At 57.7% G+C, this 57671-nt stretch carries 48 protein-coding genes, 1 tRNA gene and 3 pseudogenes (2 of these 52 cut by a window edge); 30 read left to right on the top strand and 22 right to left on the bottom strand.

The features are described 5' to 3' along the window. The 3 genes and pseudogenes from HAH_RS08110 to HAH_RS08100 form a co-directional block, all read left to right on the top strand. A pseudogene (locus tag HAH_RS08110) lies at positions 1-275 on the top strand (hypothetical protein) (it extends 597 nt beyond the left edge of the window). After that, on the top strand, positions 276-1037 hold the full coding sequence (locus HAH_RS19110) for a hypothetical protein (RefSeq protein WP_079891615.1): 762 nt from the start codon (positions 276-278) through the stop codon (positions 1035-1037). Next, positions 1034-1933, top strand: coding sequence for a hypothetical protein (locus tag HAH_RS08100; RefSeq protein WP_014040486.1), 900 nt, complete (start codon positions 1034-1036; stop codon positions 1931-1933). Before HAH_RS19110 ends, HAH_RS08100 begins: the two co-directional genes overlap by 4 nt. A 70-nt stretch (positions 1934-2003) precedes the next feature. Here HAH_RS08100 and HAH_RS08095 read toward each other — a convergent pair whose 3' ends face one another. Further along, the gene (locus HAH_RS08095) at positions 2004-3143 is read right to left on the bottom strand and encodes a glycosyltransferase family 4 protein (protein WP_023843282.1); all 1140 of its coding nucleotides are present in this window, start codon (positions 3141-3143) and stop codon (positions 2004-2006) included. A 166-nt stretch (positions 3144-3309) separates the two neighbouring features. Then, positions 3310-4650: a sulfatase-like hydrolase/transferase gene (locus tag HAH_RS19105; RefSeq protein ID WP_014040484.1), complete on the bottom strand. Its 1341-nt coding sequence runs from the start codon at positions 4648-4650 to the stop codon at positions 3310-3312. 237 nt (positions 4651-4887) lie between these two features. Between HAH_RS19105 and HAH_RS19495 the strand changes: the two genes are divergently transcribed. After that, complete coding sequence (locus tag HAH_RS19495) at positions 4888-5808, top strand: alkaline phosphatase family protein (protein WP_144443756.1); 921 nt, start codon at positions 4888-4890, stop codon at positions 5806-5808. Positions 5809-5931: 123 nt separating this feature from the next. Further along, positions 5932-6873, top strand: coding sequence for a hypothetical protein (locus HAH_RS19490; RefSeq protein ID WP_144443755.1), 942 nt, complete (start codon positions 5932-5934; stop codon positions 6871-6873). 300 nt (positions 6874-7173) lie between these two features. Here HAH_RS19490 and HAH_RS19100 read toward each other — a convergent pair whose 3' ends face one another. Beyond that, entirely contained in the window at positions 7174-8700 is a 1527-nt protein-coding gene (locus tag HAH_RS19100; protein ID WP_014040483.1) for a flippase, read from the bottom strand. Positions 8701-8930: 230 nt separating this feature from the next. Here HAH_RS19100 and HAH_RS19485 point away from each other — a divergent pair, with 230 nt between their 5' ends. Both HAH_RS19485 and HAH_RS19095 read left to right on the top strand, forming a co-directional pair. Continuing rightward, complete coding sequence (locus HAH_RS19485) at positions 8931-10727, top strand: hypothetical protein (RefSeq protein ID WP_014040482.1); 1797 nt, start codon at positions 8931-8933, stop codon at positions 10725-10727. A gap of 340 nt (positions 10728-11067) precedes the next feature. Further along, positions 11068-12258 (top strand): glycosyltransferase family 4 protein, encoded by a 1191-nt coding sequence (locus tag HAH_RS19095; RefSeq protein WP_079891614.1) that lies wholly within the window; start codon positions 11068-11070, stop codon positions 12256-12258. 28 nt (positions 12259-12286) lie between these two features. Here the strand turns inward: HAH_RS19095 and HAH_RS08070 are convergent, their stop codons facing one another. Further along, on the bottom strand, positions 12287-13480 hold the full coding sequence (locus HAH_RS08070) for a glycosyltransferase family 4 protein (RefSeq protein ID WP_014040480.1): 1194 nt from the start codon (positions 13478-13480) through the stop codon (positions 12287-12289). A 216-nt stretch (positions 13481-13696) separates the two neighbouring features. Between HAH_RS08070 and HAH_RS08065 the strand changes: the two are divergent. After that, a pseudogene (locus HAH_RS08065) lies at positions 13697-14410 on the top strand (glycosyltransferase); the annotation flags it as partial. A 94-nt stretch (positions 14411-14504) separates the two neighbouring features. Here the strand turns inward: HAH_RS08065 and HAH_RS08060 are convergent. Beyond that, the gene (locus HAH_RS08060) at positions 14505-15722 is read right to left on the bottom strand and encodes a Cdc6/Cdc18 family protein (RefSeq protein ID WP_014040478.1); all 1218 of its coding nucleotides are present in this window, start codon (positions 15720-15722) and stop codon (positions 14505-14507) included. A 329-nt stretch (positions 15723-16051) separates the two neighbouring features. Beyond that, the gene (gene tnpA, locus HAH_RS08055; protein ID WP_014040477.1) at positions 16052-16450 is read right to left on the bottom strand and encodes an IS200/IS605 family transposase; all 399 of its coding nucleotides are present in this window, start codon (positions 16448-16450) and stop codon (positions 16052-16054) included. Between the two features lie 95 nt (positions 16451-16545). Here tnpA and HAH_RS19925 point away from each other — a divergent pair, with 95 nt between their 5' ends. After that, positions 16546-16689 carry a hypothetical protein gene (locus tag HAH_RS19925; RefSeq protein WP_023843275.1) on the top strand — a complete coding sequence of 48 codons (144 nt, stop codon included), beginning with the start codon at positions 16546-16548 and terminating at the stop codon, positions 16687-16689. Next, a complete protein-coding gene (locus HAH_RS08050; RefSeq protein WP_014040476.1) occupies positions 16686-17960 on the top strand; it encodes an RNA-guided endonuclease InsQ/TnpB family protein in 1275 nt (424 codons plus the stop codon). Before HAH_RS19925 ends, HAH_RS08050 begins: the two co-directional genes overlap by 4 nt. Positions 17961-19095: 1135 nt before the next feature. On the opposite strand, the gene HAH_RS08045 is transcribed toward HAH_RS08050, so the two are convergent. Then, a complete protein-coding gene (locus HAH_RS08045) occupies positions 19096-19335 on the bottom strand; it encodes an antitoxin VapB family protein (RefSeq protein WP_014040475.1) in 240 nt (79 codons plus the stop codon). A gap of 377 nt (positions 19336-19712) precedes the next feature. Here HAH_RS08045 and HAH_RS08040 point away from each other — a divergent pair, with 377 nt between their 5' ends. Then, complete coding sequence (locus tag HAH_RS08040; protein ID WP_014040474.1) at positions 19713-20234, top strand: metal-dependent hydrolase; 522 nt, start codon at positions 19713-19715, stop codon at positions 20232-20234. A 57-nt stretch (positions 20235-20291) separates the two neighbouring features. Continuing rightward, entirely contained in the window at positions 20292-21059 is a 768-nt protein-coding gene (locus HAH_RS08035) for a LolA-like protein (protein ID WP_014040473.1), read from the top strand. 52 nt (positions 21060-21111) lie between these two features. Here HAH_RS08035 and HAH_RS08030 read toward each other — a convergent pair whose 3' ends face one another. From HAH_RS08030 to HAH_RS08015, 5 genes and pseudogenes are all read right to left on the bottom strand, one after another. Continuing rightward, complete coding sequence (locus HAH_RS08030; protein ID WP_014040472.1) at positions 21112-21678, bottom strand: hypothetical protein; 567 nt, start codon at positions 21676-21678, stop codon at positions 21112-21114. Positions 21679-21889: 211 nt separating this feature from the next. After that, on the bottom strand, positions 21890-22375 hold the full coding sequence (locus tag HAH_RS08025; RefSeq protein WP_014040471.1) for a YbaK/EbsC family protein: 486 nt from the start codon (positions 22373-22375) through the stop codon (positions 21890-21892). Between the two features lie 57 nt (positions 22376-22432). Further along, positions 22433-22546, bottom strand: a pseudogene (locus HAH_RS20385) (IS200/IS605 family transposase); the annotation flags it as partial. Positions 22547-22693: 147 nt separating this feature from the next. Further along, the gene (locus HAH_RS08020) at positions 22694-23482 is read right to left on the bottom strand and encodes a M14 family metallopeptidase (RefSeq protein ID WP_014040470.1); all 789 of its coding nucleotides are present in this window, start codon (positions 23480-23482) and stop codon (positions 22694-22696) included. 45 nt (positions 23483-23527) lie between these two features. Next, positions 23528-24010, bottom strand: coding sequence for a DUF309 domain-containing protein (locus HAH_RS08015; RefSeq protein ID WP_014040469.1), 483 nt, complete (start codon positions 24008-24010; stop codon positions 23528-23530). Between the two features lie 206 nt (positions 24011-24216). Between HAH_RS08015 and HAH_RS08010 the strand changes: the two genes are divergently transcribed. The 3 genes from HAH_RS08010 (at position 24217) to HAH_RS08000 (ending at position 28192) form a co-directional block, all read left to right on the top strand. Continuing rightward, a tRNA-Leu gene (locus tag HAH_RS08010) sits at positions 24217-24300 on the top strand. A gap of 623 nt (positions 24301-24923) precedes the next feature. After that, entirely contained in the window at positions 24924-26201 is a 1278-nt protein-coding gene (locus HAH_RS08005) for a hypothetical protein (protein WP_044951851.1), read from the top strand. A 326-nt stretch (positions 26202-26527) separates the two neighbouring features. Beyond that, complete coding sequence (locus HAH_RS08000) at positions 26528-28192, top strand: PGF-CTERM sorting domain-containing protein (protein WP_014040467.1); 1665 nt, start codon at positions 26528-26530, stop codon at positions 28190-28192. A 474-nt stretch (positions 28193-28666) separates the two neighbouring features. Here the strand turns inward: HAH_RS08000 and HAH_RS07995 are convergent, their stop codons facing one another. Further along, positions 28667-29149, bottom strand: coding sequence for a metal-dependent hydrolase (locus HAH_RS07995; RefSeq protein ID WP_014040466.1), 483 nt, complete (start codon positions 29147-29149; stop codon positions 28667-28669). Between the two features lie 169 nt (positions 29150-29318). After that, complete coding sequence (locus HAH_RS07990) at positions 29319-30332, bottom strand: DUF1616 domain-containing protein (protein ID WP_014040465.1); 1014 nt, start codon at positions 30330-30332, stop codon at positions 29319-29321. A 209-nt stretch (positions 30333-30541) separates the two neighbouring features. Here HAH_RS07990 and HAH_RS07985 point away from each other — a divergent pair, with 209 nt between their 5' ends. From HAH_RS07985 to HAH_RS07955, 7 genes are all read left to right on the top strand, one after another. Next, positions 30542-32620, top strand: a complete 2079-nt coding sequence (locus HAH_RS07985; protein WP_044951849.1) for a hypothetical protein — start codon at positions 30542-30544, stop codon at positions 32618-32620. Between the two features lie 157 nt (positions 32621-32777). After that, entirely contained in the window at positions 32778-34460 is a 1683-nt protein-coding gene (locus tag HAH_RS07980; protein WP_014040463.1) for a hypothetical protein, read from the top strand. A 99-nt stretch (positions 34461-34559) separates the two neighbouring features. After that, entirely contained in the window at positions 34560-35261 is a 702-nt protein-coding gene (locus HAH_RS07975) for an ABC transporter ATP-binding protein (RefSeq protein WP_014040462.1), read from the top strand. A gap of 7 nt (positions 35262-35268) precedes the next feature. Continuing rightward, positions 35269-38334, top strand: a complete 3066-nt coding sequence (locus HAH_RS07970) for an FtsX-like permease family protein (RefSeq protein WP_014040461.1) — start codon at positions 35269-35271, stop codon at positions 38332-38334. 88 nt (positions 38335-38422) lie between these two features. Beyond that, positions 38423-38698, top strand: a complete 276-nt coding sequence (locus HAH_RS07965) for a hypothetical protein (RefSeq protein ID WP_014040460.1) — start codon at positions 38423-38425, stop codon at positions 38696-38698. Further along, positions 38698-39792: a DUF4350 domain-containing protein gene (locus HAH_RS07960; RefSeq protein ID WP_014040459.1), complete on the top strand. Its 1095-nt coding sequence runs from the start codon at positions 38698-38700 to the stop codon at positions 39790-39792. Before HAH_RS07965 ends, HAH_RS07960 begins: the two co-directional genes overlap by 1 nt. Then, positions 39785-40795, top strand: coding sequence for an AAA family ATPase (locus HAH_RS07955; protein WP_014040458.1), 1011 nt, complete (start codon positions 39785-39787; stop codon positions 40793-40795). Before HAH_RS07960 ends, HAH_RS07955 begins: the two co-directional genes overlap by 8 nt. Positions 40796-40809: 14 nt before the next feature. Here HAH_RS07955 and HAH_RS07950 read toward each other — a convergent pair whose 3' ends face one another. Genes HAH_RS07950 through HAH_RS07940 form a run of 3 tightly spaced genes read right to left on the bottom strand, consistent with a single transcriptional unit; the run spans position 40810 to position 43705 of the window. After that, positions 40810-41766, bottom strand: a complete 957-nt coding sequence (locus HAH_RS07950) for a hypothetical protein (protein ID WP_014040457.1) — start codon at positions 41764-41766, stop codon at positions 40810-40812. Continuing rightward, the gene (locus HAH_RS07945) at positions 41763-42263 is read right to left on the bottom strand and encodes a hypothetical protein (RefSeq protein WP_014040456.1); all 501 of its coding nucleotides are present in this window, start codon (positions 42261-42263) and stop codon (positions 41763-41765) included. Before HAH_RS07945 ends, HAH_RS07950 begins: the two co-directional genes overlap by 4 nt. After that, on the bottom strand, positions 42260-43705 hold the full coding sequence (locus HAH_RS07940; RefSeq protein WP_014040455.1) for a DUF58 domain-containing protein: 1446 nt from the start codon (positions 43703-43705) through the stop codon (positions 42260-42262). The genes HAH_RS07945 and HAH_RS07940 overlap by 4 nt, the downstream gene beginning before the upstream one ends. Positions 43706-43931: 226 nt before the next feature. Here HAH_RS07940 and HAH_RS07935 point away from each other — a divergent pair, with 226 nt between their 5' ends. Next, positions 43932-44918, top strand: coding sequence for a zinc metalloprotease (locus HAH_RS07935; RefSeq protein ID WP_014040454.1), 987 nt, complete (start codon positions 43932-43934; stop codon positions 44916-44918). A 28-nt stretch (positions 44919-44946) separates the two neighbouring features. On the opposite strand, the gene HAH_RS07930 is transcribed toward HAH_RS07935, so the two are convergent. Both HAH_RS07930 and HAH_RS19480 read right to left on the bottom strand, forming a co-directional pair. After that, positions 44947-46161 (bottom strand): glycosyltransferase family 2 protein, encoded by a 1215-nt coding sequence (locus HAH_RS07930; protein ID WP_014040453.1) that lies wholly within the window; start codon positions 46159-46161, stop codon positions 44947-44949. 595 nt (positions 46162-46756) lie between these two features. Then, positions 46757-46936 (bottom strand): hypothetical protein, encoded by a 180-nt coding sequence (locus HAH_RS19480; protein WP_144443754.1) that lies wholly within the window; start codon positions 46934-46936, stop codon positions 46757-46759. A gap of 119 nt (positions 46937-47055) precedes the next feature. Between HAH_RS19480 and HAH_RS07925 the strand changes: the two genes are divergently transcribed. The 3 genes from HAH_RS07925 to HAH_RS07915 all read left to right on the top strand — a co-directional run bounded on the left by HAH_RS07925 (position 47056) and on the right by HAH_RS07915 (position 49419). Continuing rightward, entirely contained in the window at positions 47056-47256 is a 201-nt protein-coding gene (locus HAH_RS07925; protein ID WP_004518094.1) for a hypothetical protein, read from the top strand. 72 nt (positions 47257-47328) lie between these two features. Next, a complete protein-coding gene (locus tag HAH_RS07920) occupies positions 47329-48168 on the top strand; it encodes an inositol monophosphatase family protein (RefSeq protein WP_014040451.1) in 840 nt (279 codons plus the stop codon). A gap of 102 nt (positions 48169-48270) precedes the next feature. Beyond that, entirely contained in the window at positions 48271-49419 is a 1149-nt protein-coding gene (locus HAH_RS07915; RefSeq protein ID WP_014040450.1) for a DUF63 family protein, read from the top strand. A gap of 42 nt (positions 49420-49461) precedes the next feature. Here the strand turns inward: HAH_RS07915 and HAH_RS07910 are convergent, their stop codons facing one another. The 3 genes from HAH_RS07910 to HAH_RS07900 form a co-directional block, all read right to left on the bottom strand. After that, positions 49462-51171 (bottom strand): YcaO-like family protein, encoded by a 1710-nt coding sequence (locus HAH_RS07910; RefSeq protein ID WP_014040449.1) that lies wholly within the window; start codon positions 51169-51171, stop codon positions 49462-49464. A 31-nt stretch (positions 51172-51202) separates the two neighbouring features. After that, on the bottom strand, positions 51203-52021 hold the full coding sequence (gene tbsP, locus HAH_RS07905; RefSeq protein WP_008309020.1) for a transcriptional regulator TbsP: 819 nt from the start codon (positions 52019-52021) through the stop codon (positions 51203-51205). A gap of 371 nt (positions 52022-52392) precedes the next feature. Continuing rightward, the gene (locus HAH_RS07900; RefSeq protein ID WP_014040447.1) at positions 52393-54480 is read right to left on the bottom strand and encodes a hypothetical protein; all 2088 of its coding nucleotides are present in this window, start codon (positions 54478-54480) and stop codon (positions 52393-52395) included. Between the two features lie 153 nt (positions 54481-54633). On the opposite strand from HAH_RS07900, the gene glyA reads away from it, so the two are divergent. From glyA to HAH_RS07880, 4 genes are all read left to right on the top strand, one after another. Then, positions 54634-55881 (top strand): serine hydroxymethyltransferase, encoded by a 1248-nt coding sequence (gene glyA, locus HAH_RS07895; RefSeq protein ID WP_014040446.1) that lies wholly within the window; start codon positions 54634-54636, stop codon positions 55879-55881. An 83-nt stretch (positions 55882-55964) separates the two neighbouring features. After that, the gene (locus HAH_RS07890) at positions 55965-56555 is read left to right on the top strand and encodes a hypothetical protein (RefSeq protein WP_023843272.1); all 591 of its coding nucleotides are present in this window, start codon (positions 55965-55967) and stop codon (positions 56553-56555) included. Between the two features lie 75 nt (positions 56556-56630). Continuing rightward, positions 56631-57524 (top strand): bifunctional methylenetetrahydrofolate dehydrogenase/methenyltetrahydrofolate cyclohydrolase, encoded by an 894-nt coding sequence (locus tag HAH_RS07885; protein ID WP_014040444.1) that lies wholly within the window; start codon positions 56631-56633, stop codon positions 57522-57524. Next, positions 57525-57671: the 5' end (the start) of an NUDIX hydrolase gene (locus HAH_RS07880; RefSeq protein ID WP_014040443.1), read on the top strand. Its footprint extends 336 nt past the window's final position; the window shows 147 of its 483 coding nt (coding positions 1-147); its start codon is at positions 57525-57527; its stop codon lies off the right edge, out of view.

Below are 57671 nucleotides of genomic sequence, written 5' to 3'. Positions count from 1 at the left end.
CCAGAATTCCTTGGAGTTCTCTGTGAAGCAATCGACTTCCTCGATTCGCATCAGACGGACTTCATGCATCAGCTCGGCGGTGCTCGGAACTTCGGTGCGGGGATTGTCGATGCCCACGTAATCAATCCACTCTACGATGACAGAGAACTGAACCGTGTGTTCGACCGGGGAAAGACCGAACGAACGTGATGGTAGAGAAAGGCACTAACTGGACCGACACATACCGACCACGGTTTGTCCAGGCACTGGAGGAACGCATCGCCGAGCGTGCATAGATGACGGGGACACGACCCTCTTCCGACGACCGGACTGGCGAAAGCGAGATGATTGCGGTCTACCGGCACGATGTCTACAAGCTAACTGGGCAGCCACATGCTGATGCTCTGGACACGTACGCGGGTGTCCCTGTGAACCAACCGGTACCACTCGGTGCAGACAGAGATGCTGCTGCGCTGAGTCGGCCGGACGGCTCGCCTACACAGACGGTGGTGAACCACATGACACTATCCCGACTGTCGCTACTGACCGGTGTTCCAGTTGAGCAGGCCCCGCCACATGATGAGTCCGTACTTGCCCCTCTCGTTACCGAGGATGACCCGGAGGTAATGCACCAGCGATGGCTCGAAACCGATGTCGCCGCAACTGTCAACGAATCCGTCTACTATCCATACACCTCCCTGAAGTACCATACGCTCCTCACGGCCGCACTCTTGGACAACTACCGCGATGGTCACGACTTCGCGGATCTGCACCTTGTCGTCGACCAGGATGGAAGACGCGTTCCCCACCGTACCGTCTACGCCGACGTAGACTTCGCACTGCATCTTGATGGGGGGACACACGATAAACCGAGTATACGCCTCGGTGACCGTCCACGGCGTTCGTGGGCAGCCACCTGGAGCCGTCTCCCGGCACACCCACTTGCCACCGACTCTGAGGCATACGATAGAGTCCTCGATGCGAATCTTCGTCGCATTACTGCGTGGTCGACGGCACTCCAGTATCTCGAGGACTTCATGACAGGGGTTGAACGATGACGCTCTTACAGCAAGTCCACTGGGAACTCGAGATGGATTACATCGGTCATCCCTACTACGTCTCGGGTAACGCGATTCTGCATGCACTCGGCCAACAGCTGCCACAGGACGTACACGAGACGCTGCATGCGAGTCATGGGTTCTTTGTCCCGGGGCAGTTCGGAACCTTTCCTGAGACACACTCACAGGACGGAATCCGACCATATCTCGGCAGTGGTCTCCCCGATGTCGAGACCTACGATGATCTGTTCCTGCTGCGCCAATCGTCGCACTCGTGGCTCCTTGACTCACGGCCCCGCGACGCGCTGAACACACATGATATCCGTGTCCAGAGTGGGCACCCAGCGCTCACTCACGAGACGATCATGGGGAGGCCGCAGGCAGCAGACAAGAAACAGCAGACGACCAAGTGGTACGTCCACGCCTATCTCCACGCGGACGGCTCAGACTGCATCCCGATTGAAGACCGTCACCTCGATGGACTCCAGTTCGGCGGAAAACGCAACTATGGCTACGGTGCAGTCTCACTGAAGGACACGCAGGTCGTCGATATTGAGTCTCTCGATTTCTCTCGGCTCGAAGCTGCTGACGAATACGTTCTCTCGCTCACCACGCCGTTCGTGCTTGAGACAGAGTATCCCTGCGCCGCCGACCAGGATATCCCCTGGTGGTGGGCTGTGGACCGCTGTGACCTCCGTGAACGTCAAGAGAAACTCCTTGAACAGCGTGAGGTATTCTCGCTTCAGACAGTTGACCATGGACAGACTGTCCGCTATGATGGTGACTGTCCAATCAAGACAGCGAAGAATGGCCTCTGTCGAATCGGCAGCCACGCAAAATACGGCTTTGGGGAGATCCGTGTAACTCCGCGTGAAGCTCACGACACTCTCAGCTAATAAAGAAATCACATTCCCAACAGTAGCTACTCTCTCCACACTTCTTGCCACGTTCTCTTTTTCGTTGACCTCACCACTCCCCAGCCGCCGCAGCCCTGTATGCTTCCAGTGCGTCATCGGCGACTTGATCCCAGTCAAACCGCTTTGCGCGCTCCAGTGGGTCTGTCGATGGCTGCGTACCGGCAAGGACCTCATCCAGTACGATGGCGACGCCATCAACAGTTGGTTCGGCTAGGAAACCAGCGTCGCCGATTACCTCACCGACTGCCGAATCCGGATGGTCCGCGCCAATGACTATACAGTCCGCGGCCATTGCTTCTGCAGCTGTAATTCCAAAGCCTTCACGCGTACTTGGCGTCGCGAAGATACTGGCCGTCCGCATCTGCGCGAGGACGTCGTCGTACTCCTCAAGGAAACCGGTGAATGTGATTTGCTCGGCCATCGTCAGCGAACCGGCCAACGTTTCGAGTTCCTCACGTTCAGGTCCATCACCGATGATGCCGAGTGTGGTTTCGTCTGATGCGACCTCCTCGAACGCCCGCAGGAGTATGTCGACGCGCTTGTCCTCGATTAATCGTCCTGCGAACAGAATATCGAATCCATCTTCGGCGGGCGGCGTGTTACGTATCTGCTCATAATCGATTCCATTTGGGACGGTTCGAATGTTCGATTGTTTGGGTCCGATTTCTGCGAGACGACTTCCGGTGAGTTTTGAAACTGCAATTGGGTGCTGTGGAACGCGAGCTGTCGCGTACTCAAAGGTCTTGCCGAACGGCGCGAGATAGCCCAGATAGTCCTCCCAGTAGGTTCGCCAAACTTCGTGCCAAGTCGTCACGAGTGGTGTATTCGTACGGAGGCTAGCGAGTTTGGTAGCGAGAACCGGAAAGTATGGGAATACGCTGGCGACAACGACATCGTGTTCATCAATATGCCGGCGCAACGGAACAACAACGTCCTTTGAGAACTCAAGGGCCTCTGTGATGGAACGACGTCCATCATCGTTGGTGTAGAGTTCCCGCTCTGGACTGACTGCTCGAAGAGTCATCCCTTCGTAGGTCATTTCCATGGGGCCGTCCCAGTAATGCCTCCCGTAAATCGTGACATCATGGGCCTGATTAGTGAGTCGTTTGCCTATCTCGTAGATCCGTTTCTCTGCACCGCCGGTTATGAACGGATACAGAACATTACTCACAAAAGCGATGTTTGTCATTCAGTAGGTAATAACTTGCACAACAACGTCTTGAACACTACGTTTCAAAGAAGAAATCAGTTATCGGACTTTCATCTATCAAAATAGGATTCGATCTATTCCTACCTGTATTTCCATCATCTAAAATTCCGAAGAAATAAAAACATTTGAAAGATCCCTGGAAAATTCACCGATATCCGAGTGCTTCGAGTTGATCCTGAACCATTGCGGAGGCATCTGTTTCGATATCCATATCATCCCAGGTATCGGGAAGATGACCCAACAAAGAATCGATTGTATCGTCTGAAAGAGTTTCGAATGTCTCACCCCCGTTTTCATGTACTGTTGCATCAAGCGTCACGTCATCAGTTTCAGAGCGGATTACCTTCTTATCACCTTGATAGATTGCCTTCCGTTCGGTTCCGTATCGAGTAGCTTCGCAGATTGTGTATCGATCTTCCGGAATTTTGCCGAACCAGTTCACACCCCTGAATTTCGGTTCATCAATGCCCAATCCTGCACAAATAGTCTTCGGAATATCCCTCCCATTTGGTAGCCCTCCCTGAAACTGTGACTCGAAGTTTGGATGATGTAGTGCAACAGGTACGCGTGCTACTTCATCAAAGGGGGTTCCACCATGTCCAACGCCATAATTTGGACGAGAGTCGGCGAATTGCTGATCTCGATCGGGATGTTCCCACATTGCTTCGCCGTGGTCTCCGATAACTATAAGAAGAGTATCGTCCACCAGGTCTTCGACTAGCGGTTCAAGTGTATCCTCGACATAGTCTAGTGCTGCGCGGTAGAGACGAAGGCGATTTTCACGCCATCCTGATGGAGCATCACTGTAATTCTCTGTATATTTTACGAGCCTGCTCAGTCCATCAAGCGAAGGATCAACATCGCGAGATTGGACGTATTTTTTTGGTGGCTCAATCGGAGCATGGAGATCACCAAGTTGTAGATAACCATATGTTTGTTCTCGATTCTGGCGCCAAAGCTTGTAGTCCGAAAGTACTGTTTTGACGTCTGCATCACCATACACTCGATGGCTCTCAAACCATCCACGGAGTGCAAGAAACGGAGTAATAAAACTACTACCTAAGTATGTATCGTATCCGGCACTCGCCAGTACGGCAGGAAGTGTGGGGGATCCGGTGAACTGTTTAGGGAGAGCAAAAGTACTTTCATCAGGATGATCGTGAGCGACGGCACCGTGTTTATGTGGAAGCTGTCCGGTTTGCATTGAAGTCACCGAAGGAAACGTCCATGTGCCGGGTGCGATTGACCGTTCAAAATGTAGTGAGGCTACGTCTGGGACGAAATCAGGCCGTAAAGCATCGATGGTAACTATGAGAACGTGATCTGGTGCATCTGAACTCAGATCAGGAGCGATCGAAAGGTTATTTTGATGCTCTCGATCCGCTTGAAACGAAATATATCGATAGTAGAATGGACCGAGAAGGGTTTTGAGATCAACAGGAACTTTTGACTGGGCTTTACGGGCCAAATCAGTAATGTTTGGCATTCATCTTGTATATGTTTTCGAGGAACTATTGATTTTACTGTTGAATTGGAGAACTGTTAACCAATACCTCATCCTAACGATATTTGTCGGTGAGAAAAGAGTACAGGGCAGATGTTTGATCTTGGGAACTTACTATGGCTGAACGCATAGCCATTAAATATCATGTTGGGTCCTACAACGTAGATTAAATGACTTGATAGCCACAATTAAAGTAAGATTGGGAGTAGAACTGTTACTATGGGAATTAGCCAATGGATGGGAGAATCTTATGACCGAATTCAGCAGCATGGAATCAAAGGTGCTAGACATTCTCTACGGCCAGTAAAAAATAAGATAATGTCGCTAAGTGATCCCTTGTTTCCTCCCGGTGAATCTATCTATGAGACGGATTGGGATTTGCTAATCATCATGGACGCATGTCGACTTGATCTCATGCGGGAAGTAGCGGGAGAGTACGATTGGATTGATCAAGTAGAATCAATTCGATCAGTTAATAGCACTACCGCTGCATGGATGCGAGATACGTTTACCGAGAACCGTCGAGAACAGATGGCTGAGACAGCATACATTTGCGGCAATCCATTCAGTGAAAGCAAACTAGATTCACGTGACTTCTCGGTGTTAAAAGAAGTTTGGCAGTCCGCTTGGACGGAGCCTGGAACAGTCCCACCAGAGGCAATTACTGACGAGACAATCCAAATAATGCGAGAGGAAGATCATGATCATGTAATTGCACATTATATGCAACCTCATTGCCCCTTTTTATCGAAACCAGAACTGAGTCGGGGGAAAGATCTGGATAAATTCGGAGACCAAGACTGGCGAGACGTTTGGGAACAGCTTGAAGATGGTGATCTGAACCCAGATGAAGTTTGGGAGGGGTATCGTGTTAACCTTTGCCGTGGCTTAAACGAAGTGGATGAACTTCTTAAGAATGTCAACGCTGATCGGGTAATCGTAACCTCTGACCATGGTAATGCGATGGGTGAATGGAGCATTTATGGACATCCGTCTGATCTGCCATTAAGATGTCTTCGTTCGGTGCCTTGGATAGAGACAAGCGCTAAAGATAATAACACTAGAGAATTAGAGGATTGGCAGGAAAACTCCGTAAAAGCTGATCGAGAAGAGCAATTGTCGGCCTTGGGATATCGGTAAGTGAGTTCACCAATAAACGAATACGTGATTTAATGTTATAATTCAATTACAACTACTTTACCTGATTTAACTATTGCAAAGATGAATGCTTATCAAGGTGCAGATTCTGATATATATTAGATAATGTCGTTGCGTGAGAAATCTAAAATTTTTGTAAAGGAATCAGCTCGACATCTAAAATATGATGGAATTCGAGGAATTCAGTGGCCATTATGGATGATTTACAATGAGGCAGCCATTCGAGGAAGCGGAAGGTATTTTGGATTTCAAGGTGAGAATATCTTCTCGAAAAATTGGGATCTTCTTATTTTGCTTGACGCTTGCCGTGTAGATCTTCTACAGGAATATCGTGATCACGAGGCCTTGTCGTCTGGGGATTGGCAGACAACAATGTCAATTGCGCCCAATAGCAAACGATTTCTGGACAATACATTTGATGAATCTGTGAATGATGAAATAAACCAAACCGCTCTAATATCTGCGAATCCCTTTACTGACCAAGTCCTAGATGAAATACGTCCTGATTATTTAGACGAAGTTTGGAGATATGCTTGGGATGATGAGTTGGGAACTGTACCAGCTTCTGCTGTAACTGATCGAGGTATTGCTGCAGGTAGACAAAAAAACCATGATAGATATATCGTACATTATATGCAGCCTCATTTCCCATCTGTTCCCAGACCGGAACTCGGATCAAAAATGCAGAAGGGAAGAGCTGAGGAATGGAGTGGCTCCATTTGGGATCAACTCTTAGAAAATGATGTTTCAAAAGATGAAGTTTGGGAGGCCTATAAACAGAATCTAAATTATGTTCTGGATGAGGTTAAACAGCTATTGTCGAATTTCGATGCAAGAACGGCAATTATTTCTGCGGATCATGGAAATGCTATGGGGGAACGTAGCTTTTATGGCCACCATGATTATCCTGTTCCAGAGATTTGGGAAGTTCCATGGGTAGAAACGACTGCGATAGACAACTGTACTCGAGAGCCCAGTGACTATGAGACAGACAGTCAGATTGAGCCCGATATTGAGGATCGACTTGCGGACTTGGGATATAAGTGAGCCACTCATTGCTTCATTGAGATGTAGTCATTCACCGCGCCGACACTCTGTTTCTCGTTGAGAGTTTACCTTGGTTGCAGGCGACATTATTTGAGCTTTCACTCCGATTTAAGGGTGTTACGCATGGAAATCGGAAGCCTGCCGAACGGTTGTTCAAAGAACTCAAACGCCGCACCGAGCAGTTCGCCACTCATTTCCGCCACGCAACTGCTGACTTTGCAGAAACATGAATCAAAACTTTTGGTTTGTATTCAATCAACTAATCTGAATGATTCTGATTAAGTAAATATATGTATATATTTACTCGTTAAATATGAATTTTATAAAAGACAAGTCTGACCCTGTTCGTTCTTCAATGCGTTTCAGGAGTATGAGATCTGTCTTATCGATACTCTTTGTCAATACCATCGAAACAAGTGCTACTATCCCAAATAGAATTCCTAACGCTCCTAGTCCAAAAATTCCAAACCTGATTTCTTGAGTGAACCCTCTTATTACTAATGCTAATATAGTTGTTAATACAAGAGGTTTGAAATTGTTGACAGCAAATGGGTGGATCTCTATAGTACGGTAGATCGCAAAAAGCTCCGTGATATTATAGGCTAGGAACCCAGTAGCAGTGCCGATTGCGGCGCCTACAATACCAACTCGAGGGATGAGATATATATTTAAGAGAATATTTGTAATCACTCCGATCAACACGGAAATAAGCTCTATTTTTGTGCGATCAATCGCCTTTACAATATCCCCATTTAAACCGACAACAGCGCGCAAAAAGTGACCTGAAACTAGCAAGGTCAATGCCGGTGCCGCAGGTGAATACGCAGCTCCGAATAACACACGGACTACATCATCAGCAAACAGACCAAAAACTAGTACAATCGGTAGCGTTCCAACTGAAATCCACTTTGTTGAAACTGTATAAAACCGTTCTAGATCGTCAATCTCTTTTTGTTCATAAAACTGAGTGGCTGCAGGCAAGAATAAAAAACTGAATGCCATCAAAAGTAAAATTGATGCTTGTTGTAAGGGTTGTACGGCCCTATAATACCCAACCTCATTTGAATCGAGAAAATAGCCGATCATTAGTATATCAGAATGGGTAAGGAATATTGACAAGTACGCTCCCATGGCAAGCGGTAGGGAAAACCGAAGCAAACGTTCAAATGTATCACGATTAGGGTTCCGTAGAATTATCTCAGATAATGGATATCGATCGCGGAGAAATAGAAGTGAAGATAATAAGATAGCTACAGGAACACCGAGCCAGTAACCCACCGCTCCTAAAATAGGCCGATTTATAAATATTGCAATAGCTAGTATGATAAATGGAAGTATTCTCCCCAAAATATCACGGGAAATTACTGCGGAAACCGAACGCTCTTCTGCTCTTAAAGTACCAAACAAAACAGCCCGTGCTGAAAAGAATATGACGAATGGGCTGAAAAATAATAGATATCGACCCACTAACGGATCTTCGACAATTTCCGCTACGATATCCCGACTAGCAACAAAACCAATTCCGACTACACATCCTGTTAATAATACGATGGCAAGCCCGTGTTGGATAATATGAGCTCGTTCTGAGATGGCTGACTTTGCTGATATTAACCGAACAACACCATCTTTTATGCCAAAAATGGCAATTCGGCCCCCTAACAGAGCAACTGTATATGCCAACGCAATAGAACCGTATGCTCCGGGAGAAAGCGAACGAGCAATGAGCGCCTCAGCGACTAATGCAAGTGCATTACCAATAATCAAGCCAATGAAGATAATTGCAGAGCTCTCAAATAGATCTCCGATTTTTTCTCCAGCATCGCTCATAATTATATCAATTTTGTCTTTTCAAAGGGGAGAATAAATCCCCTTCGTTTATGCTACCTATCTAGCATCCTATGAAGTTACTCTTATTTTTTCAGTGATTATTCTTTTTCAGAACCATTCGTCAACTGACACATACTTTGTGAAAGACTTATTAATACCAATCACGTTACATCGCACATATCGAATGGATCAAAATATAGACGTTTTAGTCCTATCGTTTGCTTAAGAGTATGGCCCCACGAACAGATAAAGTCCTTCTTTCACTTGGTTTTCTTGCTATCGCTGCAAGTATTCTTTTTGCTTTAACGTCCTTGGCGACCGGATATGAGATCTCAATCTATGGAGGGACCCCCGTTGGATTTTGGATTTCATTTGGAGTTCTCCTCATCGTCTGTATCTGGTTTTTAATTGCTGCCCAACGTCTAGTATTCGGTGGAATCTTTGCCACTGGAGTCGTCTTCATTTTAAGTGGGCTCCCTTATCTGCGCGGATATGCATATTTTGGACGATATGATGCACTGAATCACCTTGGATCAGTTCGCCAAATTTTATTAGCGAATTTGGACCTTCAACTAAATCTATACCCTGCCATGCATTTTCTAGCAGCAATCGTCTCGATCACAGCAGATTTATCTGCCAACAAATCACTTCTCTTGCTTCCGATCGTGTTTTCTTTATTGTACCTGTTTGGAATGGTATTATTGGCCCGTCATTTTGCTGATAATCAATTACAGTTCGGTGTGGTGATAGTGCTCTGCCTAGCATATCCAGGGATAATATCGATACAAATGCCAAAGCTCCAACCGATCCCGAACGTACTTACGATGTTAATTTTGCCTATCGTTATCGCATCTCTAGTTCTCTTGGAAAAACGTGGCGATGTTCGGTATGCCGGAATCTTGATTGGGTTAGCTGGTGTCTTGACTCTCTATCATCCCCAACATTCACTTGCGTTTATAATGTTCCTCACTATGTGGTTGATTGGAAACAACTTGTTTGAGCGATACCATAGCAGACACACAATTCACTCTGCTAATTTGCTCACAACTATTGTGTTCTCTGGGACAACCTTACTATTCTGGATATCTTCAAAATATGGATTCGCTGGCGCGATTGTATCTATTATCACTGGTCTTATTCAAACGGAGACGGCAGTATCGGAAATTAGCACAGGTGGGTCTGCTTTACAATTAGTTGGTGGTTCTCTTACTACAATCTTCTTACGCGTATTTCCGTTAAAAATCATAATTTCAGTTGTGACGATCGCCTTTGTATCTCGAACATTGTGGAACATTTTCCGCAAAGAGGACTCCATTGAGAAACGGCAGATTTGTTTGTTATATCTGAGTCTTCTTCCTGGCATTGTACTTGGTATTCTCTTTTTTATAAAGGGCACAATCGGCCAGTTCTTCCGATTTGCGGGAGTCGCGCTGATGCTGGGTACGATCGCGACAGGGCTTGCGATTGGACAAGCGGGCGAATTTTTAAGACAAAGAACTGGCCGACGTATCATAGTCGGTCTTATCGGATTAGTGTTAATTGTTGCTGTAATCTCGTCAATACCGGTTCTCTACAAATCCCCATACGTATATCAGCCTTCCGAACAGGTTACTGAAGCAAGATTTGCTGGGTACGATTGGATATTTGAATCACGACCAGAGGATGGGCCTGGGATCGCATCACTAGACACGTCGGTTTATCGGATGAGGAACATTCATTATGGCAAGCAAAATAGCGTGAGGGAAATGCGCCAGAATCCGAAAATACTTGCTCCCTTATCGAAGGATCGACCCACACCAGAGTTTCACGCATTTGTTCCATATCATTTCTCTGATAGCGAATTTAATTCCTCTGTGGATAGACAGTCAGCTTATATAGTGAAGACTGAATATGGCACCAAACAGCATCTCAGATTATATGATGGCCTTCGGTTTGATCAATCTGATATGAGGTATCTGGATGCCCACTCAGCAGAAGTGTACAGCAATGGTGGCACTTCAGTCTATCACATTCGGTTCTCTAATTGAAGTGTCAAGATCTCACAACATCTGTTGATTCTGGCATTCACAAGATTTTTGATCGCCAATTTAAGATTTGCCGAGAACCGTTCAGTCATGGTGAGTTCTGGTTATAAATTGTAGCTGTCGAAATTGTTGTATTATAATATATTATTATCAGTAATGGAAGCATACACGCTTTGTTGCGCTCTAGCAGTTTGTCGCACCAAACCTTATCAACGAGATAGTTATACTTACAATAGCAAAACTTCTAACTATAACACTATGAAATACAAGTCTGAATTGAGAGATCGTTACCCAGACTTTCGCACATCTATATTTAAGCAGATTAAATAACTTACTGACATAAATGCACGTACTAATAATCTCAAATTTATTCCCACCAGAGGTTATTGGTGGAGCAGAAAAACATGCGAAATCCGATGCAAAATACTTAGCCGACCGAGGGCACAAAGTTTCCGTAATTTCCACAGGTGTAGACAGCCCAATACGCCGGTTCTCCTCGCAAGAAACCGAGGGAATGACAATCTATCGAATTAGGCCGTTTAATATGTATTCTCCCTATGAACATCAAGATGAGCCTAATTGGAAAAAGCCAATTCAACATACAATCGACCAGTGGAACCCACAGACATATACAATAATCCGAAAACATATAAATAACCTTGATCCAGATGTTATCCATATTCACAATTATAGTGGTCTCTCAAAGTCTGTCTTTTCAGCATCTAACGTCAGCAGTGCTCCTGTGATTCATACCCTCCATGATTATAACTCTCTCCACCTCCGACCCAGTCTTTTCTCAAACGGCGAAATTATCACACCTGGACGTCTAATGAAATTCTACCAAAAATATAATGACTGGGTCATAGGTTCTAATATTGACAAAGTTATCGCACCATCACAATTCATCATTGACGAACATCACAAACAAGGTGTATTCACCGATGTTCCAAGTGAACGCATACCTCTTGGTATAGATACAACAGAATTAAAACAATATAAAGCTAAAAACTACGATCAGTGTAATACTCGTCTCCTATATGCGGGTCAACTCACCTACAGCAAAGGAATTGATATTCTCATTGATGCCATGAAGCAACTTGATGATCCTGATCTTGAACTTCACATTTTAGGTAAGGGACCAGATCGGGAGATGCTCGAAAAACGAGCTAGAAACGACAAGAGAGTCAAATTTCACGGGTTCGTATCAGAAGAAGAGCTAGCGCGCCAATACACTATCGCGGATTACACTGTCGTCCCATCTCGCTGGTACGATAATTCCCCGATGGTCATTTATGAGAGCTATGCACGCCAAACACCAGTCATCGGGGCAGATATTGGTGGTATTCCTGAATTGATTGAAGAAGACGAGACAGGGTATTGTTTCAAGCCAGAACAAGCGAATATTCTCGCCAATGTAATTGAGTCTCATAAAGGTGACTCAACTCGGCTTGCAACAAATCTGACTGACGTTGATGTGAGCCTTGAGACCCATATAGATCGACTCGTTGAAGTGTATGAATCACTGAAAGAATAATCAGGATATACCGTCGATTGAAACGGTTCTAAACTAAGTCTTCATGTACCTCGTTATGATCGATTGACGTTTCGCAAACTCTCTCATAGATGGCTTCCAGATCTTCAGCACTAGCTCGCCACGAATAGTTCTGTACACAGAGGTTGCGTGCGACCTCTAAATCAAATTCGTCATTCGATAACGTAGTTCGAATCGAAGACGCCAGTGCCTCGGGATTTTCCTTTGGAGCGATCGTTCCGACAGGATTTTGTTTGACCTCTTCAGCGATACCAACGACATTCGTAGTTACTACGGGAGTCCCACTTGCCAGCGCCTCCAGTAACACTAAGCCGAACCCCTCTTGGTCGCTACTTGTTGAGGGTAGCACAAAAAGATCGGCTGCCGAATAATAATTGACCAGATCGTCTTCTGGAACTCGACCGAGGAAATCAACGAACTGATCGACACCGAGTTTTGCAGCTCGATGTTCATAAGTTGACTTGGACTCTCCCCCTCCACCGACGAGAAGTTGTGGAGTCGTATCTTCTTCTTTGACTAGCAGGGCCAACGCTTCTAGCAGGTCTGTCAATCCTTTGTAATCGTGGTGTCCGTCGAGAACACTCAAAAAGAATAGTGTGGGACGCGATTCGTCGAACCCAAGACGAGCCAAATCCTCGGCTGAGACTGTCTTCGGTTCAAAATAGTTGACGTCAACACCGTTTGAGATAATCTCAATTTTATCCATTTCCGGACTGAGATACTTGGAGTTCTCCACGTAATCTGGCTGTGTGACGATGATTCGATCTGAATATCGAAGTGTCAGTCGGAGCCAAGTCTGGTTATAGAAATAGGCAATGTGATTAGCTATTCCATCACCCACGATATCATTGTGATAGGTGATAACGACCGGTGTTCCCGTTACCACCCCAGCAAGGACACTGAGATCCGCGAACCAAGGTGTAGGTAGATGTGTGTGAATTACGTCTGCGGATTGCGCTTCCTCAATTAGCACTGCAGGAAGCGCAGGAGTTATATTAGTGTTCGCCATCTGACCTACGCTGGTCAATCGCCGTACATCGATACCGTCGATAGTTTCACAACGCTCTGTCTCTTCGTCGACTTTGGCACAGACCACTGTTACGTTGTGATTGAACTTAACCAATTTCTTCGAAAGGTCGTGTACGTACGTCTCTACACCGCCGATATAAGGATAGAATCGGACCGGCGTGTGGAGGATATCCATTGGGAATTAGTAAATTAGATAAGGGTATCAAAGATTCGGTCTCCAATCAGTTGGTTGTGTTATAAATATTTTGAGTTCCTTTGCAACTGACTCACCTGAGGAGGAGAAATCCCTGGTGTCTAAGAGTGTCCCAAGTGCGCTACGATCGCCGTGTCGCTCAAGATTAGAACCGGCGATGACAAACTGTTTCTGCACTTGAAGATGGACTTCAGATCGCTCGTTCCGGGTGGCAAACTCGTCGAACAACTCACGGCCAAGACACCCCAGCATCCGATCGCGGTTTCGGGCATCACAGCGGACAACCTCGCTGACATCGGCCCGAATCGCGAGCATATCGAGGTCGTGCCAAACGGGCTCGATACCGAGCAGGTCCAGACGGCCCCCCGCCCCGACACCGGCTACGACATCGTCTTCGCAGGTCGACTGATCGAGCACAAGAACGTCGACATTCTGCTAGAGGCATTCGATGTAGTCGCCGACAGGCATGACGTCACGCTAGGTATCATCGGTGACGGCCCGGAGCGTGACCGGCTGGATACCAAACGCGAATCACTGGAACACGCCGACCGCGTTTCGATGTTAGGCTTTCTCGAAGAGTACGAGGATGTTCTCGGCCATATGCGGGCTGCAGACATATTCGCGTCTCCCTCAACGAGAGAGGGATTCGGAATTACCTTCGTCGAGGCGATGGCCGCCGACTGCACCGTGATTGCTGCTGACCACCCAGATTCGGCGGCAGACGAGGTCATCGACGGCGCCGGCTTCCTCGTAGAACCTACCATTGCCTCGCTCACAGAAACGCTCGATGATATTTTAGGTGGTGACCGCCCAGCGACGGATCCCGTCGAACGTGCGCAGCAATACGACTGGGATGCGGTTGCAGATCAGGCCGAAACCGTCTATCAGCGAGCTCTTGACGGGTCGTGGTAACATGAACTCTAGCGGAAACGGAACTGCGCTTTGGCTCCCCTCTGCGGTTTAATATCGAAGCCGACCCACACACCACGTAACGAGTGAAACATCGTCATGGGGCCCCGCCCGTCGCTGAGCCATCTATAGCCTGAATGACAACATCTGGATCCCGAAGCAGTCGATGCTCTAGGTAGCTCCCTTCACCCTGTCCACCCCCCGTGTGATTCGAGTCAGTCACCCCGAGAAACGATTGTTCTTTCAGCAGCCGGTACACGCGATCCTCGGAGAGTGGATCCGCTCCAGCCTGCTCAGCGACCTTTAAATAAAGCGTATAGATCTGATGAGTTCGAAAAGCTTCCTGAGCTGGGTTGTCGACGGTAAGTAGCGCCAGCGCTCGGAGGATGTATTTCACATGCGGCGTCGTCCCACGCACGAGTTTCTCGAAGCGGTTCACCTCCGCTCGTTGGACGGCGTCATCGACGTGCGAGACTGTGACTGTCTCCGTCCCCTGTTTCTCAGCGAGACGACCAGCTTCGTATAGCGTATCGATCGCTTTCCGTGCATCCCCGTGTTCTTTGGCTGAGAGGGCAGCGACCTTTGGGATCACATCGTGCTCCAACACGTCCGGTTCGAAGGCATCCGTCCGGTTGTCCAAGATTGCTCGTAACTGACCAGCATCGTAGGGGTCAAAGACGAGTTCGTTCTCCTGCAGACTTGAGTCGATGCGTTCGCTCAAGCGCTCGCGATATTCGATCTTGTTACTGATGCAGATGGCGCCGACGTGTGTCTCTGCCTTCCCGCTCTCGCGAGCCCGAGAGAGGCTGCGTAACAGTTCATCATCGTCTAACTTGTCGATTTCATCGAGAATGACGACCAGTGAGTTAATGTTGTACTCCTCAAGTAGGTCCCAGGTGATGTCACGGTAGTCGGCGGCTCCGATCCCGACACGCGGGACGTCGATATCTGCGTCGAGGCTCGCCACTAGTTTGCGTGCCATCTCCCGGCTTGCCTTTGCGTCGGTCTGATAATCGGAGCAGTCGACGTACGCCTGCTGAAACGAGATATCGTTTGCCTGTGCCTCGAAGTGAGCCTCACGAGACACACACCTCGCAACGAGTGACTTTCCGGTTCCGGTCTTGCCGTATATGATCGTACTCTCCGGTGGGCCGCCGACCGTTGCTGGACCGAGTGCTTGCCCGATAGCGCTGACTTCGTCGTCCCGCCCAACGACTCGCTCCAGATCGGGGACGTGGCCGACGCGTACCAGTTCCCTGTTAGCAAATATTCCGCCGGTTTTGAAGATATTATCATCCTCATCTGAGTCTGACATTATTTACTCTATCAAATCCGTCCCTGTATGATAAATGTAGCGACCAAGCAACGAGTGAAGTTTAGTAAAACCGGTCTAAAACCATTTTAGTAGCTTTTCACATAAATTTATATATGTCTGAGTGGAGTTTCACACACCCACTACCGAGTGTAATCGCCTACTGCCCACACTAGGCTACTTGAAGTCACGCGCGGGAAGGCATGCAGTCCACGATGGACTATATCTAGATAGGAGTACTTACCCTCATTTCACCACTGGCGCAGCGTCTACTGGCGGAGCAGGCCGAGTGCCTCGGGGCTTGACCCCGAGGGTGAAGGCCGTAAGCCCCGTTAAACGTGTTCCGTTCGCTCGATATACTGCTCAATCGTGTCGGTCGAAACATCACCCGCCGTCCCCACGTAGTACGATTCCTCCCAGAACCCACCTCCCCACAGATACTCCTTCAAGTACGACTCGTGCTGTTCCCACATCTCCCGCGCCGTGATGCTCTTACCCGTTCGCACAATCTCGCTCGGCGCATGCTTCGGGTGGGCTGACAGGAACAGGTGTACGTGGTCGGGTGAGATGTGGAGCGACAGTATCTCGTAGCCGTACTCGTCGCACATGGCACGGAAACTCGCTTCCAGCGAATCCTCGATTGGTTCGAGAATGGTATGGCGGTACTTCGGACACCACACGAAGTGGTAGTTAATGTTGTACACCGTGTGGTTCGACCGCTTCTCGCCCATACATACCAATACAACGACCAATCGAAAGTATTCTTTGAAGTGACTCACAGACCACCACAAGTAAACTTTTAACTGTGGAAGAATAAGGGGTAGACGTGACGAAACAACTCAAGGTATCCGACACCGTGTACGACGACCTTGACGAACTCAAGGACGAGGAGGGCCACACGAGTTTCGACAGCGTACTCCGCACGCTCCTCCTCCACTACCGTCACGTCCAACCCAACGAGCAAGAATGACCGACTCACAGGCTCTCGTCAAGACGCTGGACTTCCAACTCGACATCCAGAGTGACAACGAGAGCCTGCTGTACGACGCCACCCTCGAAGCGCGGTCGGTGTACAACGAAACCATCCGTCTCGCCAAGCAAGGCGTCGACTGGGACGCGATTCCCGACCGTGTAGCCGACGACGCCAACCTCGTGAAAAACACGACACAGCGCGTCGTCGCCAAAGCACTCGGCGCGATGGAGAACTACTACGAGTACGACGACTTCGGCAAACCCAGTCACACCAAGGACGGCGCGTACCCCCTCCGAACGAACTACGAGGAGGGGTACAACCTGTCGCTCACCGACGACGGCGACGTGGCGTTCCGCATCAGCGCGAAGCCGTACAAGCACGTCACGGGCGTCCTCAAAGGGAGTGACGCCAACCTCGACATTCTCCAGACCGCACTCGAAAGCGATGAGTGGAAGATTGGGACGGCGGAAGCCCTGTTCCACAACGACAACGCTGAGTTGCACGTCAACGTCACCAACACCGAACAGACCGTTCGAGACAAGCAGGACTCGCGGACGGTCGTCGGTGTGGACGTGAACGAAGACAACGTGGCTCTCACCGCTCTCTCCGAGGATGGCATTGAGGACTCGTTGGTTATTGACTTCCCCGAAATCAAGTTCGAGCGCCACCGCTACTTCACGATGCGGAAGCGCGTCCAGAACGCGGGGAAAGACAGCATCCACGACACGCTGGAAGGGCGTGAGGAACGGTTCGTCCGTGACCGACTCCACAAGGTGTCTCGACACATCGTGGAGTGGAGTCGTCAGTTCGAGAAGCCGTGCATCGTCTTTGAAGACCTCAAAGAGATGCGCGACAGTATCGACTACGGCACGCGGATGAACCGACGCTTGCACCACCTTCCGTTCCGCGCCCTCCAGTTCTATACGTCGTACAAGGCGTCGTTCGAGGGTATCCCGACTGCGTGGATTAACCCCGAGTACACGAGCCAACGGTGTCCGATGTGCGGACACACGGAACGTGCGAACCGTAACAAGAAACGGTTCAATTGTCGGGACTGTGGGCATCAAGACCACAGCGACCGTGGTGCAAGCGTCAACATCGCCGTGAAAGGCGTGAAGAAACTCGATTGGAATGTGCCTGCTCTCAACAGCCTTCCCGTTGTTCGGAAGGTGCGACGGCGGGCATCGGGGGCCGTGGACGCCCCGACCGTGACCCAACCGACCGCCCGAGGCTATCAGGCCGATGGTCGGATGGGAGTGTCCGACTAAACCACGGGAAGCCTCGGGGCTTGACCCCGAGGCGGTTCACTTACAGTAAACGCCGAACGACTGGCCGAGAATACACAGCTTACGTTCGGTTCATGATCCGCTCATGACGAGTATCTCTCTGTCAACGACGATCAGCGGTCAGTACACTCGGTACTTGGTGCGTGCCTGCGAGATCCATTTGTGGACTATTATAAAACGCAGTCGGGTTGCATATTCGATGCAACCCGCAACTTCGCGGCTTTTGTCTCAGTCCGCTTTTCGTCCCGAAACCCGCTTACTTGCCGCTCATCAGAGACGCTGTGGAGATCCGATCTTTCACTCGGTGTGGGGTGTGTCTGAGACGAGAATCTATCGGACAGACAATGACAACCAGCCAGTACACTCGGTATCAGGTGTGTCCGGGACAAGCTTTCCGCCAGTCAGGCAGGACCAGCACACCTGTACCAACGGCAGATCAACCCCAAAGCACCACCCACGGCAGCAGCCGCGTAGTCCATATGAGAGCTCACGAGGGAAGCGATACGACAGTCCGGACACGAGCGATTCGAGCGCGGTACGACGTCATTCACCACCGGGCGGTGACAGGTGCACTCTTCCCTCGGTGGATGCAAGGTTACCTACACGAGCTCGCCATGCTGGGAATCACCAGTTGGGTTGAGTAGGATACAGACGACGTTGGAGGACGGTACTACGAGTACGCTCTTGCTGCGAATCCACTCCCTGTATCGAGACAATCAGCAAAACGGTAGGCCACATGGGTATTTTCAAGGAAGTACAACAGCATCTTGATCGGAGTCACTGAGCTGTCCTCGATACGAGGTCGTCCGGTTCATCACGGCCAACAGCAATCCCCGCGATCATTGCCTCGACAGCACCAATCTGTTCCCCGGAGCGAGCAAGATCACGTTGAACGTCCACGGCACGACGCGCAGCTTCGCTATCGTATGGCACTAACGGACTGTCGTCGAGAATCTCATCGAACTGTTGGCCAGTCGTTGTCGTTGGGTCGATACCGATTCCGACGTCGGTATAGACTAGGGTTGGACAACAAGTAGTTCATCGGAGATCTCATCGAGTTTTGCAACTGCTCCGGCGTCCTCAGCGAGTAAATCAGTCAAAAAGCATACATCGAGAATCACTGTTCAATCTGGCTCTCATCGTTGATGCGTCTATCGACATCATCACGGAATGAGCGGGATTTCTCTTGATTCTGCGCTACTTCGTCATCTTCTGCCAACCCGACCAATCCATACAGTGGATGTTCCTCTTCGGTAAGGATACGATCAATAACGTCGCTAAAGCTCTCACCTTCGCCTTTCTTACGACGCAACCGCTCGTACGTTTCCTCTTTGAGATTAATTGTTTTACTCGGCATTTGTGTCTCTGTGTATCCCTTTCTGTGAATATATCTATTCGGACGACTGTGTACTGTCGTGGAGGTGGCTGAGGGGTCTGCTATTCTGCGACAAGGTTGTGATTGCAGTACTACGCTACGTCGTGTGTCCCGGGTTCAGATACCAATACAGGGGACATTCGAGACACTCGACGAGACGGCGACTGGGTAGGAGAGCGATAGAGTACCGCTTCCCACGAGGCCCGTATGAATCAATTGGAACGCACTCGACACGGTGGGGAATCACTACCGCGGGCGCACTGGCTGTTCGTTAAGAGAATGCCATGCGACACGCAGACTTCTCTCCCACACAAGGTATTTCCTCCCAGATCAACGTAGCACTACTACCGAGTCAGAGAATGGTCCTCCCAATCGAACATTTCATCATCGCCCTCCTTCCCGTCGCAGTATACGCCCTTCTCCGCGATCGACAGCTCCCAACGCTTCACTTACTGGCAGTGACGTTCTTCGGCAGCCAGTTCCCGGATTTCATCGATAAGCCACTGGCGTACGAACTCCATTTGATTCCCTCTGGACGGGTGTTTATGCACTCGCTTCCGTTCGCGATTCCGCTCTCGATTGCCGTCGTCGCCTATGCGGTCCGAACGGATCGGACTAGACTTGGGGCGGCGTTCGCGTTCGCCCATCTCTCACATCTGGTGGCTGATAACCGACAGCTCCTTCGCCCGGACCCGTACGTGTCGTCGGACTTGCTCTGGCCGCTCCAGCGGCCCGTTATGCGCCCGGCAGTCCCGCAGTGGGTCGGCGAGGGTGCAGTGAATCTCCACCTCTGGACCGGGTTTTCCGTGCTCGTTCTCGCACTGGCGGCGTACATTCTAGTAGCGGACCTGCAGACCCAACTCGACTTCAGATTGTTTTGAGGGCTCTCACCAGTCGGATCCATGATATTTTAGACCGACGGGGAACGACGGTATCGTATGCGACGATTGGTCCTCGCCGTCTGCTTCGTTGCCCTCTTCGCTGGCTGTGGCACATTCGTGGGTGATAGTCCGCCGCCGAGCGACGAACGCGCCGTCGCGGCCGTCGAGGAGGCGAACAGCACTGTCGCCGCCGTCGAAGCGTACCGATTCGGAATGGATATGCACGTAACTGCGTCTGACGGTGAGCAGTCACGGACCGTGCGAGTCGATGGTGAGGGTGCGGTGAACGTCTCGGAAAAACGGATGCAAGCGACGACGCGGACACAAGACCAAACGGTTGAGTCCTATGTCGACGGGTACAAAGCGTACCAGGGCTGTCAGGAACCCTGGGACGGCTACGGCGTCGAGAACGTTTCGCGCTCCGAGCCGTGGGCAACCGCGACACCGCTCCATCGGCAAGTACTGCTCTTCGAACGCTCGAACGTCTACTGGCGGGGCAATGAGACGCTTGACGGTAACCGGACTGTCCTCGTCACGGCCTCCCCGAGCGCCGAGACTATCGAGTCACTGATGAATCGCCGACAGGCTGGCGACATGGCGCTCAACCGCGGCTCGCTCGAGAACGCGACGGCGCGACTCTGGCTCGACCCGGAAACGAACCAGCCAGTAAAATCGGAACTCCGACTAAAAATCTCACAGCGAGGCGCGACCGCAACCGCGATAATTACGCTCAGATACACTGACTTCGACGAACCGACCAAAATCTCGGTACCACCGGAGGTGTACGACGACCCCTACGAACTCGGCTGTCCCGGTACCAGTTGACCCACTCGTCAGCAACAGAGAGAAACCGCTGAACGGTGGGCGAGAAACTCGCTCAGTCCGTCCAGTCCTCGTACAGCCCGCGGCCGACGACACCGAGGCCGACGAGCGTTATGAGGTTGAGGAGGAGGCCACCGACGACCGGAATTGCGAACGGGACGGCCAGTAACAGTCCGCCAGCGACGCCATCTGTTGCGCTCACTGTCCCGTCATCGCCGATAACCGAGTTCCCGACCCAGACGGCAGTAATGCCGGTACCGATGATACCCAGGATGCCGATGAGAAGCAGCCCGGGGATCGAGATCAGAGCGCCGATAACCGTCAGCGCGAGTATCACCAGCCCGATGGGGAGGAAAATGCCGACGAGAACTCCCCAGCCGATTGCGCCGCCGAGATCGTTCTGAATCTCCCGCACGGCGTTAGTCGTATACTTCGGGCCGATAGCGGCGGCTGCAGCACCTAATACTGCAAGAATGACGAACCCGACACCGAATCGGAGAACGACTTCGAGCGCCGGGCTAAGACCTCCACCCGGGGCTGTAGGCTGTGCTGTTGCGACCCCGGAGAGTCCGAGTACGGCGAGTAGACTCCCGAGACTACTAACGGCTTGCTTGGAGGGCATAGTAGCGTCTTCTCGGTTTCATCTGCGGTTGTAAACCTCTTCTGTATGTTCGCGATCTGTCATCGCAGCTGGCGATACAACCGCTCCTGCTGTGTTTCGTCCGTCTGTCGGCTGTTTCCCCGGGTACTGACCGGCCGGTTCCGCGGCCAGTACTCGACCCCCGGTCTGAGTGCCAACAAGCCTGAAACGATGGATGGCCGCACCGTCGGCGCTACTCTGTGAGGTCGACGACGTCGGCGTCGGCGAGGTCCACCAATCGGTCCGGTTCGACCGCAAACACCGCGCTCGGCGTGCCGGCGGCAGCGTGAACAACGTCGTAGTGGGTCAGTGTCGGGTCGACCGTGGTCGGGAGGGCCGTATCGTGACAGATCGGGGGGACGCCGCCGATGCTCCAGCCGACGACGCTCCGAATGTCGCCCGGGTCGGCCATCGACGCGGTTTCTGCACCGTAGTGGTTCGCGACCGCGTCAAGGTCAAGACGGTTCGCACCGCTCGTGATTGCGGCGACGAGGTCACCGTCGCGATTGCTGCCTGCAAGTGCGACGACGATGGTCGATGCGATGGCGGCCGTCTCGCAGCCGATGGCCTCGGCGGCCGCTGCGGCTGTTTCCGTTCCCGACTCGAATTCCGAGACATCGAGGTCAACCCCGTATCGGTCACGGGCCCGGTCCGCAAATTCCGAAGCGCGTTCGTGCATACCTCTTCTGTACACCTCTCTCTGTAAAAACGGGGACGAAGACGAACAGGACGATAGCTCAATCGTATCGGTCGAAACGTCGCCTGCCGTCCTAACGTAGCACGATTCCTCCCAGAATCAACCGCCCCACAAATACCCCTGCAAGAACGGTTCGTGCTGTTCCCGCATCTCTCATGCTGTGAGGACGAGCTACTCGATCCGGTGCTTTCGGGCGACTCGGACAAGATCGAGTACACCTCGTACGAAGTCGTCGCCCAGAATGATGACTAATCCGACGGTGAAGTCACGACCGGACCGGAACCCCGCGGCAAACCCGTCTCAGTCAAGCATCCCGATCTGATCCGCGGTAAAGCCGAACACGTCCTCGTAGCCGTAGGCTGAGAGCAACACCGGGTGGAAGGCCTCCTCCGCGACGACAGTTTCGTCGTCGGCTGCTGCCACAGGGTCACCCTCTGGCACCGGCTCGAAGTTCCGGACGAACACCTCGTACTGTTCTGCTGCTGCCTTCGGAATCGGCTCGCCAAGCTGGAACACTGGGAGTGAGGTCTCCCGTTGTTGAGGTGACTCCGCGGTGACTCCAGTGGCAGCGAGGAACTCCCGGATGACCTGCTCCGCGTTCTCGGCGGCTTCCGCGGAGCCCTGATAGCCACATTCGACTTCGACGACTGAGTCCACCGTCGCGAACAATCGCCCCTCATTTGCGCCTTTCGTCTGAACGACGGCGTCCACGGAGAGGGCGCTACAGAGTGCCTCCATTTCCGGCGTGAGGTCGTCGACGAGGGCGAACATTCCGTCGTAGGACTGTGTGGAGTGCAGCGAAAGCACGGTGCAATCGTGGAGTTCTGCGGCGAGAGCCGCGGCCAGCCGTGTCTCGTGGGACTCGCTGTCAGCGTCGCCTGGGAACGATCGGTTGAGGTCCGTATCGAGATATCGCTTGTTTGCGTCGAGGGCGGCCTCGTTCGCGATGATGAACTTGACCGGTCGCTCGACCTCCGGTGGGTCGGCAAGGACGGCTTCGATGCCGTCCCGACCGCACGGTTCGTCGCCGTGGATGCTTCCCACGACGGCCACCTCCGGAACCCCGTCTCCCAGTTGCTCGATTCGCATCTGTCCGTGCTAACGCTTCCAGCCTTTAGAATTATCCGGATTCGGTCAATGTTCGAGCGACTCAGCGAACTCGATGTCCTCCGGGCGACACGTCGGATACTCGCCGTCGAGACGGATCTGCCAGCCCTGGAGCGCTGACGGGTCCGACAGCGCATTCGTCACCGTCGTCCGCACATCTAGCAGGTCGACGCCGTAGTAGTCGTTGGGGACGCCACGGAAGTACTGCAGCGATGTGCGAAACAGCGATCGCATCCCGTCGTCGTCCTCGAAGTCGAAGTGCTTGTACGCGCCGGCGGCGACCTGCACCATCCCGTGGAGGAACTTGCTCTCCGTGTTCCCGCGGCCGTAGTTGTACCATTCGTCTTCGAAACAGTCGTGTGATTCGTGGAACTCCCCGGAGTTGTACAGACGGACGCCGTGGACGACGGCCCGCCTGAGCGTCTCGTGTTCCCATTGACCGTCGGTTCGCCAGCCCGAAGGGTTCCCGTCGGGGGCCTCGACGGTCGGGTCGCGCGTGTGGTCGTCCATGCCTACGCTACTTGTTCACGGTGGGTCAAACCACCGGTTCTATCGGCGACAGTCGCCATTGGAACGCAATGCCCACCTGATCGCGCGGCGGCAGTGCGGCCAGTACGCAAACGCTTTCAATTACTGACATACTGTCCCACCGGCCTTGAGTCGCTTCCGTACGACATTTATACCGTACCGCCATGTGTACCGAATGCACTACGCGTGCGAGGGTAGCCAAGCCAGGAAACGGCGGCGGACTCAAGATCCGCTCCCGTAGGGGTCCAAGGGTTCAAATCCCTTCCCTCGCATCGTATAGGGGCCGCACAACGCGGCGCCGAAGGATGCACACGGAAGGGTTTGAACGAGAGAAGGCGGTTGCCCGTCTCCGCGTAGTTCAAATCCCTTCCCTCGCACTGTTGGACCGACGCGGTCCCTCGCAAACAGTGAGCGGCCATCGTCACGGTCGCGAGTACGCCCTCGACCCCGATGGTGTCTCGCTCTGAAGACGACGGCCGACCGGTGCCGGAAGACTCGCACGGAGCGATCTTCCCTCGCAATTCTCCGAACCGATCTGCTAGAGACGTGTCTCAGCGATGTGGCACCCTGTGACACCAGCCCGATGAAGCTGGCTCTCCCGTGAATTGCCCCAGATCAGTTCAGTAAGTACCGCTCTAAACGCGGACTACAGTTACTGAGACATTATTTAGGCTCTTTTAGCATCGGTTAGTTACCATCTTATTTGTGAATATATATCAAAAACTAATAACTACAGGAAAACAATCAATTATACCTCAGTTCATGTACTATCTCGGCCCAGAAGGCTTCTAAAGGCCACAGAATAGTATCACTGCACAAGAAATATACCACAGGCTTCAGTAATGTTTCAGTAATGGTAAAAACACCAATAATAACGCCGGCTGTCATCTTCGTCATGGCAGTCGCGTTGGTACTCGCTGGTCCGTTATCAGTGACGACCACTGTTGGGGCAACCCCCGTCGCTGGGAGCCAGTCGCTCTCGGTGACCGAAAACGTCGACGTGTGGGACCGGTCCCCGCTCACGCTCCGAACGACGTCAGAAGGGCCGACCACGATAGTGGCACCGCGGACGTTCCTCAACGTCGAATCAGCTGCGACTGGCGACTTGCCGCTCAACAAGCGGACGATGACGATCCACGAGCGCAACGAGTCAATAAACATGTCCTTCGAACCCAGAATCGGTGCCGGAACGAGGGCACTTGCCGGCGACGAGGCGCAACTGCTGGCTGTCAAGTTGGATGAAGCACCGACTACGGCAGAGACAAACGCCAGTAACATCTCCCGCGCTTCCCTCGAAGATGTCTTCGCAAATAACTCGGACACTACGTCGTCGGAGCTACTCGATGACGCGGAAGACGTCGGCACGATAGACGAGGATGGCGAACTGCAGGCGTCCTACACCCCCGAATCGGGCGGCGCATACGGCTTCGTTCTGGTGACTGTCGACGAGGGCGATGAAGGGCTATCGGTATCGGACGGTAACGTCTCCGTCAACGGGAACGTGACCGTCGTCGGTGTCGAACAGGCCGTGGTGCAGGACAACGTCTCGAACGTCGAGCGGACCCAGAACCCGGTCAACCCCGGCGACAACGTCACGCTGGCTGTCGACACTGAGATGGAAGACGAAAACGCCACCCACGCGGTCCTGCTGGTCCGACAGGGCGTACTCCAGCGGCAGTCGAGCACGGTGACTGTGTCGGGCGAACTGAACGAGAGCTTCTCGGCTGACCAGATCACCGTCGAGAATTCTTTCGATAACATCAGCGGTGTTGGGACGGTTGAGAGCAACACTGGACTGGGGAGTTTCACCCTCTCCGAGAACCAGTCGATACCTGCAATCGGGTTGCAGGGGCTGTTCGGCACGGTGGTTTCCGAGGCCGAATCGGACGCTAGCGGGGACGTTATCCATGCCTCTGCAACGATTGTCAGCGGTGACGCTGACGCCAACGTGACGGTCCAGACCCTGGATTCTTGGCCAAACGGTGCGTATCAGTACGTCCACGTCGCAGTCGGTAACGAAACCGGGACTCTCAACTCGGATACCGGCACGGTGGCAGTGAGTCCGGGCGGCGGCCCTGATAATGGTGGTGGCCCGGGCAACGGTGGCGGTCCCCCGGACAACGCTGGCGGACCGAGTGATGCTGGGGACGACGACGAAGAGGACGGAGAGTAACTGATCGGGCGGCCTTTACTGGTGGTGTTCACCGAACACAGCTCCTCTTTGTGCGCCGACGTGTGCAGATTCTACTCGATGACACGGCCGACTGTTGGCCGATTGCTGTTAAACCCGGGTCCGCTGTCGAGCATTTACTATAAGGAATCCATCAACTCGGGAACCTGTCATGAATGCGAATAGGTAATTTACCGAGACACGACTCACGATTCGCGCTGTAAATCCCCGGACAGCAGGTACGTGTTTTGTAACCGTCATATGACACTGTGTAGCGTCGAATGTCACTGCATAAGAATTATACCGCACCCCTCCGAAAAAATTCAGTAATGTATAAAACAACAAACGGAAAACGCACTGTAATTTGTGCGATCACAGTGCTGCTGGTGTTAGCCGCCCCCCTGTCGGTAACGTCGGCGGCGGCAACGCCAGTCGATGAAGGGCAAACGACAGCGGTGACGGAAAACGTGGATGTCTGGGAACGGTCGCTGCTCCCGCTTCGGACGTCCTCCACCGGCCCAACGGCGATAGCAGCCCCGGAGACGTACATCAACATCGAGTCTGCCCAGACAGGTGACGTCCCTCTCAACAGGGAGGAGTACACGATTCACGAGACGGGCGAATCAGTAGACCTTCGGTTCGAATCAACGACCGGGGCTGGAACGACGGGACTTGCTGGTGACGAGGCGCAACTGCTCGCTGTCAGACTCTCCGAAAACCCATCTTCGGCCGGGTTTAGTGAGGGAAGCGTCAGAACCGATCTGGCCAGTATCTTTACGAACGACTCCAACGCCAACTCGGTCGAACTGCTAGACGACGGAGACGGTGTCGGTTCGATAGATGACAACGGTGCGCTCGAAACCTCGTACACGCCTGACTCGGGCGGTGCCTACGGCTTCGTCCTGGTCACTGTCGATGACGGACAGGGCATGTCCGTTTCGGACAACAATGTCTCGGTCGATGGGAACGTGACCGTCGTCGGCGTCGAACAGACGCTGGTTCAGGAAAGCCCGTCGACGGTCGATGCGACCTCCGACGATATCACCGCTGGCGATAACGTCTCGCTCGATATCGAGACCGAACTGGAGGACGACTCTGTCACGCACGCTGTGTTGCTACTCGACGAGGACGAACTCCAACAGCGGACGAGCACCGTCCGTGTGACCGGCGAAATCGATGAGAATTTCTCGGAAGACCAAGTCACGGTCGAGAACTCCTTCGACGGCGTCAACGGCGTCTCGTCGGCCGACGATGACGCTACCCTCACCGGTGAGGACTCGACGGCAGCAGGAGCGATGCCGTCAGCGGGACTGATCGGGCTGTTCGGGTTCGTTCTCTCCGAAGCATCGCCGGATTCGACCGGTGATGACGTGATGCACGCCTCGTCGACGACGGTCTCCGGTGCCTCCGATACCACCGTCGACGTCGAAACACTCGACTCCTGGCCAAACGGGACGTACACGTATGTTCACGTCGCTGTTGGCGAAGACTCAAACGATATCAACTCCGCGACCGGGACAGTCACGCTATCACAGTCGAACGAAACCGATTCCGGCGACGATGATGACGATAGCGACGACGGGAGTGATGGCAACAACGGCGGCGGCGACGACGGGAGTGATGGCAACAACGGTGACGGCGACAACGACAACAACGACAACGACGACAACAATAACGGGAGCGATGACAGCGATAGCGGAGATAGCGATGACGATAGTGGGAACGACGACTCCGATACCGAGGGGACTGAAGAAGACACTGAGGACGAAGCTACGACCGACACCGACGACACTGAGACAGTCGAGACTGAAGACGGAGAGGTGCCAACGGAAGCAGCCACGACCGCAGGTGGTGGGGCACAGCAACCTGATGAGACAGACACAACCGGAACGGAGGGCTCGGTCGAGACCACGAGTTCGAGCGGCCCCGGTTTCACCGTCCTCGTCGCGGTGCTAGCATTGCTAGGCGCTGGATTCCTGGCACGTCGGGACTGAGGAACTTCCACAGTTTACGCGGCATTTGTCTATTCTCTGACGAATCTCTTTCTCTGACGGATTTCTCTCCTGTTGTGTACTAGCCGGAGCTAGCTTTCCTGCATAACTGAGTTATCCCCTCCTAGCGGCTGCGGATACAATATTGCTGAAAGGGGTAATTTTATGTCATTTTACATATAACATTGCTATGTAAGGTACATACAATGGGGGACTACGCAAAGCCATCCCGTGCGGCGAAAATCAAGTGCATCAAGTGTAACTCACCGGTCGTGCTCACCGTCGACGAAGAGTATATCTGTGTCAGCTGCGGCGAAGCACCGATCGAATCGGCGACCCCAGTTTGAGACAGGCGTTTCAGCTTCACTCCGCGATCTCCAGAGGCGGGAACGGTAGCTTTGATATCTGACGGGTAGTTCGAAATCCGCCGCTTGAGACCCACTGCTTCAGTAGCAACGACCGTTGGCCGCGAACGCTTTACCGTTGTGGTATTTCGGCTGAGACCTGCTCGTATCTCCAGTACACCGTCACGAGGCTGTAGCTGATGGCCAGTCCGAAGACGATCACAGGGACGGCAAGCGAGAGTAGACTGTCGGGCGAATGCGCCGCAAACGACGGCGTTCTATCGGGGGTTGCCGACAACAGCGGCCAGAACAGGTTCGGAAAGAAGTAGTAGTCCGTCCCGAGCCGCACAATCGGATAGAAGTCGCCGGCGATGTGTGAGAGGTAGCCGGCGGAAAACACCACTGCGTGCCGTCCGTAGCTCTGGCGTGCAGCCAGCAGTACAAGGATGGTGAGGACGGGTAGCGAGACGACCAGCGAATGGGCAAGCATACGCCCGCTCGGAAGAATAGCGACCGTCCACGCGAGCGGCTTGTCGATTACGTCCGGGAGTTGCGTCGCAACAAGCAAGAGCAGTACCATCGGCCCAGACGGGAGTCGACGCCACCGAGCCACCATGTATGCCGTCAGCGGGACGGCTGCGAGGAGGAAGTGGCCTGCGGGGTACACGGTGAAACCAATGATCCAGGCAAGGAAAAGCTGTTTGCCGGGTTAGATCTCAAAAGAATGGGCAGTAAGTCGGTCCCTGTTTTACCTGGGGGAGCGCTGCTCGCTACGAGAACCTGGGTCAGCCGGTTACGTTCACCCAGAGGTGGACTTCCCGGTACGCAGTCGATTGGTCCACGGTCTCAGGTGGTGACCCGCGGTACAGCAGGTACTGGAGCCGAAGCCCCTCCCCAGTCATCTCGGGCGTCACTTCGTGCTGGCGGTGCCAGGTCTCGTTGTGGCCCAGGGTCGGCTGGAAGCGCCGAAGTTCCGACCGTTCCCGGACCTGGGTTTCGTTGCCGACGCGCTCGACGCGTTGTAACTCGGCGACTACGGTGTACTCTGTCCGTTCGTGTTCCTGATTCCCGATACCGACGATCAACGAGCGACCTTCGCCCTGCTGAAACTCCGTCGGATAGCCGTCAGCGACGAGTTCCCCGTCTTCGTCTTCGGTCAGCAGGTAGAACTCGCTGAACCGCTCGCCGTCCTTTGGTACCGTGACCGCGTAGCCGACGCTGGCGGCCGCAAGCAGGATGCTCAGGACCAACAGCACGTTCAGGACCGCGTCCGTCCGTGAGGCCGGCGAGAACAACTCCGCACGTCCGGCACTGAGCCACGCACGATACGGGACACGAAACCGTTCGTCAGCGGGTACCGCCCAGCGTCGAACAGCCGCGACAGCGGTCAACACGAGCGTCAGCCCGCTGAGCGACACGAGAATCGGAAGCAGGCGGATACCCCACGGCGTGAAATTCAATACCAGGCCGACCAAGGGAACGAGGGCGATACTGAGTCCGAACGAGAGTGCGACCCGTTCGATACCGTCGATTCCGTCGGCTCGTGGATCCGAAACGGTCTCGTCGTCGGCCGTGGGGCCGCTCCCGGCCTCCGGAAACAGCGCTGCGATGAACGCATAGCCGGGAATGAAGAGGACAAACACGAGCCCGGCGACGATGCGGACCGGCGTGTCGGAGATGACCGGCAGCAGGGCAGCCAGATTCGTCAGAATCACCACGCCGATAACGCCTGCCAGATCGGCCGGGAGGTGGCGGAGTTGACGTGGCAAGAGTAGTTTCCACGTCTGGGTTTCAGCCATTGGCAATGAGTCATGTCGGCACGGTAAAAAAATAGCTGATTGCGTCCCTCTCTGCCACGGTACGTGACTGCGACCGACTCCGGTGAGTCAACCGAACGCATTTTATCAAACCAGCGGAATAACTCGGTGTGTTCCGGAGCCAGTCGTGGGCCGTGTTCGTCACCCTGACAATACTTGGACTTACAGCGGGTGCTGGTGGGGTGGCAGCGATGGGGACCGACGATGGGGGTCCGGCTCTGAACCGGCAGGTGGAGACGCCGACGGACGACAACGAGACACAACAGGAAAACCCGGATTCGGTGTCGGACGGCGAGTACGGCGATGAAACGGCCGCCTGGTTGGCTCGGACGATGGGGGGGCGGCTGGAAAACAGCAGTATTGCGCTGTCGAACGACCAGTACGACCAGGCTCGGTCGGTCCTCGGCGACGACTACGACAAGCGTCTAGAGCAGTACGTCGACGTTGCCGGTGACACGTCCTCGGCTACGGACGACACCGCTGCAAGGGAGTTCGAGGCCGCGCGCGAGAACCAGCGGAATCTCACGAACGAGGTACAGCGGTACCGCCAGCAATATACGGCGTATCAGGCGGCACGCGAGCGCGGTAACGAAAGCAAGGCCCGCATCACTGCGCGTGCGATGGAGCGAACGGCGTCGAACATCAGCGATAGGAGCCGAGAACTGAACCGGAACTTCGAACGGATAGAGAACACCACGTCTGTCGACCTCTCTTCGGGACAGACCGAGATCAATGAGACGACAGAGAACATTACGACGACGCAGGCGGTTATCCGCGAAGAGACACTCGTTGGGACGACGCTCACAGTTCAGGCGATAGACTCGACTGCATCGTTCAGCGATCCCGGAACGGTCTCCGGCCAGATACGGACTGAGAACGGCTCGGTCATCGCAGACGAGGTGGTCGAACTCAGGATCGGGAACCGGACACAAACTGTTCGAACTGATGCCAGCGGTGTGTTCGAATCCCAGTACCGGCCACGCTCAGCCAGACTCGGGTCGCAGTCCGTCCCGGTCAAGTACGTCCCGGATACCGACTCAGTGTACCTGTCCGACGACACCACGTTCACGATTGACGTGAAACAGGTGACGCCGAACGCGACGAGCGACATCGCACCGGGGACGGTAGGGTACGGCGACCGATTCGACGCCACGGCGTCCGTGACAGTCGAGTCGAGAGGTGTCGACGGAGTACCGGTCGAGTTCACCGTTGGTGATACTGTCGTTGCACGAACGACGACCGGACCGAACGGAACGGCGACAGCATCGACCCGAGCCCCAGCGTCGGTAAACGACGGTGAGCGTGTAGTTGTCGCTCGGGTTCCGTACGAAAACCGAGCGATTGCGGGCGTCCAGTCGGAGACCCCTGTTGTCGTCGTCGAGACTCAGACGACCCTCTCCGTGAGTGCGTCACGCACGGATGATGGGGCCCTTGCCAGGGGGCAACTCCAGACCGTTGCCGGGGACCCTGTCGCGGGTCGCCCGGTACGCCTGCAGGTCGGTGCTGGCGGCACCCAACTCGTCGAGACGAACCGGAACGGGTCGTTCCAGACCGTCCTCGAATATCCGCAGAACAACGAGACAGTTACCGTTACCGCTACGTACGACGAACCGAGTTCGAACCTCGGTAACGCGACCGCAACGACAACGCTGGCCGCAGGAGCCGGCGGCGGAAACCCACCGGTCGGCTCCGATTCGGACAGGGATCTGCTTATCGATACCCTGGTAGCGATACTGTTCGGCTCTGACGAGAACCCGGAAGTAGCCTTTGGGAACGGGATCATCGGATACAGCTGGCTGCCCGTCCTGGGCGGCGGGGTAGCGCTTGCAGTTGTCGTCGGGGCTTGGTTTATCGTGTCGCGGCGCCGCCAATCCCAGGATGTGAACGCGACTTCCTCAGTGGAGGCAACTGAGGTATCGATGAGTGGACCCGACCAGGCGACGACGCCATCGAACGCGACGAGTCCGACGTTTGCGGACCGCGTCGATACGTATCTGGATGGCGGGGACTACGACGCCGCAGCGATGGTAGCGTACACTGCAGTCCACGATGAGCTAGCGGTGAAAAACGGTATTGACGAGGGGGCGACACACTGGGAACTCCTCCAGCAGAGCCAGGAACACGGCGTTCCCGAGGAACGCATGGCGGATATCGAAACGGTGGTTGAAGCCTTCGAGACGGCGGCGTTCGCACCGACATCGGTTGATCCGTCACGCGCGGAGGCGGCCGTCGAACGCGCCCGCAAGATCAAGTCGAACGGGGACCAGTGACCGCCAATCGTCATGGACACTCCAGGTGTGTCTAGAGCCCGGCAGCAATCCCGGATTTTCGACAGGGCTAGCGGTAGACCGAGAGACTGTCAGGGCTCCCGAGTCGGCCGTCGAAATGCGGTAACTATCTTACACCCACCCGCTGTAGGACCCGCCAATGAGTGACGGCCGGAAGGGGCGATTGCTGCTCATCGTGGCTGTGCTGGCCGTGGCAGTCGCGGCCCGGTTGACGACGCTCCACTGGACGCCGCTGCCCTCAACGCTAGACGGGTTCGGCTACGTCGCTCTGGCCAGGGACACGCTCGAAACGGGGACGTTTCCGCTCAGACGCTTCCGCGCTGACAACATCGTGTTTACCGCTGTTCTGACCGTCGTCGGCACACTCACCGGCGAGCGGCCACTGTACATCGCACAGCTGGTCGTCGCGGTCACCGGTGCAGCGTCCTGCCTGACGGCGATGGCGCTGGTCAAACGACTCGCACAGTCGAGTCGGTGGCGTCACTCGCGGACGACGCTGGCGATGGGCGTGGTCGGGATGGGGCTCGCGGTGGAAGGCATCTATCTCCGGCGGACCGGACAAACGGACGAGGAAGCGCTGGCGTTTCTCTTGCTGCCGCTGTTTGCGATTGCCGTCCATCGGTTGCTCACGACGGAGCGATACAGGCGTCGATGGGGCGCAGTTGTGGTCGTCCTGTTCGCTGCCTTCCCGCTCCTGCATACGTTCAGCTCGCTCATCGCTGCGCTGGTACTGACGGGGGTGCTAGCCGCCCATCTCGCCAGGATTCCGTCGCGTCGTGACGCCGTCACTGCGCTCGTCGCCGTCGCGGGCTTCTGGGTGTACATGTGGGGGTACTACCGGATTGCAGAACGCTCGCTTCTGGAGGTCCCGTACGTCGACCGTGTCAGTGCGTATCCGGGGCTGTTCCTGGCCTGGGTCGTCGTTCTGGTGGCGACACTGGTCTGGTTCCAGCGGACGAGCGCTCGCCTGCAGCGGGTGACCATCGGCGGCGCGGTCGGTCTCTGGTTCCTGACGCTGGGTGCGAACGCGGTACAGACCGTGTTTCCCGGGACACAGACCACGCCGGCCGGCCTCTTGGTGCTCGTCGCGGCTTTCGCTGTCCCGGTTGTGTTTGCAGTCGTCGGCCTCCCACTTGCGAGCCGCGACCGCCGGCTGATCGGGCCGGTCGTGCTGGCGTTGCTGCTGGCGCCGATTGTCATCGTGTACTTCTCGCTGACCGCCTCGCTGACGCCGGAGTACTACGGGACCGCGCTCCGCGGCCAGACGTTCGTTCACTTGCCCGTGTTCGTCCTCGCCGGCATCGGCGTCGCGTCGGTCGCCTACCGGGGGTCGCCGGACGGCGGGCTTGGAACGCCGAAGACTCACAGCCACCGACTCGCAACAGTCCTGACGGTCGTCGTCGTGGTTGCCGCAGTTGCGACGATGCCTATCGCCTTCGTCAATCTCGACACGCTCGCGTTCCCGACTGGGGCGACCGAATCGCAGTTCGCGGCCGCGACGTTTACCGCGGACCACGTCGACGAGCAGTGGGCGTCCGACCACCCGTTCAGCCGTATCGTCGATCTGTACTATCCGAGCGCGTCCAACGGAACGTACCAGCCGACCGCCCGGTGGCTCGGTGGTGGGATGGAACCCAACTGCCCGACGCTGTCGCGGGCGTCGTGGGGGACGACAGGGGCGCACCTGTTCCCGGCAGCGAGCGAGGAGACCACGCCCGCGGCGCTGGCGGAGTGGCGCTACGAGAACGACGTGGTCTATGACACGCGCGGCCTCGACTCCGTGTACCTCGTTCGGCCCGGCGGGAACCGAACGAGTTGTTGACGAGTTCTGAACGGACCCGGTTCGACGGTCTCTCCCATCCTCACCTCTCCCGGGTATGTAACCGTGGCATACAATACGGGGCCGGCAGAAAGGCCGACAATGACTGACCCCGTCCTCGTCGGCTCGGAGTTGTGTGTCACACGACGGGGCACCAGGATTCTCGACGGCGTCTCACTCTCGGTCGGGTCCGATGCGGCGATGCTCGTTCAGGGCCCTAGCGGGGCCGGCAAGTCGACGCTGTTCAACGTCCTCGGATTGCTAGAATCACCGTCTAGCGGTCGACTGGAGATCGACGGTCGGGACGCGAGTACCCTGTCCGAACGCCAGCGCGCGAGCCTGCGGCGGACGACGCTCGGGTTCGTCTTTCAGGACTTCCAGCTCATCGGCGATCTGACCGCTCGCGAGAACGCGTCGCTCCCGCAGGAACACGCGGGCGACCGCGACCCAGACTGGCTGGACACGCTGTTCGACCGCCTCGGTATCGCCGGGCTCGAACACCAGTACCCTGCGACGCTGAGCGGGGGCGAGAAACAGCGCGTCGCCATCGCACGGGCGCTCGCGAACCGCCCCGAGGTGATCCTCGCCGACGAGCCGACCGGGCAGCTAGATCCGGACACGGCCGAGTCGGTGCTGAACCTTCTGTTCAGCATGAAGGAATCGACGGAAACCGCGCTCGTCGTCATCAGCCACGACCCCCAACTGGCCCAGCGGTTCGACGAGCGGCTGTTCATCCGCGGCGGCACGCTCGTCTCCGATGCCGCCTCGACGCCGGACGCGAGCCCGTCCACGGAGACGAACTAACGAACCGATGGGATACAGAAACGCCCTCCTGTTTCGCTGGTCCAGACGGGACCGGCTCACCGTCGTCGTCGTCGCCGTGACGGCCGCGTTTCTCATCGGTACGGTCTTGCTGTTGTTCACCGCAGTCACGTACTCGGAAACGTTCGCAGAGCCGCTCGCGAACTCCGGGACGGTCACCTACCACGACGCGGAAAACGGCCCGCCCGAAACCGGTGGGGACGTCACCGTGCTCCCGACAGCGACGGCGACCACAAGCGGGACTGATGTTCGGCTCGTTGGCATCCCGCCCGATACGCCCAGGGTGCTCATCGAGGGGTCGGCCCAGTGGCAGGAGGGACGATTACCGACGATTCCCGACGGCGTTGACGGCCGGGGACCGGTCTCTCAGCAGCGGACCCGAACGGTTAGCGGGTCAGACGGTACCGTCTCGCTTACCGTTGTCCCACAGGAGCGGGGGACGACGTTCCTCTCCAATCAGTGGTACGCGACGAACGCCTCGACCGCCCAGCAGGTCGGCGTCACCGGCTACTTCGTCATCGACCACAGTCCGAGCGGGACCGGGCTGGGAAGCCTCCCAAGCGAAGGGGCACCGCTGGTCAGCGCGCTCCTGTACGTCCTCGGCGGCTTAGAGCAGGTACTCTGGGCGCTGGGCATCGCGGCGGCCGCCGGTGGCTTGTTGGTCCTCATCGTCGTCTACAACGTCACGCGGATGAGCGTCCGTGACCGACTCGACGCGATACGGGTCATCCGCTCGACCGGCGCACCGGGGTGGCGCGTGGGACTCCTGTTTACACTTCGGGCCGGCCTCCTCGTGACGACCGGCGTGGTGCTGGGCTACGCCGTCGGACTGATCCTCATCAAGGCGCTGGTCAACGTCGCGATCTACGTCGGTCTCCCCATCGCACTCGACGTTACCGTCACGGGCCAGAGCGCGACCGTCGTCGGTGGCGTCGCCGGTGTGTTCGTTCTGATGGGCCTCGCTGCCGGCGCGCTCGCGGCCTACCCCGCGGCGACCCGCCCACCAGCCGCGCTCGGGAGCCGTCACGCCCGGTCCGGCCAGTCCGAGCAGTCGACGCTTGGGAGGATCCGAAACTGGGTCGCGCCGACGTTCCTGTCGTGGCGCTCGGTCGTGCCGACGGCGGCGACGCTGACCGTCTTCGGCATCACGTTCCTGCTGGTCGTCTCCCTGGCCGGTCTCGCGTCTCCGCTTGGGGGTGGGGGAGGGGGCTCCGGGACCATCACCGAAGCCGGTGCGCCCCATCCGCTGAACAGTCGCCTCGACGCTGAGTACGCCGCAGCCCTGCGGGCCGACGGGACGCCAGCCAGCCCGGAAATCATCTACGCCCAGGTGTCGGACGGCCAGCCGTACATGGCCCACGGAGCGGAGTACGACGCGTTCGCGAACGTCACCGGGGCCACGTTGGTCGACGGAAAGCGACCGCAGCGGTACGACGAGGCCGTCATCGGGAGCGACCTCGCGCGGACGCTCGATGTCGAGGTCGGTGACGAACTGACTGTCAGTGGGAGCGTCAAGCCCGGGGTTCGACGGGTCACTATCGTCGGGCGGTACGACGCCCCCAGAACGCTCGATGACCTGCTCATTCTGCCGCTCGACTCCGCGGCCGACTTGGCGACCGGACCAGGGGAGGTCCACATGATCCGCGTGAAAGGGTCCGTTTCGGAGATTGACGGCGCCGACGGCGTCGCTGCCAACCGGTCAGGCGCTGTCGTGACGGGGTTATCGGGTCCGAAACGCGTCACGAAAGGCGACACAGTCAACCTCTCAGTCGCCGTGCGAAACGTCGGTACCGAGCGGGCTGACCGGGAGGTCACAGTCCGATATCGGGGCGAACAGCGAACGACGACGGTCGCCGTCCCGCCGGGACAGGAGCGGACCGAGTCCGTCTCCTTTACCACGACAGAACTGGGGACTGCAAACGCCACTGCCGGGGAGTACACCCATTCCGTGACCGTCGTCTCGCCGAACGCTATCGAGATTCCGAGCCAGTTGCCGTCACAGGCCCCGCCCGGATCGGGTCTCTCAGTTCCTGTCGTCACCAAAACGGGGGACCGCGTTTCGAACGCCACCGTCACGGTGAACGGGCCGTCGCTCAGAACTGGATCGAGTGGTGTCGCCGTCGTTCCCCTGCCACGCGAGCCGGGGAACTACACGATAACAGCTCGTTCGGGCGACCAGATGGCGACACACGATATCCAGATCGTCCGTGGTACCGAGCGGGAACTGTACGGGGAGTTGTCGATATCGCCGTCTTCGGGCTCGGTCCTGACGACGCCAACCCTCAGGATCAGGCTCGCAAACCCCTGGCAGGAGCCGATCACACGCAATGTCGGTGTCATCGGCCCCGGTGCCTCCCGGAACCGGACCGTCTACATGCCGCCCGGAAACGTCACACAGACGCGGTTCTCCCCGGACGGCGGACGAAGTCAGCCTGGAACCTACACCTACCGAGTGACGGCCAACGGGACCACCCTCACCACGGCGGAGTACGAGGTGACCGGGGATCGTCGGCTGGCGTCTGCCGTGGCAAGTAGCGGGTCGTACGCGTCCGGAACGCCCATCGAACGCTCCGTCGAGGGCGTGTTCGGGAACGTCCAGCTGATCCTCGGCGTCCTCGTCGTCCTCTCGGCGCTGAGTACCGTCGGCAGTACCACGGCGACGTTCGCCCAGGGGGTCCACGCGCGTCGGCAGGCCATCGGCATCCATCGCTCGACCGGCGCGACGCAGTGGCGGGTCCTGCGGACGATTCTGGCCGACATCGCTCGTATCGCGATCCCAGCGACGGCGCTCGCTCTCGGCCTCTCGGTCGTCGCGTTACAGTTGCTGGAGCGGGCTGGCTGGCTCGTCTTCTTCGGCTTCCGCCTCTCCGCGCGGACGCCGCCAGCTATCCTCGCAGCGATATTCCTCGGCGGCGTCTCACTCGCCCTGTTCGGTGCCCTCGTCGCAACGGTGCCGTATCTGACGGCGTCACCGGTCTCGTTGCTCCCGAGCGGCGACCGAACGCGAACGCCCGACGAGGAGTCGGCGGATTCGAGACAGCCTAGCGACGACTGAACCGAACTGCTAGGTTAGCCGCTACCCATGGCTCAGTCAGCAGCTGTCGGTCGGAACTTTGACTGTCTGCCGAGGAGAACGCCGTACCATGGCGACCCGACAGCGCCAACAGTTCATTTACGGGCATCTCATGTGGGTGCTTGGTACCATCCTCGTGTTGACCCTCCTGGATGCGCTGACGTTGGAGCTGTTTTTCGTCGTCTCGCTGATCGGGTTTCTCGTGACTGTCGAACTGGTCGCACCGCAGGCCGTGTCGCCGCGCTGGCGACGGCGGCTCTGGTGGCTCATCGGGCTCGGACTGGTTGGCTTTGCCTACGTGGTCATCAAACGGATCCTCGAGATTCTACCGCCGGGGCTGGTCTGATGGCGCTGACACCGCTCTCCGAGGACTCCTGGCTACCGTCGCTCACTCTCCCGCAGCTCCTGCTGGCCGCTTACACCGTCCTCACGATCATCGCGCTCGTCTACGCCGCAAGCACGTCCTCAGCAGCGTTCGGTGCGTATAACTCCCAGTGGGACGGGGCGGGCGAACTTCGAACCGTCGCAGCTGACGCCGGTGCAAACGTGACCGTCGGAACGAACGTAAGTCAGTATCCGACGAGTGACACGGACACCACCGTTGCGGTCGTTCTCTCGCCGGCGGAGCCGTACTCGTCGAGCGAGCGGGCACGAATCGCGGAGTTCGTTCGAAGCGGTGGGACACTCGTCGTTGCCGAGGATTACCGCCCAGAAGGGAATGCCCTGCTCGCTGCCGTCGGTGCTGACGCGCGTTTTGACGGTCGCCCGGTGTACGACAACCGAAATTACTACCGCAACTCCTCGCTCCCGGAAGCGACGCCTGCCGGCGACTATCCGGAGACTGCCGGCGTCGATACTGTCGTCCTCAACTACGGGACGACTGTCAGAGCCGGAAACGCGACGACGCTCGTCAACACCTCCGAATACGCCTACCTCGACACCAACGGCAACGGCGAACTCGACGGCGAGGAGCAGTTAGCGTCCCGACCCGTCGTCACGAGCGAACCGGTCGGCGACGGCCGGGTTATCGCCGTCAGTGACCCGAGCATCTTCGTGAACGCGATGCTCGAACGCGGTGACAACCGACGGTTCGTCCGGAACCTCGTCGCCAGCCACGGCGACGCACTGCTGGACTACTCACACGCCAGTAGCGTCCCGCCGGTGGCCGCTGCCGTCCTGGCCGTCCAGCGGTCAGACGCGCTGTTACTGCTCTGTGGCGTCGTGCTGGTCGGGGCGCTGCTCGCGTACGACCGCCGTCTCGACGAGCATCTCCGGGATCGTCTCCGGGAATACAGTGGCGGCGATCCGGACCCGAATCTCTCCAGGGACGGCGTTGAGAAGTATCTCAGAGCCAGTCATCCAGACTGGGAGACCGCACAGGTAGAGCGAGTAACGGAAGCCATTATTAAACAGCGGGCCGAACGTCAACGCAATGACTGATCCGTCGGTGCTGTACGACCGTCTCAAGGAGGAGACGGAGACAGTTCTTATCGGTAACGAGGAAGTTCTCCGACACATTACTGTCGCCATGCTTACACGCGGTCATGTGCTTCTGGAGGGGGTCCCCGGTGTCGCGAAAACGACGATCGCCACGCTCGTCGCCAACGCGACGGATCTCCAGCACTCCCGGATCCAGATGACGCCCGACCTCCTCCCTGCGGATATCACCGGAACAACGGTGTATCACCAGCGAAACGGCGAGTTCGAGCTGCAGAAAGGCCCAGTGTTTACCAATCTGGTCATCGCCGACGAGATCAACCGCGCGCCGCCGAAAACACAGAGCGCACTCCTCGAAGCGATGCAGGAGGGACAGGTTTCCATTGAAGGGTCGACGCTCGAACTCCCGACGCCGTTTACGGTCGTTGCGACGATGAACCCTCTTGAGATGGAAGGGACGTTCAAACTCCCGGAGGCCCAGCGCGACCGGTTTCAGATGAAACTCGTCACCGAGATTCCCAACTCCGAGGAAGAGCGCGCGATCCTCGACCGATTCGACGCGAACCCGACGCTTGACGCGGACTCTATCTCGCAGGTTATCTCCCGGAGCGAACTTCTGGACGCCCGGTCAGTCGTCCCCGAGACGCATATCGAAGACAGCATCAAGGAGTACATTCTCGCTATCGTCGGCGCGACACGGGACCACCGAAACGTCGTTCACGGGGCCTCACCGCGGGCGACAATCGCCCTGCAGAATACGGCCAAAGCAGTCGCTCGTCTGAACGGCCGGGAGTACGTCATTCCGGACGACGTCAAAGAGATGGCGCTCCCGGTGTTGCGGCATCGTCTCATTATGAACAGCGATGCCGAACTAAGCCAGATCAGCGCCGAAACGGTTATCGAAGAAATCCTTCAGTCGATTACGCCGCCCGGGTCCGACACCGACCACAGTACGGCTGTCGAGACAGCGGTCGGCGACGGCGGAACGAAACGGGAGTTCGAGTAGCGACTGGACCGCAGTTAGCTGTTTTCCGGGGCTGGTGTCGTCTCTCGTTCTCGGGCCGCCGCGCCATTGGACTGCGCCGATGGTTGTTCGAGTGCATCCCACGAAACGGTCACGACACCGCTGAACCGGTCGTCATCGCGCGTATCGACAGTGACCGGTCGATCAAGTCCCGTGGCAAACCCCACCGCGAGCAGGGACACCACTGGGTGATCTAGCTGGTGAATGTCGCCGAACGCGGGATTGCTGATGGCAATAGAAGCAGTTCGGCTCCCGCCATCGATTTCGATTGTTGTGTCATCGACGAGTTCGAACTGCTCGGACAGGGCTGCGGTCAGTTGCGCCGCTATTGCATCGGGGTCGTTACCGAATTTGCCAGAGATCGTTTGCTCGAACTCGGTGTACAGACGGTCTCCAGTCGGGGGAAGCGATATACCCTGTTCCGCCTCGGCACCGCTCGTAACGAACAGCTCTCCCAACTGGTCTGGATCGGGAACCGCGTACTCGACGTGTTGGGGGACGAACAGGCGCGCATTCGTTTCCGGACGGGATGCCGTTGGGACATACACCGTCTCGGTCTGGAGTTCCAGTTCGCTGACGAGGTGCTGTTCGACATCGGCCAACGTGTCGAACACCGTGTCACTGACCGACGCCGAGACGAACCGCTCGGGAGTGAGATAGAACGTGACGATGCCCGCAAACACACCGGTTCCTGCGAACGCGACGAAGATGGTCTGCAGGGTTGGAAAGAGGAGTGCCGCTATGAGGGATAGTCCACCGACCGCAAAGAAGCCCACTGCGGTCCGTCTGAACGTTGCCCGCTTCGCATGCGCGTAGGAGTCGCGCAACCGGCGGTTCTCCTCCCGTAACACTTCCAGCTCCGCTTCGAGTGTCTGGCGGTCGTGTACAATATCCGTCTGTCGGGTGCTGTCATCGGCTGATGCGTCCAGTTGCGTAGGCTCGGGTTGGCTCATAGGAAATCACGGTCCGAAGCTGCGTCTTCAGTCACGATGTCGAGTTCTATCAGCAGATAGCGATGGAAGAGATAGCCGACGATGGCAATTCCGATGACCACGGTGGCCCCGACGCTGAGGGGGGCCAAGTCCCAGCGCCAGAGCGACAGCCAGGCGAGACTGCCGAGCAGCGGAACGACAAGTGCGACGAGGCTGCCGGCGACTCGCCTGTCGGGTGTCTCGATAGGTACCGAAAGCAACGCAAGGAACAGGCCGCCTTCGACGATGACGAGCGGTAGCAGTGATGGTGTATCGACTGTGACGAGCGCTACCTGTCCGAGCACGACCGCGAGAACGGGTGTACCGGACAGGTAGAGACCGCCGAGGACAACACCGACGAAACCAAGCCATACCGGCCCGCCCCAGACGAGTCCGCCTGTAGCTACGACGATGCCCAGCAGGCCGAGCACGGTGGGTAGTGATCGGCGCGAGCGTGCCGTTTTCAGTGCGACGCTCATGCGTACTCCCTCCGGTCTGTGTTCGCTGGGCTGCCGGACAGAATAGCCGAAATCTGGTCCGGGGACCCAACCTCGTAGGCCGTCACCGAGTCGACCTCGTTCAGTTCACGCCGGAACTGGTCGAAGGTTCGATACCGTTCGTATGCGGTATCGAGATCGGTGAGGAGGTCCGTATCGAAGGCTACTGATGGGGCGATAAACACGACGACCTCCGTTGCGTTGCGTCTCGCCAGTCCAACCGCGTTCCGTAGTTCACTCGGGTTGCTGTCGTCGGTACAGATGACCAGCAGGTTCGCGCTGCGTATCTCGTGTGGTGCCGCCTGGAGCCCGTTGTACAGCGGCTGGTTGGGAAGGTGTCGTTTTGATCCGGCGGCATCTCGATACGCGAGCAACGTCGTTTCCATCGGTGATTGTGTGTCCGCCGTCGGGTTCACCGTCCCTGTCATCCTGCCGGTGTGAGACGCTGTCGTGGTAGCTGTTGCCGGCGTCTCAGTTTCGGTGTCGAGGTCGTTGATCCGATGCCGGCACGACCTGTAGGCCTCGGTTCTCGCCACAGGGATTCTCGATTCCGTCACGCCCGCGTCGTCAATAGTGAGATAGCCCAGGGGATCACGGATCGTTTCGGCACGTTGCTGGAACGCTGCGGCGACCGCTCTGAGGTGATCTAGCTTCGTTTCGCCAGGTGTCCCATCACCCAGAGTCTGCCGGTGATCGAGGACGAGCACCACGCTACGGTTACTCTCAGCCTCGTAGTTGCGGACGTGCGTCTCGTCTAGTCTGGCAGTCGCCTTCCAGTCGACGTATTTCAATGCGTCACCCGGGACATATTTTCGAATCTCCTCAGCTGACAGGCCACCCGTCCGCCCCCGGGCCTCGTGCTCGCCGACACCGCGTAGCAACTGTTTCCCGCTCTGGCCAACGTGAATCGGACCGACCGACGGGGACTCGACTGCCAGTTCGGGGCCGGAAGCCGTCGTGAACGACTGGGTAAACAGCCCGGTGCCGTCACTGACGGTTACTGTGGCTCCGGGAACGGTGTAGTTACCAACAGTCTCCCAGGTGAGCGGAAGCGTCACCGACGAGGACTGCATCGACGTATCGAGATGGATATCCGGAGAGGAACCCGCTTCCATCCGCGCTGCGAGTGGAATCCTTGCCTCGACGGAGAGCGGCAGGTGATCGCCGGCGGCGGCAACTGATGCCTCGAGAGTGTACTTCGTTTCGGCGTCGGTCCGTATTCGGGACCGGTCGAGCGACTGGCTGACGGTGAGTTCGTCCTCGAGTCGTGAAACGCCACGGACGAACGCAAACTGCATTGCGAGCAGCCAGCCTGCGAGCCCGACGGCCCCGACGACTAACAGGGGCGCATCGAGCAGCCCACCACTCACGACGAGACTACCGATAGCAGTGATCGTGAGCCAGAACCGCCGGGTGACACGCATTAGCTTCGGTTACTGAACCGAGCCCATTGAAGATACCGACAGACACAGCCGAGTGCTGGGAGTTCGCATCTATCGTTAATATCGAAATTGATATTGATATTTGGGGGATTATATACTTAACCGTCACTCAAAAATCCTTAGTCATGGATGGTCTGAGTTCACTAGAGATCGGAATTCGAGAACTCTGCTAAATGTAGCTATCGGAATCAGTATTAATATTAGCACTATGCTCACAGACATCTTAGTTGGCGCCCGCCGTCTCGCGAACAACTGGTTCTGTCGCCTGCCGACGGTTCGCGTCGGTGCCGTCGTCCTCGTGACGCTGCTTCTCGCCGGTGTCGTGTTTCCAGTCGCCGGGACGTCGCCGCAGGTGAACACTGCTAGCGGTGGCGGGGCCGATACTCCGGACGTACAGCAGGCTCAGGCCGATTCGAACGCCACTGATACAGACGGAGACGGGCTGGCGGATTCGCTAGAGCGCTCCGTTTACGGCACTGATCCGACGGACCCGGACACGGACGGCGACGGTTATCCGGACGGCATGGAAGTCCGCTGTGAGCAGGCTCTTCCGGATGCAGACCCGCTCCGAACGGACATCTACGTCGAAGTCGACTCTACACAGTCAACGACGCTCAGCGACCCGGTCCGGACATCTATTGTCGAGACGTTTGAGAATGCACCCGTTTCGAACCCCGACGGCTCCACCGGGATCGATATCCATCTCGTCACAGACGATACGAACCTCTCGGCCAACGGGACGGTACACTCGAAATCCCGTGCTGGTGCCGGGAACGACATCTATGACTTCCGGGCCAACCACTCCGAGCACCGTGCTGACGGCTACTACTACGTCCTGCTAACTGACGACGTCGCCTACAACGGGGACGACTACTTCGTCGGTGCGGGCCGACCTGAAATCGCGGCGATGGAGCGGTTCGATTCACCGAAGATCACCGCCTCGCTGTTCATGCACGAATTCGGGCACGCGATGGGGCTCGACGCCCATCAGGACGGTATCGACGAGGAGCGGTACTCCCAGACAGAGTACGACAGCGTGATGAACTACAACGGGCTGTACAGACAACTTTCCTATTCCAACGGCACCGACAGTGTAGGCCGAAACGAGTGGCAGTTCGTTGCCGAGAACCGAACACAGCCCGACATCGACTGCGTCGAGAACGGAACGTGCCCTAGCAGGTGTACCCAGAACTGACCAATTCCGCTAAAGCGACTGTCAACGGTTAGCTGCTGTCTGCTAGCATACTCATGAAGAACGACCCGAACACTGTCTGTAGCCCCAGCACTACGACTGTCGAGGCCAGAAGGGTCGCTGTAGCTGACGGTAACGCCGCCTCGCCGGCGAGCAGCCACTGTCCGAACACGCTCCCGAGGTACAGAATCCCGACTGCAGCCGCGAGAATGCCGATGGACGCGCCGTGCTCCAACTGGAACCGCTCCCGTATCATGCCGACAAGCACACCCTCGGGCTTGTTTATCGGGTTCGCGGCGATGGAACTGAACAGCGCGAGCGTCCAGACCTGATACCCGACGATTGCCAGCAACGACCCGCCGACCATCGTCTGTATGCCGAAGTTAACGCCACCGATCGACAGCCGAGCGATTGATAGCGACATCAACACTGCCCCGACCGACACTAGCAACAGAGCCGGATACGAGAACAGGTAGTCCGGCGCGTTCACGAGCATGAAGCGGACGTGTCGCCAGCCGTCACTGAAACTATCGAGCGTCTCCTCGCCTTCCCGCTCGTGGTAGATAATCGGGACCTCCTCTATGGTGAGGTCGTTCGCACCGGCTTCCATGATCATTTCGCTGGCGAACTCCATCCCGGTCGTCTCTAGCTCTAGCGTTTCGAGCGCGTCCTTGGTGAACACACGGAAGCCGCTGTGTGCATCGCTTACACCGGCTCCATAGAACGTGTTCAGGAACCGCGTCAACAGCGGGTTTCCGACGTATTTGTGGAGTGGCGGCATCGACCCGTCCCGGATCTCGCCCTCCAGTCGGCTCCCCATACAGATGTCCGCGTCGCCGTTCTGGACCGGTTCGAGGAGCTGGGGAATCATCTCGAAATCGTACGTCGTGTCAGCATCACCCATCGCAATGTACTCTCCCCGTGCCTTGTCGAACGCGTAGCGATACGCATAGCCATAGCCCGGTTCATCAGGTGTCACGACTGTCGCACCCCGCTCGCGAGCTAACTCCGGAGTCGCGTCGGTCGAACTGTCGCTCACGATGATCTCGGTCGGCACACGTAACTCCGAGATCGCTGTCTTGATCCGATCAATACATTCGACGATCCCTTTCTCCTCGTTGAGGGTGGGCATCACGACGCTCAAAACCGGCGTGACTTCGCTCTCCGGCGTGACGAGAAACTCGTCTACAGCCTTCGTGATCCCCTGTTGACCCGCTTGATTTGCCTGATTTGCTTGTATCGTCATTCCCGTACCTCGGCTATCGCTGGTGCGTCTGGTAGCATACACTCTCCACTCCCCTGAGCGGCTTCCGATGAACACGGCTAGTAGGCCCCATTTTATCTGAGTTCAATGCCGAATTTCTGATATGTACCGCACGGCTTCCACACAGAGTGTCATGTCAAAGCAGCATATAATAAAGCTGTCGGGTGGGATAATCCATCATTAATAACAATAGTTGTCATGAGAATCCCTCTCCTCCCCTGATTGTACACGATTTCTTCGACCCATGACCACAGTGTGGCGTGCCATCTATCAATAAAGCACATTATTCACGCACTAATGTACGTTGTGAAGCAGATATCTATCAGACTAGTAGACTGTGTCTCCCGCGGTTTCAGCGCCGGATATTTCAAGCAAGGTGATAAAACGGGAGCCGTCACTAGGAAGTCACGTCTGCGAATGTCGAACTACACCGGGAAACTACTACGAGAGGCACTGGGCAGTCGTCTCGGATAGTCTGTAATCGGGAAAATGCGTCAATTCGAGTAGCGTGTTCCGGGTACAGCCACCTGATTCCATGTACCGGTCGGTGGCTTTGGCGTCATGGTTGCTGAGCGTCTCACACTGGGCGACGAAGCCGACTCCGTATCTCGCCACCAACAGCGTGTATCCGCGGCAGTCGCTCCTCCGATGCACTGATCAGCGTTGCGACGCTCAGCCCAAGGACGTAGACGACTCCCAAAAGCATGATAACCGAGATGTCCTTGCTGAACCGAAGTGCCCCACGTATCGATGCCATATACGTACATACCTGGACTGAGTATAAGCCGTTGGGGTCTGATTATTAATATTTGTAATTGGGCGGCCGCTGTTGTCCAGAGCCGTAGATTTAAGCCGCCCTATGTGCTAAACAATAACATGGCCACAGATCAGTCCGAGGGGGCGAGCCTGCATGTGCCACCGCTGGAGAATACAGCGTTTTTCTCCATTGAGGACGACGACGGCTACGTCCGTATTGAACAGTCACTGGGGAACCAGGTCCTGTACACGCCCAATGAGGCGCGGGACATCGCCGAAGCCATTCTCGACGCTGTTGACGAGGCTGTCGAAGAAGAGTAACCCATCGCCAGCCGTCGGCCCTGTTTTGCTGGAAGGCGAGATGGTTTGAACAAGGGAGGTCCAGCATCAGATATGACAGATGCAAGCCACCGGGCGGCGGTTGCCGAGCGAGCGGCCCGCGCTGGCGGTGTCGTTGCCCGCGAGCAGTTCCGGGGCGACCTCAGTGTCGAGTCGAAGGCCAACAAGAACGACCTCGTTACGGAGACGGACCGCGACGCCCAGCGGCAGGTCGTCGCCACGATTCGAGCAGAGTTCCCTGACGACCGATTTCTCTGTGAGGAAGACCTTTCGACGCGGGCCGGGCCCGAGGCTGACCGCGAGCCTGAAGCGGTCGATAGCGTCCCCGACAGTGGTTCCCTGTGGGTCATCGACCCGATCGACGGGACGGCGAACTATGTCCGTGGGATGCGCTTGTGGGGGACGGCCGTCAGCGCAGTTGTCGACGGTGAGCCGGTCGCATCAGTGACCTATCTGCCCTCGTACGGTGACCTCTACGCCGCCGGCCCGGAGAGCGGTACGCGAGACGGGACCGAACTGTCGGTAAGTGGTCGAACCGACCCGGAGACGTTCGCCGTGGCTCCTGTCGGCTGGTGGGATCGCGACGACAGGGACGAGTTCGGTCGGCTGTGTAGCGCTGTCGGCGACCGCTTCGGCGACATTCGGCGTCTGGGTTCGTTCCAGGCCACGCTGGCACACGTTGCCGACGGGGCGCTCGAAGGGCTCGTTTGCACGCGCCCGATGGCCCCCTGGGACACGCTCGCTGGCGTCCATATGGTCAGACGGGCTGGCGGCACGGTCACTGACCTCGATGGCGAGCCCTGGACCCACGACAGCGATTCCGTCGTCGCCTCCAACGGCGAGGCACACGAGGCCTTCGTGGCGGCCGGCAACGAGGCACTCGCTGAGGATTGAACACAGTTTCGCCATCAAATCCCGCCGCGTCTGGCTCGCGGAAGTCCGCTCCACGCACACGGGACCGGAACGCTAAAACCGCCTGCCACCGGTCACTCGGCCATGGAAACGTTCGAGCGAGCCGTCGATGAGTACGGGCCCGGCCAGCTCTGGGTGGGCTCTTTCGCTGCCGTCCTCCTCGTCGCGGTCGGAGCCGTTATGGCCGCTCCACAGGCCGTCTGGGATCGGTTCCTCTGGCAGTACTTCTGGGGGCCAGTGTACGCGGACGCCAAGGCGGCCAGCTGTGCCGAGATGACTGCATCCGGGCCACAACCGCTGTACGATGGCTGTAGGGCGGCTATTCAGGAGGGACGGCTCATCGCCGAGCCGGGATACACTATCGTCTCCGAGATCGGCTACATGTTGATTCTGGTGTATATGCTCGTCGGCGTCTACTTCCTCCTCGAGCGACTGGACATCGCCGAGGACCCGAAGCTCTACTTCGCGTTCGTGCCGTTCATGTTGCTCGGCGGCGCGTTGCGGACTGTCGAGGACGCGACCGACCGCGCGGTGGATGCCGGCGTCTCACCCATCGTCGAGTATCCGCTGAGTTCACTCATCATCAGTCCCGTTATTTACGGCACGGTGTTCCTACTGACGCTGCTCGTCCTCGTCGTCTGCGTGGACCTCGAACAGCGCGGCATCGTCGACAGCTACTACCGGACGACTGGCGCTGTTGGTAGCATTTTCGTCGCCGTGACGCTACTCTATCTTACGTTTGTCGCGCTCACACGCGAGTACGCGACGCTGTACCCGTCAGTCCTCATCACGACTGTCGCACTGGCATCGGCGCTGTCGTACGGTCTGTACCGCCTGTTCGAGTCCTATCGACCGGCGCTGAACGACGGAACCGGCTATATCGGCTTGCTGGTCATCTGGGGCCACGCCATCGACGGCGTCGCGAACGTCCTGCTGGCTGACTGGCTTGACGCGCTCAACGTCCCGCTGACGTACTACCCGAAACACCCGGCCAACGCATTCATCATTGAAGCCACCGAATCTCTCCAGTCAGCCGGTCTGACTGCTGCTATCGGCACGTCGTGGCCGTTCCTGATTGTCAAGCTCGCTGTCGCCTCGCTGGTCGTCTCGCTGTTCAATCAGGAGTTCATCGACGACAGCCCGCGGTACGCGCTGCTGTTGCTCATCGCCGTTACCGCGGTCGGCCTCGGGCCGGGCACGCGGGACATGCTGCGGGCGACGTTCGGCATCTGAATACGGACTGTCCGGTATCTGACTCTCGCTCGTCGGCTGTTGCTACGGGAACGGATGATGCTCCCTGTCGAGTCGCGGCTCGAAGCCCAGATCGGCCGGCACGGCTTCGGCCCGCTCGCCGAAGAACGAACCACCGAAGAACAGCGGCTGTGCCGACGGGCAGACGACACGGACCGCCTCGAATCCGAGCTGTTCGAGGTCGCGCGTCGTCAGCCGCGCTCCGTAGGGCGTGAGTCCCGCGTCAGCTGCCCGGTCACACAACGTCTCTAGCTCCGCCTCGCCGGAGAGGTCTGCGTCCGGGCCGAGCGAGTCCAGCGGGACCGCCGTCTCGGTGGCCGTCAGGTCGGCCCCCTCGCCGGGTGATTCGGCGTAGCGCCCGATTGCACCCTGTGCGTCCATGGCCGCCTCGGGACCCATGCTGTCGAGTTCCATCCAGTTCTGGAGCGCCTCTTCCAGCGCACCGACGGCGGCCGTACCCGGGTCCAGATCCGCATCGGTGCCGAGTGCGAAGCGAGGCCACTCGTCCTGTTCCAGTGCGACGGTGATGACCGGCACGTCCACGTCCTGTGTCAGTAACAGCGCCGTCACCTCGAGCCCCTCGGACGCCGCGCGACGCCGGAGCGTGTCGTACCGCTCGTGGTCGTCGACGGCAACTCGAAGCGGCTCGAACGTCGAGTACCACGACAGCATCGCGGCGTCGCGCTCGATGACCTCGTAGAGCCCGGTCAGCAGCGCCTCGGTGACGGTGTTTCCGAGCCCGAGCCCGGTCGTCGTTGCCGGTCTAACCACGTTCGATGGCGGCGGATAGTGGACGGTCTCGGCGGGAAGCGACCGCCGTTCGTCGGTCAGCAGATTTTCGGCCGGGACCCAGGGAAGCGCCGTCGAGTCGTCCCATTCGGCCTCGTCCCTGACGAACGCGTCGGGTGCGACGGCATCCGGAACATCGACGACCGTCCCGTGCCGCAGATTCCTTTCTCGGTAGACCCCGGCCGCGTACCGCTCGTAGTTCTCGCCCAGCGCTTTCATGAACGCCGTGTCCCAGTCGATGGCAACACCGGCGGCCTTGGCGGCGGCCGATACGTCGCTGAAACCGGCAGTCTCGGCGAGCGTCGACAGGTAGTACGGGGCGGGGAACGACTCGACTTCGCCGACCTCCGTGGCGATACCGACCCGGTCGTCGAGGCCCAGTTCCGCCCGCGAGAGCGCCTCGCTGTCCGGGGCCGTTCGGCGACCGTCGCCGAGGGTACGGCTCGGCGTCTCACTGCAGTCACAGCCCGGGACGGGGAGGAACCGGCGCTGCGTATGTGGGAGTTCCGTAACTGTCCCGAAGAGGGCAGTGTCGCCGTCGAGAAACTGGGTTACCAGTCGGCCCGCCAGCGCTCCCGTGAATCGTTGCGTGGCCGCCGCCGGGGCTTCTGTGATCTCCTCGGTCTCGTCGACCGTCGCCTCGACCCGAGTCCGCAGACAGTCGAAACAGCCCGTCTCGGGTCCGAAGCCGCTGATCGCGGCGTCAGTCACCGGGACGCCGCCAACGCCGCCCAGTTCGACGGCGACCCACGGGACGTCATCGCCTTTCGCTCGGTCGTTCCACGCCGCAAACGTCTCTGACCCGACGGTATCGACGACGACGGCGAGTTCGCCACTGCTGTCCGCCGGTGTCGACGGCTGTGCTACTGTAATGTCGATATCAGCGAGAAACGCAGTGAGTGCGTCGACGGCCGGTCCACGCCCGACGACTTCGACAGTTTGCATGCCGAACCCCTCGCGGTGGAGCGGGAAAAACCTACGCGGCGAGGATCGACTGAGCCACGGAGGCCAGCTCGTCCGGCTCGGCGTCTTTGAGCCGGTCGTCACCGAGCATCAGGCGGAGCCGCGGTCGACCCACGTCGATCGGGACCTTTTCCGTGTCGATGAGGTTCATGTCTTCGAGCTTCGTCTTCGTCCGCGAGAACGTCGCCTTGCTCGCCAGTCCGACGTCTTCGCCCCATTTGCTGATGTCGTACAGCAGTTCGCCGTTCCGTGCGGCCACGAGCAGGCTGATGGTGACCTCGTCGAGACCGTCGCCGTCGCCACGAGCCGTCGACAGAGAGCTGAGAACGTCGTTGAAGTCCGACGCGGTTTCCGGGCCGATGTCGGCTTCCAGCGTGCTCTGGACGCGGTTGAGCGGCGGCGTCCGGAGCGAGTACTCGTCGGCGTCTTCCCAGGTCGAGCCGTAGTAGTCGTAGGCGTTGTCGACGAACGCCGCGTCGTCGGTCCCGAGACCGCCGACCGTGTCGCTGATGGTGACGAGTGCGTACACCGTATCGACAGTTACCGCGACCGAGTGGTTCGGCACGTCGTCGAGCAGTCGCATCGTGAGCCGCTCCTCGTCGATGAGGTCGGCCGCGGTGCTCGCAACGAGGAAGTCGTCCATGACGTCTTTCAGTGCGCGCTCGTCGGCGAGCAGCCGAACTTCGGGAGCGCCCGAATCCGCGTCCAGTGTCGATACAAGCTCAGAGATGGTCCGCCGCGACGGGTTCACGACGTACACCGGCTCGTCAGTTGCCCCAAACACCGTGGTCAACATAGACCCGACGTCGTCTTGCAGGAGATTTTCAGTCATTGTCCCTTGCCAGTATATAGTGTATTATTATATTTAATTTTACCGGCCATACTGTGTTGATTTCGCCAACAATCCGACAACACCCACCGATGAGAGGCGATAAAATATTGGTCAACTGTCCTAAGCAGAAGCCGTTCGTCTCACGGACTGAACCATCTGTTCTGCTCGTCGTCGTCACGCGAATTCGCTCGAATCAGTGGTTACTGTCACTGTCTCCTACCCGCCGGAAGCCACGACTGGAGCACAGTATCAAATCTGTACCTGAGTGCGTACGGAGAGTGTCGCATCAATACGGCTCCTCGGGTGGCCGGTTCGAAAATAGATGACGGCCGTCTCGGCTTCCGTCACGGAGTCTGACAGCTTCGCGCTCGTCAGAAGTCCGTCCGGAGACGCGCAGCGAGGTCGTCGGACCAGTGAAACTCCCCGTCGAAGATGACGGGCAGTGAGGTCTGGCCCAGCGCGTCGGCCAACTCCGTAGCGCCGAGCGAGTGGCTCGTCTGTTCGCCGTTCAGCGCGGCGCTGTCGTCGAACGGCAGGCGGTAGCTCTCACCGGGCCGTTCCGGGGACACGACCGTACACTGGACGTCGAATCCCGTTTCCCCTTTGGAGACCCAGACGACCGCGGGGTGTGCGGGATTGGGAACGATAGAGTAGGTCCCGTCGCCGACGACCGCGTAGTCCTTGCACATCATTATCCGTCGGCGAGCGAGTTCCAGCGCTCGCTGAATGCTGAATCCGTTACTGAGCAGGCGCGCGAAGGCGGTCCCGACCAGGGCGGCGTGTTTGTCCAGCACGTCGGTGAGTGTCACCGCACCGGCGACCGCGCCCTGTTTGACGAGGTCAAGCCCTTCGTCATAGGAGCCACAGGCGTTCAGGAAGAACGTCTGCGTTCGGGCTTCCGACAGCGACGACAGCGCCAGATTGCCGTCGGGACAGCGCAGTCCCTCCTCGTCGCAGTGGCCGATGAAGTGGACGAAATCGGCCGGCTGTTCGAACACGTCGGCCAGTTCGTTGACCGACAGCAGTTCGCTGACCTGGACGTCCATCGGCAGGTCCGCGGCCCGGTATATCTCTGTGACTTCCGTGTGTTCGCCGGCCATCTCCTCGTCGTTGAGGACGACCGCGACCCGTTGGCTGTCGGCATCCCGGTTCTGACTCCGGTAGCGGTTCACGTACGCCTCCGCCGGCGTTTTACAGGCGTCTATCGGGTTCCCCGGAGCGAGCCACGAGTGCAGTTGGCCCTCGCGTAGGTTCGGCTCGATGACCGGTGGGCGCTCGGCCGAACCGCGGCTCAGATACGAATCCGACAGCGTCCTGTCGAGAAGCTCATCCTGGTCGAGCCGGGAGCTGTCCGGCAGGTAGATGAGACTGAGTCGGTCGAGCAGGAACGGCAGGCATCGGACCCGTTCCGGTTCGGGTGAGACGTACGTCGAGAGTGGCCACTCCGGCAGAATCGAGTTCACGGCCTCGTCGGAGACATCGATGTACCGCTCGAGCCGTCCAGCCGGCGACAGCGACCGAACTGTGTCCGGGTCGAGCGAGAGCGCGGACGTGATACGAGCGCCACTCTCGGCTGGATCGACGCGTCTGACCAGACAGTCGAGGTAGAACACCTTCCGGAGCAGCGCCGCGACGCCGGCCTGTAGCGACGGCCACGCGTCGAAAGAGCGGTGTACCGACGTGCCGTCGGCCGTCAACAGTGCTGCATCCCGTGACTCGACTACCACTTCGGCCCCGAGATAGTACGCCAGCGGGGCGCTGACGAGCAGTTCCGCCTCGCACTCCGGAACACGGAGCGTGATGCCAGTCTCCGGACGGTTCTGCCGAACCGGTTCGGGAATACGGGTCGTCTCGCCGGTCGTGACTATCGGCGGATGGCCGCGGAGTTCCGGATGTGAGCGGGACGGCTGCATCGTATGATGGGCCCCACTCAGATGGGTAATCGCCGTTGCGAGTCCGGCAGGTGTCGCGGGGACCTGCAGATGCGGCCGCTCCGCGCTCGTCTCCCAGACGAACCCGACGGTAATACTCGTCGGCTCTTGGAAACCGAGGACAGAGGTAATGCCGGCCGAGTGGAGCGACGCCGGCCCGTCGAAGCGGACGTGGATCCGAATGTCGTCAACGACGCCCAACGGCGACCCTCGGTCGCTATCCGCAGCACGGGCCTCCATCGTCAGCAGGTACTCCCCCTCCTCTAGGGTCGTCGGTGAATCAACTGCTCCAGTATTCGTGTCAGTAGCGACTCGGGTTACCGTGGCATCCACCGCCGGCAGTGCTAACTCGGTGACGGACCCGCTGTAGCAGTCGTCGACACGATGTGGTAACTGTTCGCCGTCCGTAACTTCTCGATCGTGTAACTGGCGCACCAGTGCGCTCGGGTCGACCGTTTCTCCATCCCACTCCGGCGTGTTACTGCTGTTCCGGTCCACCCGCTCGCCTGCCACCCCCCAGGTGACCATGCATAGACATGTGGAACGTCATCTGATATATACGTACGGGTGTCAGGATGTCGTCTCCCCAACTGTACCCGCGGCACCGGACAATGTGTGATAACATAGCACATACGTGGCCCAAAGGGTAGATTATTGTCGTATCGGTCCTGACTCGGATACATGAGCTACGAAACCGTACGGGAAGCGGACCCGGCAGTCGCAGACGCCCTGGAGGGCGAACGAGGCCGGCAGAACGACACGCTGGCGATGATCGCCAGTGAGAACCACGTCAGCGAGGCTGTGATGGAGGCACAGAGCTCCGAACTGACGAACAAGTACGCCGAGGGCTACCCCGGTGAGCGCTACTACGGCGGCTGCGAGTACGCCGACGACGTCGAGGAACTGGCAATCGACCGCGCGAAGGAACTGTGGGGCGCGGACCACGTCAACGTCCAGCCACACTCCGGCTCGCAGGCCAACATGGGCGTCTACCTCGGCGTGCTCGAACCCGGCGACAAGATCCTCTCGCTGGACCTGACGCACGGCGGCCACCTCTCGCACGGTCACCCGGCGAACTTCGCCGGGCAGGTCTACGAGGTCGAACAGTACAAAGTCGACGAGGAGACCGGCTACATCGACTACGAGGGACTGCACGACCACGCCGAGGAGTTCGAGCCGGACATCATCGTCTCGGGCTACTCCGCGTACCCGCGCGAAGTCGACTTCGAGCGCATTCAGGAAGCCGCCGACGCAGTTGATGCTTACCACCTCGCGGATATTGCCCACATCACCGGCCTCGTCGCCGCCGGCGTCCACGAGTCGCCGGTCGGCGTCGCCGACTTCGTCACCGGCTCGACGCACAAGACCATCCGCGCCGGCCGCGGTGGCATCATCATGTGCGACGAGGAGTACGCCGACGACATCGACAGCGCGGTGTTCCCCGGCTCTCAGGGCGGCCCGCTGATGCACAACGTCGCCGGCAAGGCCGTCGGCTTCGGCGAGGCGCTGGCCCCCGAGTTCGAGCAATACGCCCAGCAGACCGTCGACAACGCGGTCGCCCTCGGTGACCGACTCAAGGAACACGGCCTGGACTTGGTCTCCGGCGGCACGGACAACCATCTCGTGCTCATCGACCTCCGTCCGTCCCATCCCGACACCACCGGCAAGGAAGTCGAGGAAGCGCTCGAAGAGGCCGGCATCGTCCTCAACGCCAACACCGTCCCCGGCGAGACTCGTTCGGCGTTCAACCCCTCGGGCATCCGCGCCGGTACGCCCGGACTCACCACCCGCGGTTTCGACGAGGACGCCTGCCGCGAGGTCGCCGATCTCATCTACGAAGTCGTCGACGCTCCACACGACGACGATGTCGTGGCGAAAGTCAGCGACCGCGTGGACGAACTGACCGACGAGTACACGCTGTACGAGTAGCGACAGGCCAGCCCTGTAGCGCGGATTCCGCTGTCCGCCCACTGGCATCTCCCTTTTTGACATCTCTCCCCGACACATCCGGTATGCCCCGCACAACCCGACGCCGGACGCTCTATGCTCTGGGTACCTCCCTGTCGGTGTTCGCTGGCTGTACGCAGTTCGAGGTCGAATCGGGGGCGGAAACCGGGCAAAGCGACGGCGGCGCGAGCGAGCCGACAGCGACGGCCACGGCGGCAGAGACAGACGCCGCTACTGCGACAGACCAGGAGTCGACTGCTGGACAGACCGAAACAGCCACAGAACTCGACCTGCGGGAGGCCAACGTCGTCGGGGTCGAACTCACGGACGAGAGCGGCGGCGACTACCGCTTCGACGTAACACTCTATCACGACGACGACGGCGAGGACGGCTACGCGAACTGGTGGCAGGTCGAGACGCTGGCTGGCGACCGACTTGGCCGCCGGGACCTCCGGCACGCCCACTCGACGGACCCGTTCACCCGCTCGGAGACGCTCCCGGTTCCCGACGAGGTGGCCTGCGTCGTGGTCCGCGGCCACGACCAGACTCACGGCTACGGCGGCCAGGCGATGACCGTAACTGTCCCGGACGGCGAGACGCGGGCCGTCGAGCAGGGAGCGGAGCGCCAGTCAGTCAGCGAATCGGACTGTCCCTGAGCGAGAGCGCGCCTGCCTGTCGCGGCCGGCCGAAATCCGGGACGTTCATACCGCCCCGCGCCGCCGTTGTACCCAATGACAGAGATTATCGACGGCGACGCCGTCGCACAGTCGATTCGGGATGACCTGGTCGCGTCCATCGACCACCTCGCCGACGCGGGCGAGCGCCCGTCGCTGGCGACGGTCCTGATGTCCGAGGACCCGGCCAGCGAGACCTACGTCTCGATGAAACAGAACGACTGCGAGGAGGTCGGTATCGAGGCAATCGACATCGACATCGACCCCGACGCGGACGCTGCCGAACTGTACGACACTATCGAGGACCTCAACGCCGACGACGACGTCAACGGCATCCTGGTCCAGATGCCGGTCCCCGACCACGTCGAGGACAGGTCGGTCCTGCGAGCCATCGACCCGATGAAAGACGTCGACGGCTTCCATCCGGAGAACGTCGGCCGACTCGTCGCCGGTGACGCCCGCTACAAGCCCTGCACACCCCACGGCATCCAGAAGCTCATCGAGAGCGTGGGTGTGGACACAGAAGGCAAAGACGCCGTCGTCGTCGGCCGGTCGGACATCGTCGGCAAACCGATGGCGAACCTGCTCATCCAGAAGGCACCGGGCGGCAACGCGACGACGACGGTGTGTCACTCCCGCACCGAGAACCTCGCCGAACGGACGCGCAACGCCGACATCCTCGTCGCCGCGGCTGGCGTCCCGGAGATGATCGACGGCGAGATGATCGGAGAGGGCGCGACGGTCATCGACGTGGGCATCAACCGCGTCGACGCTGACACCGAGAAGGGCTACGAACTCGTCGGCGACGTGGAGTACGAGAGCGCAAAGGAGGTCGCTGGCGCAATCACGCCGGTCCCCGGCGGCGTCGGTCCGATGACTCGCGCGATGTTGCTGTACAATACGGTCAAAGCGACGGGCCTGCAACACGACATCGACGTCGACCTGCCCTGAATGCCGTCGCTTGCGGATTTTGCGGACCGCGACGTGCACACCCGCCGAGTAACCAGAGAGACTGACACGGCGGGCGTAGACGGCGTCCGCGCCCGTGCTGACCGCGGCCTTCGCTGGGCGGTCGGCGCGCTCGTCACCGACCCGGCG

It is taken from the genome of Haloarcula hispanica ATCC 33960 (assembly GCF_000223905.1).
Taxonomy (GTDB): domain Archaea; phylum Halobacteriota; class Halobacteria; order Halobacteriales; family Haloarculaceae; genus Haloarcula; species Haloarcula hispanica.
The sequence above is the reverse complement of the archived record's forward strand: the minus strand, read 5'-3'. Positions and strand labels throughout refer to the sequence as shown.

What these genes read in the sequence shown, in the direction of transcription:
- HAH_RS19110 (WP_079891615.1), top strand. Translation starts at nt 276, where the DNA reads ATGACGGGGACACGACCCTCTTCCGACGACCGGACTGGCGAAAGCGAG.
- HAH_RS08100 (WP_014040486.1), top strand. Translation starts at nt 1,034, where the DNA reads ATGACGCTCTTACAGCAAGTCCACTGGGAACTCGAGATGGATTACATC.
- HAH_RS08095 (WP_023843282.1), bottom strand. Translation starts at nt 3,143, where the DNA reads ATGACAAACATCGCTTTTGTGAGTAATGTTCTGTATCCGTTCATAACC.
- HAH_RS19105 (WP_014040484.1), bottom strand. Translation starts at nt 4,650, where the DNA reads ATGCCAAACATTACTGATTTGGCCCGTAAAGCCCAGTCAAAAGTTCCT.
- HAH_RS19495 (WP_144443756.1), top strand. Translation starts at nt 4,888, where the DNA reads ATGGGAATTAGCCAATGGATGGGAGAATCTTATGACCGAATTCAGCAG.
- HAH_RS19490 (WP_144443755.1), top strand. Translation starts at nt 5,932, where the DNA reads ATGTCGTTGCGTGAGAAATCTAAAATTTTTGTAAAGGAATCAGCTCGA.
- HAH_RS19100 (WP_014040483.1), bottom strand. Translation starts at nt 8,700, where the DNA reads ATGAGCGATGCTGGAGAAAAAATCGGAGATCTATTTGAGAGCTCTGCA.
- HAH_RS19485 (WP_014040482.1), top strand. Translation starts at nt 8,931, where the DNA reads ATGGCCCCACGAACAGATAAAGTCCTTCTTTCACTTGGTTTTCTTGCT.
- HAH_RS19095 (WP_079891614.1), top strand. Translation starts at nt 11,068, where the DNA reads ATGCACGTACTAATAATCTCAAATTTATTCCCACCAGAGGTTATTGGT.
- HAH_RS08070 (WP_014040480.1), bottom strand. Translation starts at nt 13,480, where the DNA reads ATGGATATCCTCCACACGCCGGTCCGATTCTATCCTTATATCGGCGGT.
- HAH_RS08060 (WP_014040478.1), bottom strand. Translation starts at nt 15,722, where the DNA reads ATGTCAGACTCAGATGAGGATGATAATATCTTCAAAACCGGCGGAATA.
- tnpA (WP_014040477.1), bottom strand. Translation starts at nt 16,450, where the DNA reads ATGGGCGAGAAGCGGTCGAACCACACGGTGTACAACATTAACTACCAC.
- HAH_RS08050 (WP_014040476.1), top strand. Translation starts at nt 16,686, where the DNA reads ATGACCGACTCACAGGCTCTCGTCAAGACGCTGGACTTCCAACTCGAC.
- HAH_RS08045 (WP_014040475.1), bottom strand. Translation starts at nt 19,335, where the DNA reads ATGCCGAGTAAAACAATTAATCTCAAAGAGGAAACGTACGAGCGGTTG.
- HAH_RS08040 (WP_014040474.1), top strand. Translation starts at nt 19,713, where the DNA reads ATGGTCCTCCCAATCGAACATTTCATCATCGCCCTCCTTCCCGTCGCA.
- HAH_RS08035 (WP_014040473.1), top strand. Translation starts at nt 20,292, where the DNA reads ATGCGACGATTGGTCCTCGCCGTCTGCTTCGTTGCCCTCTTCGCTGGC.
- HAH_RS08030 (WP_014040472.1), bottom strand. Translation starts at nt 21,678, where the DNA reads ATGCCCTCCAAGCAAGCCGTTAGTAGTCTCGGGAGTCTACTCGCCGTA.
- HAH_RS08025 (WP_014040471.1), bottom strand. Translation starts at nt 22,375, where the DNA reads ATGCACGAACGCGCTTCGGAATTTGCGGACCGGGCCCGTGACCGATAC.
- HAH_RS08020 (WP_014040470.1), bottom strand. Translation starts at nt 23,482, where the DNA reads ATGCGAATCGAGCAACTGGGAGACGGGGTTCCGGAGGTGGCCGTCGTG.
- HAH_RS08015 (WP_014040469.1), bottom strand. Translation starts at nt 24,010, where the DNA reads ATGGACGACCACACGCGCGACCCGACCGTCGAGGCCCCCGACGGGAAC.
- HAH_RS08005 (WP_044951851.1), top strand. Translation starts at nt 24,924, where the DNA reads ATGGCAGTCGCGTTGGTACTCGCTGGTCCGTTATCAGTGACGACCACT.
- HAH_RS08000 (WP_014040467.1), top strand. Translation starts at nt 26,528, where the DNA reads ATGTATAAAACAACAAACGGAAAACGCACTGTAATTTGTGCGATCACA.
- HAH_RS07995 (WP_014040466.1), bottom strand. Translation starts at nt 29,149, where the DNA reads ATGGTGGCTCGGTGGCGTCGACTCCCGTCTGGGCCGATGGTACTGCTC.
- HAH_RS07990 (WP_014040465.1), bottom strand. Translation starts at nt 30,332, where the DNA reads ATGGCTGAAACCCAGACGTGGAAACTACTCTTGCCACGTCAACTCCGC.
- HAH_RS07985 (WP_044951849.1), top strand. Translation starts at nt 30,542, where the DNA reads ATGGGGACCGACGATGGGGGTCCGGCTCTGAACCGGCAGGTGGAGACG.
- HAH_RS07980 (WP_014040463.1), top strand. Translation starts at nt 32,778, where the DNA reads ATGAGTGACGGCCGGAAGGGGCGATTGCTGCTCATCGTGGCTGTGCTG.
- HAH_RS07975 (WP_014040462.1), top strand. Translation starts at nt 34,560, where the DNA reads ATGACTGACCCCGTCCTCGTCGGCTCGGAGTTGTGTGTCACACGACGG.
- HAH_RS07970 (WP_014040461.1), top strand. Translation starts at nt 35,269, where the DNA reads ATGGGATACAGAAACGCCCTCCTGTTTCGCTGGTCCAGACGGGACCGG.
- HAH_RS07965 (WP_014040460.1), top strand. Translation starts at nt 38,423, where the DNA reads ATGGCGACCCGACAGCGCCAACAGTTCATTTACGGGCATCTCATGTGG.
- HAH_RS07960 (WP_014040459.1), top strand. Translation starts at nt 38,698, where the DNA reads ATGGCGCTGACACCGCTCTCCGAGGACTCCTGGCTACCGTCGCTCACT.
- HAH_RS07955 (WP_014040458.1), top strand. Translation starts at nt 39,785, where the DNA reads ATGACTGATCCGTCGGTGCTGTACGACCGTCTCAAGGAGGAGACGGAG.
- HAH_RS07950 (WP_014040457.1), bottom strand. Translation starts at nt 41,766, where the DNA reads ATGAGCCAACCCGAGCCTACGCAACTGGACGCATCAGCCGATGACAGC.
- HAH_RS07945 (WP_014040456.1), bottom strand. Translation starts at nt 42,263, where the DNA reads ATGAGCGTCGCACTGAAAACGGCACGCTCGCGCCGATCACTACCCACC.
- HAH_RS07940 (WP_014040455.1), bottom strand. Translation starts at nt 43,705, where the DNA reads ATGCGTGTCACCCGGCGGTTCTGGCTCACGATCACTGCTATCGGTAGT.
- HAH_RS07935 (WP_014040454.1), top strand. Translation starts at nt 43,932, where the DNA reads ATGCTCACAGACATCTTAGTTGGCGCCCGCCGTCTCGCGAACAACTGG.
- HAH_RS07930 (WP_014040453.1), bottom strand. Translation starts at nt 46,161, where the DNA reads ATGACGATACAAGCAAATCAGGCAAATCAAGCGGGTCAACAGGGGATC.
- HAH_RS19480 (WP_144443754.1), bottom strand. Translation starts at nt 46,936, where the DNA reads ATGGCATCGATACGTGGGGCACTTCGGTTCAGCAAGGACATCTCGGTT.
- HAH_RS07925 (WP_004518094.1), top strand. Translation starts at nt 47,056, where the DNA reads ATGGCCACAGATCAGTCCGAGGGGGCGAGCCTGCATGTGCCACCGCTG.
- HAH_RS07920 (WP_014040451.1), top strand. Translation starts at nt 47,329, where the DNA reads ATGACAGATGCAAGCCACCGGGCGGCGGTTGCCGAGCGAGCGGCCCGC.
- HAH_RS07915 (WP_014040450.1), top strand. Translation starts at nt 48,271, where the DNA reads ATGGAAACGTTCGAGCGAGCCGTCGATGAGTACGGGCCCGGCCAGCTC.
- HAH_RS07910 (WP_014040449.1), bottom strand. Translation starts at nt 51,171, where the DNA reads ATGCAAACTGTCGAAGTCGTCGGGCGTGGACCGGCCGTCGACGCACTC.
- tbsP (WP_008309020.1), bottom strand. Translation starts at nt 52,021, where the DNA reads ATGACTGAAAATCTCCTGCAAGACGACGTCGGGTCTATGTTGACCACG.
- HAH_RS07900 (WP_014040447.1), bottom strand. Translation starts at nt 54,480, where the DNA reads ATGGTCACCTGGGGGGTGGCAGGCGAGCGGGTGGACCGGAACAGCAGT.
- glyA (WP_014040446.1), top strand. Translation starts at nt 54,634, where the DNA reads ATGAGCTACGAAACCGTACGGGAAGCGGACCCGGCAGTCGCAGACGCC.
- HAH_RS07890 (WP_023843272.1), top strand. Translation starts at nt 55,965, where the DNA reads ATGCCCCGCACAACCCGACGCCGGACGCTCTATGCTCTGGGTACCTCC.
- HAH_RS07885 (WP_014040444.1), top strand. Translation starts at nt 56,631, where the DNA reads ATGACAGAGATTATCGACGGCGACGCCGTCGCACAGTCGATTCGGGAT.